Raw genomic sequence first — 57,671 nt, forward strand, 5'->3', positions numbered from 1 at the left:
ATGGCGTACATATAAGCCAGCGGAAAATCCTGCGAGACCCCTGCCCCGCCATGAATCTGAATCGCCCGGTCGATCACCTTCAACGCAACGTTGGGGGCAACTACCTTGATTTGCGCGATCTCGCTTTTCGCGACCTTGTTACCCACGGTGTCCATCATGTACGCCGCTTTCAAGGTGAGCAGGCGCGCCATGTCGATTTCCATTCGCGAGTCAGCGATTTTGTCGACGTTACCGCCCAGACGCGCCAGCGGTTTACCAAACGCCGTGCGTTGCAGCGAGCGCTGACACATCAGTTCCAGCGCACGCTCGGCCATGCCGATTGAGCGCATGCAGTGGTGGATGCGGCCCGGACCAAGGCGGCCCTGAGCAATTTCAAAACCCCGGCCTTCGCCCAGCAGGACGTTTTCGTACGGTACACGCACATTCTCGAACAGCACCTCGGCGTGACCGTGGGGCGCATCGTCGTAACCGAATACCGGCAACGGGCGAACAATTTTCACGCCGGGGGTATCGACCGGGACCAGGATCATCGAGTGCTGTTGATGGCGGGCATTCTCAGGGTTGCTGAGGCCCATGAAGATCATGATTTTGCAGCGCGGATCGCAGGCCCCGGACGTCCACCATTTACGGCCATTGATCACCCATTCATCGCCGTCACGCACGGCACGGGCATCCATGTTGGTGGCATCGGACGAGGCCACATCAGGCTCGGTCATGGCGAACGCAGAGCGAATCTCGCCACGCAATAGCGGCTCCAGCCACTGCTGTTTTTGCTGTGCATTGGCGTAACGTACCAGCACCTCCATGTTGCCGGTGTCCGGTGCAGAGCAGTTGAACGGCTCCGAGCCGAGCATCGACCGGCCCATGATCTCGGCCAAGGGCGCGTATTCCAGATTGGTCAGCCCGGCGCCGAGTTCCGACTCCGGCAAAAACAGGTTCCACAGACCTTCTGCCTGGGCCTTGCGCTTGAGCTCTTCCATGATTGCCGTCGGCTGCCAGCGATCACCTTGCGCCACCTGCTGATCGAAAATCGCCTCGGCCGGATAGACATAAGCCTCCATAAACGCCGTGACGCGTTCGCGCAGCGCCTGAACTTTCGGTGAGTATGCGAAATCCATGGGTGGCTACCTTTTACCGTGAATGTGTATAGACGTTGCCGTGATGCTAGATCAGCCCTCCTCCATTTGCGCTGTCTATTAACGACGTGTATTACCATTCATAAGCAATATATGATTCACCCCATCGCCTCATCACCAACAACAAGAGCCCAGTGCCATGAACCTGAGCAAGGTCGACCTCAATCTGTTCATCGTCTTCGACGCCATTTACACCGAAGCCAACCTGACCCGTGCCGGACAAATCATTGGCATCACCCAGCCAGCGGTGTCCAACGCGCTGGCCCGGCTGCGTGAAACCTTTAACGACCCGCTGTTTGTGCGCACGGCGCAAGGCATGGTGCCCACGCCCATGGCGCAGAACATCATCAGCCCGGTGCGCAGCGCATTGGCCCTGCTGCGGGTGTCGGTTCAAGAAAGCCGAACGTTTAACCCTCTGCAGGCCAACAAGACGTTCCGTATCAGCATGACCGACCTGACAGAAGCGGTGATTTTGCCGCCGCTGTTTCAGCGCTTACGCCGACATGCCCCGGCCGTCGTGATCGAAAGCTTTTTAGCCCACCGCCGCGAGACCACCAGCGACCTGGCAGCAGGACGACTGGATTTCGCCGTCGATGCGCCGCTCAATACCGACGCTCAGGTGCGCCATATCAAGTTGATGGAAGATCGCTACGTGTGCGCCATGCGCCAAGGCCACCCGTTGGCGGGCAAGGCCAGTATCAGCCTCGACGAGTACCTGGCGCTCACCCATATCCATATCTCGACGCGCCGCAACGGCCTCGGCCAGGTGGACCTGGCACTGGGCAAAATCGGCCTGCAACGCAAAATCACCTTACGCTCCCAGCACTACTTGATGGCCTCCAATGTCTTGCAGCAAACCGACATGGTCATGACCGTGCCCGAGCGTTTTGCCCGTCGCCATGGCCTGCATTTTGTGCCGCTGCCCATCAGCGAATTGCCGAGCGTGGAAACACATTTATACTGGCACGAAAGCACCGAGCAAGACCCCGCCAACCGCTGGATGCGTGAGCAGTTGATCGAGGTGTGCCAGCAGCAATTGGCACTGGAAAAGAAAGCCGAGGCGCAGCGCTTGCTTGACGTAAACGTCAACCAACCTTTAGCTTAACGGCATGATCCTTCCAGAGCCCGCCCATGAGCAGCCAGACGTACAGTATTTCCGACCTTGCCCGCGAACTTGATATCACCACCCGCGCCATTCGTTTTTACGAAGAACAAGGCATGCTCGCCCCTGAACGTCGCGGTCAGGAGCGGATCTATTCGGCGCGGGACAAAGTCAGCCTGAAGCTGATTTTGCGCGGCAAGCGCATCGGTTTTTCGCTGGCCGAATGTCGCGAGCTGATAGAGCTTTACGACCCTACCAGCGGCAACCAGAAACAGTTGAACAGCATGCTGGCCAAAATAGCCGAGCGCCGCGAACAGCTGGAGCAACAGTTGCTGGATATTCAGCAGATGCAACTTGAACTGGATACGGCCGAAGAACGCTGTATCCAGGCGCTTGAACACACGATAAAAAGTCAGACGGCCTCCTAAAACATAACAACCCTGGTGATCCCCCCATGACATTTCCCACCCATGTGCGCCTGATTGAAGTCGGCCCGCGCGACGGTTTGCAAAATGAAGCCCAGCCCATCAGCGTGGCCGACAAGGTGCAGTTGGTGAACGCCCTGACCGACGCCGGGCTGGGCTATATCGAAGTCGGCAGCTTTGTGTCGCCTAAATGGGTGCCGCAAATGGCCGGTTCCGCCGAGGTCTTCGCGCAAATCCGGCACAAGCCGGGTGTGGTTTATGGGGCGTTGACGCCGAATATGCGCGGCTTCGAAGACGCTGTCGCCGCCGGAGTTAAAGAAGTGGCGGTGTTCGCCGCCGCTTCCGAAGCGTTTTCGCAGCGCAACATCAACTGCTCGATCAGTGAAAGCCTGGAACGCTTTGTGCCCATCATGGAATCCGCCAGGCAACACGGCATCAGCGTGCGCGGCTATGTGTCCTGCGTGCTGGGCTGCCCGTACGAAGGCCAGGTGTCGGCGCAACAAGTTGCCGACGTGGCCAAAGAGCTGTACGCCATGGGCTGTTACGAAGTGTCGCTGGGCGACACCATTGGCACCGGCACACCTTCGGCAACCCGTGCCATGTTCGAAGCGGTCGGGGCTTATGTTCCCCGCGAAAAACTCGCCGGGCATTTCCATGACACCTATGGCCAGGCCATGGTCAACATCTACGCCAGCTTGCTCGAAGGGATCAATGTGTTCGACAGCTCGGTAGCAGGCCTTGGCGGCTGCCCGTACGCCAAGGGTGCCAGCGGTAACGTGGCCACCGAAGACGTGCTGTACATGCTCAACGGCATGGGGATCGAAACCGGGGTCGACATGGACAAGCTGTTACTGGCAGGCCAGCACATCTGCAACGTGCTGGGGCGTGTTACCGGGTCACGGGTCGCCAAGGCGCGACAGTGCTAAAAAGTGTGGCTGAGTGTTACCGCTCCCCCACACAAACGAGTAACACGGAAACAAACCGGCCTTGATCCAGGCCGGTTTTTTATTGCCTTAAAATTTAAATCATTGATTTATAAGGCTTTTTAAAAGTTGGCACGGCTCCTGCTATCTCTATGGCATAACAAGAATAAAAACCGCAGCAACATAATAAGAACAATACGAAACGACTCTGACATAACAAAAACAACACGGCAGAGACGCAGCTAACAGATTTTTTTGGAGAAGGTTTACTTTTCCGGGGAGCCAAGAGCCACCTCGCAACCGGGCAGAGAACAATAAAACTACCTTCAGGTAGCACCCGTTCAGGTTGGATCACCGGTTTGATAGCCAGTGATAAAAGTGGATCAGCGCTCAAAAAAATACGTTTGCTCTTGATCCCGGATGGGGATCGCAAAAAAACGCAGCAAAGGGTGAGTTCCAAAAACAACAATAGACCACCCTTCAATAATAAAAAGAGCACGCAACGACACGTTAAAGGGGAGCCTAGGCTCCCCTTTGTGCTGTCCGGGGTTTGTGTTTCTGTGGGAGCGGGCTTGCTCGCGATTCAGCCAACGCGGTGTGCTTGTTGCACACCGCCGACCCATTCGCGAGCAAGCCCGCTCCCACGACAAACAGAGTTCCACATAAAACCAGCGGCCTAGACCTTCCTGATCTCCAAAATACTGATTTCGCGCATTTTGAATTTTTGGATCTTGCCGGTCACGGTCATCGGGAAGACGTCGACAAACTTGAAGTGTCGTGGCGTCTTGAAGTGGGCGATGCGCGACTTGCACCACGTTTGCAGCTCAAGTTCATTGGCACTGTGGCCGGGGTGAAATTTGATCCAGGCGACAATTTCTTCGCCGTATTTTTCATCCGGGATCCCGATAACCTGCACATCCGCCACCGCAGGGTGGGTGAAAAAGAACTCTTCCAGCTCACGCGGGTAAATGTTCTCGCCGCCCCGAATGATCATGTCCTTGTTACGCCCGACAATGCGCACATAGCCCTGCTCATTCATCTCTGCCAGGTCACCGGTGTGCATCCAGCCTTCGCTGTCCAAGGCTTCGCGGGTCGCTTGCGGGTTGTTCCAGTAACCCAGCATCACGCTGTAACCACGGGTGCACAGTTCACCCACCTCACCGCGAGCGACGATATTACCTTGCGCGTCGATCAGCTTGTTCTCCAGATGCGGCTGGGTACGCCCTACGGTGGTCACGCGTAATTCCAGATCATCATCCGGCCCGGTCTGCATGGACACCGGGCTGGTTTCAGTCATGCCATAAGCAATTTGTACCTCGCCCATGTGCATTTCGCTGATCACGCGGCGCATCACTTCTATCGGACAGGTGGCGCCGGCCATGATCCCGGTACGCAGGCTCGACACGTCAAAGCCGGCGCGCTCGGGGTGATCGAGCAAGGCAATAAACATGGTGGGCACCCCGTATAGCGCTGTAGCCCGCTCTTCGGCGATGGCTTGCAGGGTCAGCGTGGGGTCAAAGGCGTCGCCCGGGTAAATCATGGTGGTGCCGTGGGTTACGCACCCCAGGTTGCCCATCACCATGCCAAAGCAGTGATACAGCGGCACCGGAATCACCAGCCGGTCAGCGGCCGTCAACCCCAGGCTTTCGCCAACCATGTAACCGTTGTTGAGAATATTGCGGTGGCTGAGCGTCGCACCTTTGGGGAAGCCCGTGGTGCCAGAGGTGTATTGAATGTTCACCGGCTGATCGGGCTGAAGGCTGGCCTGTCGTGCGTAGAGTTGCTGCACTGCAACGCCGCTGCCCAATGTGGCCAGTTGCGGCCAGGGAAAGAACCCTGCAGGCGGTTGTGCATCGAGGCTGATCACCCCGCGCAAGTCTTCAAAACGCTCGCTGTTGAGTTGCCCGGCCGCCTGCCCTTCCAGCTCAGGCAGCAACTCCTGGAGCATCGCGTGGTAGTTCGAGGTCTTGAACGTGCTCGCACTCACCAGCCACTGGCACTTTGATTGTTTGAGCACATATTCAAGCTCAGACAAACGATAGGCCGGGTTGATGTTGACCAGAATCACGCCAATTTTGGCGCTGGCAAACTGGCAGATAAACCACTCGGCACAGTTAGGCGCCCACACGCCCAACCGGTCGCCCGCCTGCATGCCCAACGCCAGAAAGGCCCTGGCGTGAAGGTCAACGGCCTGAGCCAACTGCGCCCAGTTGTAACGCTGCTGCTGATGGCGCACCACCAACGCTTCACCGTCGGGGTAGCGGGCAGCGGTTTGATCGAACGCCTGACCGATGGTCATCGCCAGCAACGGCTTGTCCAGCGCGCCCTGGCTGTAACTGGGGACAGATTGCGGCTTCATGACAACTCCTCTTGTGATTGTTTTGGGAGCATGGGGAAGACGCGCACTCACGCATTCCCTCTGTGCAGAATAGCAATTACTCTGAACCAAGTTGACGTTAACGTAAAGGTCATTGACAGCATTCATTGCCAAGTTTACGTTAACGTAAAGCTTACCCATGGCGATGCTGTTAACGCCGTTTATAAGAACAATGACCAAGGTGCCCCATGAGCTACCCGACTTTGAACTTCGCCCTGGGCGAAACCATCGACATGCTGCGCGATCAGGTACAAGCCTTTGTGGCTGACGAACTCAGCCCCCGCGCGGCGCAAATCGACAAAGACAACCTGTTCCCCGCCGACATGTGGCGCAAGTTCGGTGACATGGGCCTGCTGGGCATCACCGTGCCGGAAGAATACGGCGGCACTGGCCTGAGCTACCTGGCACACGTGGTCGCCATGGAAGAAATCAGCCGCGGCTCGGCGTCTGTGGCCCTTTCGTACGGGGCGCACTCCAACCTGTGCGTCAACCAGATCAACCGTAACGGCAGCCACGCGCAAAAACTCAAATACCTGCCCAAGTTGATCAGCGGCGAACACATTGGCGCCCTGGCCATGAGCGAGCCCAATGCAGGGTCTGACGTGGTGTCGATGAAGCTGCGGGCCGACAAGCGCGGTGATCATTTCGTCCTTAACGGCAGCAAAACCTGGATCACCAACGGCCCGGACGCCAACACGTATGTGATCTACGCCAAAACCGACCTGGAAAAAGGCCCACACGGCATCAGCGCTTTTATTGTTGAGCGTGACTGGAAAGGCTTCAGCCGCAGCACCCATTTCGACAAGCTCGGCATGCGCGGCTCGAACACCTGCGAGCTGTTTTTTGACAACGTTGAAGTGCCGGAAGAAAACCTTCTGGGCACCCTCAACGCAGGCGTCAAAGTGTTGATGAGCGGCCTCGATTACGAACGCGTCGTGCTCTCGGGCGGCCCGACCGGGATCATGCAGGCGTGCATGGACCTGGTGGTGCCGTACATCCACGACCGCAAACAGTTTGGCCAGAGCATCGGTGAGTTCCAGCTGATCCAGGGCAAGGTGGCCGATATGTACACCCAGCTCAATGCCAGCCGCGCTTACCTGTACGCGGTGGCGGCTGCCTGCGAACGTGGCGAAACCACGCGCAAGGACGCCGCCGGGGTGATCTTGTACAGCGCCGAGCGCGCCACGCAAATGGCCCTCGACGCGATCCAGATTCTGGGCGGTAACGGCTACATCAATGAATTCCCTGCTGGGCGCCTGCTGCGTGACGCCAAGCTCTATGAGATCGGCGCGGGTACCAGTGAAATCCGCCGTATGTTGATTGGTCGCGAACTGTTTAACGAAACCCGCTGAGGAGCGCACGTATGTCCATCTTGCATACGACCATCAACCCGCGCTCTGCGGAGTTCGCGACCAACCGCGAGGCCATGCTCAAACAGGTCGACGCACTGCACGCGTTGCTTGAGCAGGTGCAGCAAGGCGGCGGCGCCAAGGCACAAGAACGCCACACCTCACGTGGCAAGTTGCTGCCCCGCGAGCGGATTGACCGGTTGCTGGACACGGGCGCGGCTTTCCTTGAACTCAGTCAGTTGGCTGCCTATGGCGTGTACGGCGAAGACGTTCCTGCAGCAGGAATCATCGCCGGTATCGGTAGGGTCGAAGGGGTTGAATGCATGATTGTGGCGAACGATGCCACGGTCAAAGGCGGTTCTTACTACCCGCTGACGGTAAAGAAGCACCTGCGCGCGCAGACGATTGCCGAGCAAAACCGCTTGCCGTGCATTTATCTGGTGGACTCGGGCGGCGCCAACCTGCCGCGTCAGGATGAAGTGTTTCCGGATCGCGAGCACTTTGGCCGGATCTTCTTTAATCAGGCCAACATGAGCGCAGCCGGCATTCCGCAAATTGCCGTGGTCATGGGCTCGTGCACCGCAGGCGGCGCCTATGTGCCGGCCATGGCTGACGAAGCGATTATGGTGCGCCAGCAAGCGACGATTTTCCTGGCTGGGCCACCCCTGGTAAAAGCGGCCACCGGCGAAGTGGTCAGCGCTGAAGACCTGGGTGGTGCCGATGTGCACTGCAAGGTGTCCGGCGTTGCCGACCATTACGCTGACAGTGACGAGCATGCCCTGGCGCTGGCCCGCCGTAGTGTGGCCAACCTCAACTGGCGCAAGCTGGGCCAGTTGATCCACCGCAGCCCTTTGGCGCCGCTGTATCCCAAGGACGAGCTGTACGGCATCGTCCCGGCCGATGCCAAACAGCCTTTTGATGTGCGCGAAGTCATTGCGCGGCTGGTGGACGGCTCGGTGTTCGATGAGTTCAAAGCGCTATTCGGCACCACGCTGGTCTGTGGTTTTGCCCATTTGCACGGCTACCCGGTAGCGATCCTGGCCAATAACGGCATCTTGTTTGCTGAAGCGGCACAAAAAGGCGCGCACTTTATTGAGTTGGCCTGCCAGCGCGGCATCCCGCTGGTGTTTTTGCAAAACATCACCGGTTTTATGGTCGGGCAAAAATACGAAGCGGGCGGTATCGCCAAGCACGGCGCCAAATTGGTAACGGCGGTGGCTTGCGCCAAAGTACCCAAGTTCACCGTGATCATCGGCGGCAGCTTTGGCGCCGGTAACTACGGCATGTGCGGGCGCGCCTACGACCCGCGCTTTTTGTGGATGTGGCCAAACGCCCGCATTGGCGTAATGGGCGCCGAGCAAGCCGCCGGGGTACTGGTGCAAGTCAAACGCGAGCAGGCGGAACGCAACGGGCTGGTGTTCAGCCGCGAAGAAGAAGCCGAGATCAAGCAGCCGATCCTCGATCAATACGAGCATCAGGGCCACCCCTACTACTCCAGTGCCCGGTTGTGGGATGACGGCGTGATTGACCCGGCGCAAACCCGCGAAGTGTTGGCGCTGGGATTGTCGGCAGCGTTGAACGCGCCCATCGAAGCCACGCGTTTCGGCGTGTTCCGCATGTAATGCGATGAAAGGACTGACGCACATGAACAACTTCAACACCCTTGAACTGCACACCGACCCTCGGGGTTTCGCCACCCTGTGGTTGAGTCGCGAGCAGAAGAACAACGCCTTTAACGCCGAAATGATCCAGGAGTTGATCGTCGCCCTCGACAAGGTTCAGAGCGATGGCACGCTGCGCTTTCTGCTGCTGCGCGGACGCGGCAAGCATTTCAGCGCCGGGGCCGATCTGGCCTGGATGCAACAATCGGCCGAACTCGACTACAACACCAACCTGGATGACGCGCGCCACCTGGCCGAGTTGATGTACAACCTGGCCAAACTGAAAATCCCGACCCTGGCGGTGGTGCAAGGTGCCGCGTATGGCGGTGCTTTGGGCTTGATCAGCGCCTGCGACATGGCGATTGGTGCCGAGGATGCGCAGTTCTGCTTGTCTGAAGTGCGCATCGGCCTGGCCCCGGCCGTCATCAGCCCGTTTGTCGTGCAAGCGATTGGCGAACGCGCCGCCCGCCGGTTTGCCCTGACCGCCGAGCGCTTCAGCGGGCTGCGCGCCCGTGAACTGGGGCTGCTTGCAGAATGCTACCCGCAGGCCGAGCTGGAGCAGCAGATCGCCCATTGGATCGACAACCTGTTACTCAACAGCCCGCAGGCCATGCGCGCCTGCAAGGACTTGCTGCGCGAAGTCAGCCACGGCGCGCCAACGCCTGCCATTCGCCGCTACTGCGAAAACGCAATTGCCCGGATCCGGGTCAGCCCCGAAGGCCAGGAAGGCTTGCGTGCCTTTCTGCAAAAACGCACTCCCCGCTGGCAAACAGACACCTCGACCCAGGAGCCGCGTTCATGAGCGCCCCTCTGATTACTTCGTTACTGGTCGCCAACCGCGGTGAAATCGCCTGCCGGGTCATGCGCACCGCCAAGGCGCTGGGCCTCACCACAGTCGCCGTGCACAGCAGCACTGACCGCGATGCGCGGCATTGTCGCGAAGCTGATATCTGCGTGGATCTGGGTGGCAGCAAGGCCGCCGACAGCTACCTGAAAATCGACAAGATCATTGCCGCCGCCCAGACCAGCGGCGCGCAAGCGATCCATCCGGGGTATGGCTTTTTGTCCGAGAACGCGGGCTTTGCCCGTGCGATTGAAGCCGCCGGGCTGATTTTTCTCGGGCCGCCCGCCTCGGCCATTGATGCCATGGGCAGCAAGTCCGCCGCCAAAGCCTTGATGGAAACGGCCGGTGTGCCGTTGGTGCCGGGCTATCACGGCGAAGCGCAAGACCTGGAAACCTTCCGCATTGCCGCCGAACGTATCGGCTACCCGGTGCTGCTAAAAGCCACGGCGGGTGGCGGTGGCAAGGGCATGAAAGTGGTCGAGGACGTCAGCCAACTGGCCGACGCACTGGCTTCTGCTCAGCGTGAAGCACTGTCTTCGTTTGGCGATGCGCGGATGCTGGTCGAGAAATATGTACTCAAACCCCGACATGTCGAGATCCAGGTGTTTGCCGACCAGCACGGCAACTGCCTGTACCTCAACGAACGCGATTGCTCGATTCAGCGCCGCCACCAGAAAGTCGTTGAAGAAGCCCCCGCGCCCGGCCTCAGCGCAGAGCAACGCCGCGCCATGGGCGAGTCTGCGGTTCGCGCCGCACAGGCCATCGGCTACGTCGGTGCAGGTACCGTGGAGTTCTTGCTCGATGCCCGCGGCGAATTCTTCTTTATGGAGATGAACACTCGCCTGCAAGTCGAACACCCGGTGACTGAGGCCATCACCGGCCTGGACCTGGTGGACTGGCAAATCCGTGTGGCACGCGGCGAAGCCTTGCCGATCACCCAGGCGCAAGTGCCGTTACGCGGGCACGCGATTGAAGTGCGTTTGTATGCTGAAGACCCGAGCAATGACTTCCTCCCGCAAACCGGACGCCTCCAGGTGTACCGCGAGTCAGCAGCCGGGGCGGGCCGCCGGGTAGACAGCGGTGTCAGCAAAGGCGATGAAGTGTCACCGTTTTATGACCCGATGCTCGGCAAGCTGATTGCCTGGGGCGAAGACCGTGAACAAGCCCGCTTGCGGTTACTGGCAATGCTCGATGAGTTCGCCATTGGAGGTTTGAAAACCAACCTGAGCTTCCTGCGCCGCATCATCGGCCATCCCGCCTTTGCCGCAGCCGAACTGGACACCGGGTTTATCCCGCGGTATCAGGCGCAACTGCTGCCGCCTGCCCAACCGTTGCCAGGCGCCTTTTGGCAGGCCGCCGCTCAAGCCTTCCAGCAAAGCCTGGCCCCTGAGCAGCGCAGCGATGACCCGACCTCACCCTGGGCCCTGCACACGGGCTTTCGCAGCGGCCTGCCGGCTAAAACACTGCTGGTCTTGAGCGCCGGTGAAGAACGCCACGTGATCAGCCTCGGAGAACCCAAGGCCACCTTGCACAACGAACAGTTGGTGATCGAACACGACGGGATACGCCGTCAACACCTAGCCATTCGTCACGCCGACACGCTGTACATGCGCTGGCAAGGCGAAGTCCACAGCGTCAGCCTCTACGACCCTATTGCCGCCGTCAGCGCCAGCCACGGCCAGCAAGGTGGCCTGACCGCGCCCATGAACGGCAGCGTGGTTCGCGTGCTGGTAGAAGCGGGCCAATCGGTCGAAGCCGGCGCACAACTCGTTGTGCTCGAAGCGATGAAGATGGAGCACAGCCTGCGCGCCCCCCATGCGGGCATCGTCAAGGCGTTGTTCTGCGAGGAAGGGGAAATGGTCAGCGAGGGAACCGCGCTGATCGAAATGGAATAAAAAAAGCGGATACCGGCAACGGTATCCGCTTTTTCCGGGCCTGTGCCGGGAGTCATTCAAAATTTGGTGCTGGCCTGCACCACCACACCGATTATCGAGCAACGCTCATCAAACAACACTTTCGGGTAAGTCGGGTTCAGCGGCTTGAGGTAAAGCTGGCCGCTTTCTTCGCTGAGCTGCCTGAACGTCGCCTCGGTCGACTCAGGTGTACGGGCAATCACCATTTTGCCGGGTTGTGCCTCGATATCCGGATCCACCAGAATCATCATGCCTTGCGGAACACTGACACCCATTGGGGCTGTCATCGCATCCCCCATCACTTGCAACCAAAATGCCGCCCCTTTGGCGTAATGGTCGCTGACTTCAAAACGGATGCCCGGCTGATAACCCGGCAGCACTTTCTCGTTAATCTGGCCTGCCGTCGCCCAGTCACTGACGGGATAACGGAATGCAGACGTTATGTCGTAGGTGGGTTCGTCCACGCTCGGGTCGTTTGCCGCCTCATTGCGTCCACGAATCACCAAGGCGACTTCCAGGTGCTCCAGCCCCAAGGCGTGCAGCACTTTGTTCATCGTGAGCAGGTCGGGCTGACGGCGTTTATTGAGCCAATGCCCAACGCCCCCTTGGGAAGCGCCAACGCGTTCGGCGAGTTTCTCTTGCGTGAGTTTTTGCTCGCGCAATTTGGTTCTGACTAAAGCGATCCATTTATCCATTGGCCGAACAATACGGATTGAATTCCGAGCAACAATACACATTCCGTATTATTTAAACCAATAGTCAAAATACTTATTGTACTAATCTGACTCCGGCTGATCCGATTAATCTCAGAAACGCAGGTAAATCATGACTTCCATAACAAAAATCACGCCGGAAACTGAGCTCGATATTGAGCTTGAAGCGCTAAAAGACGACGCCGCCACCCAGCGCGCACTCGACTATTATTTGAAACCAGCTGTTTCCCAGCCGCCTCAAGAGAAGAAAGTGTTCGTTGTGAGCGATGACGTGAGCCAGGAAGAAGCCATGGTCACTGCCTGTGAATACTTGCGATGCGGGGTGAGCATGGTGCATAGCGCAGCAGACACCCATCAGGGTGCGCATCGCGATCAGTTTCTGGCACTGGCATTTTTTATCGAGTCAGCCAAGCAGCTCCTGGACAAGGCTCTGGATGTGCAAAAACTGACCAACCGATAGCTAAAACAGCCCAGAACATGCCCGGCCGCTTGATTGAAAAACCAGCGGGCTAGAGCCTTTGCAGGAGAGAGGGAAAATAAATGTCGAAAAAGTGAGGAAAAACGTTTGACTTGCAAATGATAATGATTACTATTGCAAGCAACTGGTCGCGAGATCAGTCGATAATTCAAATGACCTTAGGTCGGTCTTCGAATTATCTCCTCATCAGGCTAATCACGGTTATTTGACCCGGCTTATGGCCGGGTCTTTTTTTGCGGCCAGTTATCTGGCTCAGCGTGCTTCAGGCTAATGAAGTCTTGTGTGCGGCCGGTTTTTTTCGGTGACCGCTACGATGCCGGCGATGATAGCAAAAGAATATTGATCAGCGGAAGCTTATTACCCGAGACCTTAGCCGTAATAGCGATTTTGAACTTGAGAATCACTCTCAAAAACGCTATTCTCGCGCGGCGTCAAGGATGACGCCCCCCCCGTTGTCCTCTCCCCCCCTTTCCAAAATTGCGTATTGGCCCATTGCGGTTGCAAGGTAAAGTAGCGACCACAATTATCTGATTCCAGGATGTGGACGATGACCGTGGCGCCCTCTGCACTTCATATCACCAGTGACTTTGACAGTGGCAACATCCAGGTGCTGGATGCCAGCAATCCGCTGCATGTGCGGCTGGCGATAAAACCCGACACCCGGAGCGCACATTTCCAGTGGTTTCATTTCAAGGTCGATGGCCTGCAAATTGGTCAGATCCATCGTTTTGAATTAGGCAACGCCAGCCAGTCTTCCTACAACAAAGCCTGGGATGGCTATCAAGCGGTGGCGTCCTACGATCACGAGAACTGGTTTCGCGTCCCGACTGAGTTCGACGGCACTGCGCTGACCTTCAGCCTGAAAGCAGAGCAACCACAGGTCTGGTTTGCTTACTTCGAACCCTACAGCCGTGCACGCCACGACGAGTTGATCAAAAACGCGTTGCAGTGGTCCGGCTGTGAGGTACTGGCCATCGGCAAAAGCGTCGAAGGACGCGATATACCGCTATTGCGCAAAGGCACCGGCGCCCGCCACAAGCGCAAGATCTGGATCATTGCCCAGCAACACCCCGGCGAGCACATGGCCGAGTGGTTTATGCAGGGCATTCTTGAACGGCTTGAACAGGGCAGCGACCCACAGCTACGAAAGTTGCTGGACTTTGCCGACTTGTACCTGATCCCGAACATGAACCCGGACGGCGCGTTTCACGGTCATTTGCGCACCAATGCCAATGGCCAGGATTTAAACCGCGCCTGGCAACATACCGAGCGCGATGTCAGCCCTGAAGTATTCTTCGCCCTGGAGCAGATGCAGCACTACGGTGTCGACCTGTTTCTGGACATTCACGGCGACGAAGAAATCCCCTACGTATTCACCGCAGGGTGTGAAGGCAACCCTGACTACACCAAACGCCTGGCAGACCTTGAAGAGCGCTTTCGCAGCCACCTGAGCAAGCTGACGCCAGACTTCCAGACCGAGCATGGCTACACCCGTGACGAGCCCGGCCAAGCCAATATGACCCTGGCCTGCAACAGCGTGGGTCAACGTTTTGACTGTCTGTCGCTGACCCTTGAGATGCCTTTCAAGGACAACAACAATGCACCGGACCCGATCACCGGCTGGTCTGGCAAGCGCTCCATGCAATTGGGCAAGAGCGTGCTGAGCACCTTGTCAGATATGGTTCGCGAGCTGCGTTGAGCCACTTTTTCTTTTACGTGCACGAGTACACACCGCCTGCTTATGGATACCCTCGCTAAACTGCGCGCCGGCCAATTGGTCGGCCTTAAACGTCTGGATCTGTCGTGCGGGCTGACTGAATTCCCACCCGAAATTTTCCAGCTGGCTGACACCCTGGAGATCCTCAACCTGAGCGGAAACGCCCTCAGCCGCTTGCCCGAGGACCTGCACCGCCTGAGCCATCTGCGCATTCTGTTTTGCTCGGACAACCAGTTCACCGAACTGCCCGCCTGCCTTGGGCAATGCGCGAAACTGAGCATGATCGGTTTCAAGGCCAACCAAATCGAGCACGTCCCTGGCGCTGCGCTGCCGCCGTTGCTGCGTTGGCTGATCCTCACGGATAACCGCATCCAGCAGTTGCCCGACGAACTGGGCCGGCGACCCTTGCTGCAAAAGTTGATGTTGGCCGGCAACCGCCTGCAAACGTTACCGGCCAGCCTGGCCCGGTGCGAGCGTCTGGAGCTGATCCGTCTGGCAGCCAACCAGTTCACCGAACTGCCTGAGACCGTGCTGGCCTTGCCGGGCTTGAGCTGGCTGGCCTATGCCGGGAATCCGTTGCGTGAAGACGCCAGCGCCCTGCGAGAAGCCGACAACACTCCTGACATCGAGTGGTCGCACCTTGAGCTGGGGCAAAAACTGGGCGAAGGCGCGTCGGGGATTATTCACCAGGCGCAATGGAATGTTCCTGGCCAACCGGCACACGCGGTTGCGGTCAAGCTGTACAAAGGCAGCATGACCAGCGATGGTTCGCCGCTCAATGAAATAAATGCCTGCATTGCCGCCGGCCAGCATCCCAACCTGATCAAGGTTCTGGGCCGCGTGACGGGGCACCCCGAGCAAACCGCTGGCCTGGTCATGGAACTGATCGCCCCGTCGTTCATGAACCTGGCCGCCCTGCCCAGTTTCGACACCTGCAGTCGCGACGTCTATGCCCCTGGCACCCGCTTCACCTACGACAGCGCCTTGCGTATTGCCCGCGGCATCGCCTCGGCTGCAGATCACTTGCATGCGCAAGGCATCTGTCATGGCGATTTATACGCGCACAATATTCTGTACAGCCACGAAGGTGACTGCCTGCTCGGCGACTTTGGTGCGGCGTGCTTCCACGCCCTCGACAACAGCCCGCAAAGCCGTGCCCTGCAACGCATTGAAGTTCGTGCATTCGGGATTTTGCTGGGGGAATTGCTGGAGCGGATCGACTCAGACATGAGTGATCAACAACACGCCAAGTGGAAGGATTTGCAGCAGCGGTGCACTCAACCCGACGTATTGGCCCGCCCGGATTTCGCCGCCATTAGCCAGGCATTGGCTTGAACACGGAGGTCCTGCGGCCCGCATCGCAGCCTCGTGCCTCGTCAGCGGCTACAACAGACCTGATGTAGGAGCGAGCTTGCCTCGCGATCTTTTGATTTAAAAGATCGCGAGCCAAGCGCAACCTGCGATTTACGCCAGGGCTACGAACAGGTCCTGGACGTCGTCCTGTTCTTCAAGCTTGGCCAGGAATTCCTGGACTTCAGCCATTTGCTCCTCAGTCAGGCTGGTCACCGGGTTTTTCGCCTGGTAACCCAACTTGGCCGACAACACCGTAAAGCCCTGCTCAGGCAGTGCCTTCTGGACTGCATCCAGGTCAGTGGTTTCAGTGATGAACAAGGTGGTGCCTTCTTCTTCGCCTTCTTCAAAATCCTGGGCGTCAGCTTCGATAGCCGCCATCTCAGGATCAGCATCGGCTGTGTCCGGCTTGGCTTCGATCAGGCCCACATGGTTAAAGTCCCATGCCACCGAACCCGATGCGCCCAACTGGCCCTTACGGAATGCCACACGAATTTCAGCAACAGTACGGTTAACGTTGTCAGTCAGGCACTCAACAATCAACGGCACTTGATGCGGGGCGAAACCTTCGTAGGTCACGCGGGAGTATTGCACCGCTTCAGTACCGATACCGGCACCTTTGTTGATTGCGCGCTTGATGGTGTCGGCAGGCATCGAGGCTTTTTTGGCCTGCTCATAGACCAGGCGCAAATGCGAATTCATGTCCGGGTCAGCACCGTTACGGGCTGCTACTGTCAGCTCCTTGGCCAACTTGCCGAAAATCTTGCCGCGGCTGTTTGCGGCTTCCGCTTTGTGTTTAACCTTCCACTGTGCGCCCATTACTCATCTCTCAATCGGGTGTGTCGCGGCGGCTTGGCCGTCGAATGGAGGCAAGTTTATACGGCTGAAAGTCGTCAATCGACCAAAAAATCCAATTTACGCTGCAAGCTCCATAAACGCTTTGATCAGCCGCAGCTCGGCGCGGCGCTCCATGCAGCCCAACATATGGCGGTTGATCAGCCCTGCACCGTTGATCAGAACAGCCCCTACCCGCGGGTCATGGCTGACTTCTGCCGACGACACAATGCCTATTCCCAATTGCGCCGCCACCGCCTCGGTCACGGCTTCACGACTGTCCAGTTCCAGCAACACCCGCGGATTGACGCCCGCCCTGTCGCAGGCCTGATCAAAGGTGCGCCGGGTAATCGAACTCGGCTCTCGCAACACCATGATGACCTGATCCAGTTGCGCAATATCCACACCCTGGGTCAGCCCCAGCCACGGGTGACTGGCCGGCACCAAGGCGCAAATCCGCGATTCTTGCAGGGCCCGCAAAGTCAGCCCTTTGCGCGGTTCGACCTCGGTGAGCACTGCCACATCAACGTGCTCTGACAACAGCGCGTTCAAGGTTTCCTGGGCATTGCCCAGGCGCAAGTTGACGGTAATCCCCGGATACCGCGCACGCAGGCTCGCCAGCATCGGCATCACCATGTGCGGCCCGTCGGCGGCCACCTCCAGTCGCCCGGTCAGAAGCTGGCGATTAGCCTCCAGCAGCACCTGCGCCTCATCGACCAAGCCGAACATGGCGCGGGTAATGGCCGCCAGCCGGGTGCCCTCCTCCGTTAGCTCCACTCGCCGTGCCGTGCGTCGCAGCAAGGTGATTTGGTAGTGCTCCTCCAGCGCCTTGATATGCCCGGTGACCGCTGGCTGGCTGATAAACAGACGCGCAGCAGCCCTTGTAAAGCTGCCTTCACGGGCCACTGCATCAAACGCACGAAGCTGGAATAAATTCATAGGTATAAGTCTGGCCGATAGCTGAGATAACAATAAACAATTTGATTGATAGAAACGCAAACTGCAACGTATGCCCTGTAATCAATTGCCATCCCAAGTGTGTGAGGAAACCAGAATGACCCCTGCTGCGCCGATCCTGCTGACCCCGGGCCCATTGACGACCTCGCTGCGCACTCGTCAGGCCATGCTGGTCGACTGGGGTTCATGGGATGACCGCTTCAACCAGTTGACGGCCAGCTTGTGCGAGCAATTGCTGGCGATCATCAACGGCAGCGACACCCACCACTGCGTACCGTTGCAGGGTAGCGGCACCTTCGCGGTCGAAGCGGCGATTGGGACTCTGGTGCCCCGCGACGGTAATGTTCTGGTACTGATCAATGGCGCATACGGCAAGCGCTTGGCAAAAATTTGCGAAGTCCTCGGCCGCCGCTTCAGCACCTTTGAAGCCGCCGAAGACCAACCGACAACAGCCGCCGATGTTGAGCGCCTGCTCAAGGCCGATCCGAGTATCAGCCACGTCGCCTTGATTCACTGTGAAACCAGCACCGGGATCCTCAACCCGCTGTCAGACATTGCGGCGGTCATCGCCCGCCACGGCAAACGTCTGATCATCGACGCCATGAGTTCCTTCGGGGCCCTGCCTATCGACGCACAGGAGATCGCCTTCGATGCGTTGATCGCAGCCTCCGGCAAATGCCTGGAAGGCGTACCGGGCATGGGCTTTGTCTTCGCCCGCAAAGAAGCACTGGCCAACGCTGCCGGCAACGCTCATTCGTTGGCAATGGACCTGAAAGACCAGCACGCCTACATGGCCAAGACCGGACAATGGCGCTTCACCCCGCCCACCCACGTCGTCGCCGCGTTACACGAAGCCTTGTTGCAATACAACGAAGAAGGCGGCTTGCCAGCACGGCACAAACGCTACGCCAACAACTGCCAGACACTGCTCGACGGCATGGCCAGGCTTGGGCTGCGCAGCTTTCTGCCCGCAGCGATTCAGGCACCGATAATCGTGACGTTCCATGCCCCCAAAGACCCGCGCTATGACTTCAAAACGTTCTACGAACGGGTCAAGGCCAAGGGTTTCATCCTGTACCCCGGCAAATTGACCCAAGTCGAAACGTTCCGCGTCGGCTGTATCGGGCACGTCAGTTCCATCGACATGCACGCAGCGGTCACCGCCATCGCCCAGGCGCTGGGCGAAATGGAAGTGCTGGATATTTAAGACCACTCCGACCTCACACCACCCCATTTAATTCGTGCAGCCAAGGCTGCTCATACAGGATTTACAGACATGAACTACACCAATCCAAGCAAACTTCAGGCAGCGATTCTCGACTGGGCCGGCACCGTGGTCGACTTTGGCTCCTTCGCCCCGACTCAGATTTTTGTCGAAGCCTTTGCCGAGTTCGACGTGCAGGTGTCGATCGAGGAAGCACGCGGCCCGATGGGCATGGGCAAGTGGGACCACATTCGCACCCTGTGCGATCAACCTCAGATCAGTGAGCGCTACAAAAAGGTTTTTGGCCGCACACCGAGCAATGACGATGTCACGGCTATTTACCAACGCTTTATGCCGCTGCAAATCGAAAAAATAGCCGAGCACTCGGCGCTGATCCCCGGCGCACTGGAAACCATCGCCCAGTTGCGCAGGCAAGGGATCAAAATCGGTTCATGTTCAGGGTATCCGGCGCAAGTGATGGCCAAGGTCGTTGAACTGGCGGCCACACGTGGTTACATCGCCGATCACGTCGTGGCCACTGACGACGTGCCTAATGGCCGCCCGTGGCCTGCTCAGGCTCTGGCCAACGTGATCGCGCTGGGTATCGATAATGTGGGCGCTTGCGTAAAAGTCGACGACACCGTGCCGGGTATTCTTGAAGGCCGCCGTGCGGGCATGTGGACGGTGGCGCTGGTGTGTTCCGGCAACGCGCTGGGCCTGACGTACGAGCAATACCGTGCGCTGGACACAACCACACTGGCCTCGGAACGCACACGTATTCACAGCCTGTTTGAAGGCTCGCGTCCGCACTACTTGATCGACACCCTCAACGATTTGCCCGAGGTGATTGCCGATATCAACAAACGCCTGGCGAACGGCGAAATGCCGCAAAGCAGTTAAGTGATGGTCGACAGACGACTGCACCCGGCGCAGTCGTCTGCCGTGCAGGCCTTGATCCGCGATCAGGCTTTTTTCAATTGCTCAACCCACTGGCTGTAGGCATCGATAAAGGCTTGCAGAAATGGTCGGGTTTTTTCTGACAGCTTGCCGGACTCATCAAAGACGCTACCGGCACCGCCCAGGTAGGCTTCTGGCTGTTGCAAGCAAGGAACATTCAGAAAGACCAGCGACTGGCGTAAATGATGGTTGGCGCCAAAACCACCGATGGCACCCGGCGACACGCTGATAATTGCGCCCGGCTTTGCACCCCAGACACTTTGACCGTAAGGGCGGGAACCCACGTCAAGGGCGTTTTTCAGGACAGCCGGAACCGAGCGGTTGTATTCCGGGGTGACAAACAGCACAGCATCGGCGGCGCGTACTTGATCACGAAAAGCGCTGTAGGCCGCGGGTGGCGTGGCGGTATCAATGTCCTCGTTGTACAGCGCCAGATCGCCGATCTCGATAATGTTCAGCTTCAAAGTGGCCGGCGCCAGCTCTGCCAGTGCATGAGCCACTTTTCGATTGAGCGAATCCTTCCTCAAACTACCGACTAGCACTGCTACGTTGTAGACCTTGCTCATAGAAAACTCCGAGTCTGTGGCTGTAGGAAGATTAGTTATAGATGATCGGGCGGCTTTCTTGCAGTTCGATTTACCTTATCGGCGGGCAAGTCTGTAAAGTAGCCGGACTATTTTTTCCAAATCGTTAAACTTCCCCTACTGATCAACGGTCTACAGAGCCGCAAATTGGGTGTTTATCTCCAGAGGTTCTCTACAAATGGCTGCAGTTTTAGTTGGGCAATTTCATGCAAGAGACGCGGAAGGCCGTGTCTATTCAGTGCATGAGTTTGAAACAGTGGTAGAGGGTCATCCTGTGATCACCTACAAGCTGGCTATTGGAGATCGCGTTACCAAGATCAGTGACAACGAGTTCGAACTGATCCAGTCGAAAGTGCTGTTAACGCGTGATTCAGACACCGCCGTGGCGACAAAGCCTGAGGCCGTTGTATCGCCTGAGTAACCTTCAGCCACCGGGATAACGATGAAGTCACAGGATGAGACTGGGGTCAGACCAGGCTAACGCGTCACCTGACCCGCTGAATATGGACTTCACGCATGCGTTTACGCCACATCGAAGTGATCCAGGCGATCTTGCAGACCGGCAACCTCGACCATGCGGCTGAATGGTTGCAACTGCCTGTATCCACGCTGAGCGCGACACTGCATGAAGCCGAGCAACAGCTCGGCTTCATGCTGTTTGCCAGCGTACGCGGACGCCTGCAAGCCACTCGCGAAACCCTCCTGCTGCAACCGCTGGTCAATCAGTTGTACGTGGATCCGCTTCGCCGGCTTGGCGACGCCTTGCGCCAGCATCAGGAACCGACCTTGCGCGTGGCCTGTAGCGAGACCTTGGCGCAGCCCTTGCTGCCCCACAGCATTGCGACGTTGAGACGACGCTTCCCCGACACGCCCACGACCCTGAGCAGCCTGTGCTTTTCTGAAATAGTACGCCGTGTGCTAATGGATGAATGCGACGTCGGCCTGGCTCTGCAACCGGCCGAGCAGCCGGGGGTTGATAGCCAGAAGTTGGCCCAGGGGAAAGTACAATTGCTCGCACCTCACGGCTGGCTTGGCCCGAAGCAAAAGTACATCGCCCTGCACGATCTGGCCGGCCAAGCCATGATTGGCCTGCGTCAGCACGACCCGCTGAGCCGAATGCTCGACAGCAAGCTGCACACACTGCGACCAGCGCCGGTGGTGCACATTGACGTGCAAAGCTATCAGATGATGCGCAGCATGGTTGAAGCGGGCGAAGGGCTGGCGTTGGTGGATCCGTTTACCGCTATTGGCGCCAAAAACAGCGGGCTGGACGTGTGCCCGTTATCACCCGCAGTACCCGTGAACCTGTATGCCCTCACGCGCAAAAGCTCAGAGGCCGGCGCTGCACTTAAAGCCCTGCTCGAGATTGTGCGTGAACGGGCCGAGGCCTTGCTGGCAGACCAGGGCGCCGTAACCCTTTAACACGAACTTTGGTTTCTCACACCCAAAGATCGCAGCCTGCGGTAGCCGCTACACCCGGCTTTCAAACAGCAGATACCAAAAAATCGCCACTTCGCAGGTTTGCGGATCGATGCCGCGATAGCGCAAGTAATCAATACCGCCCACCTGATACCCGCAACGCTCGTACAAGCGGCAGGCACCGATGTTGTTGTTTTGGGTTTCGAGCATGATGCCCTGCAGTTTTTTCTTGTGGCTCCAGAACTTGACCACATCGAGCAATGACTTAGCCACGCCATGACGGCGCGCGCAGGCAGCAACGGCCAGTTCATCGACATGGGCAAAGCCATTCCAGTTTGTACTGACGACCACATGCCCCACCGGTTGATCATCCAGATAAGCCATGAAAATCGCGCTGTCCGGCGCCCCGATGAAACTGGCAAATTCATCCGGGTCTATGCCGTAACACTTGCGATAGGGCGTGATCATATCCAGAGGCCAGTGCTCGACCTTTTTATGACGGTCAGCACGGGCATACGCGTTTACTTCAAAACTAAAATCATTGCCCCATACATAAGGCGCAAACCCTTCATCCGCCAATCGAACCGAAACCACGGGGTCATTGGGGTTTAAAACCAGGTGCATGAAAAATCCCTCTTTCTTGCGGTGAAATACCCCTGCAACTCGCCATCGCAATCCGCGACGGCGTGACAACCATGATAGATCTAGTGCCGGGTTTGAGCTTCGATGAGTTGTGCCCACAGCGACGGACCACCCGCCGACTTGGCAATCGCCTCAAGGCGCGCCGCATGTTCGGCCAAGTCACTTTCACTTGCACGAATAATCCGGCCAGATGGACGGCTCGCTGACAAACGGCGAATTTCCGTGGCCTGGCTGCCAGAACTCTCACCCGACTCATGGCCATCGGACGCATTACCCGCCAGCGACAGGCTGGTTTGACCACCGGTCATGGCCAGGTAAACATCGGCCAGAATCTCGGAGTCGAGCAAGGCGCCGTGCAACTCACGGCCCGAGTTGTCTACACCATAGCGTTTGCACAAAGCATCCAGGCTATTGCGCTGCCCAGGGTGACGGCCACGTGCCATCATCAAGGTATCAAGAATGGTGCAGTGTCGGGTGATGTCAGCGCGGTCGGTCTGCCCGATCAAGGCAAACTCGTTATTCAGAAAGCCGACGTCAAACGCGGCGTTATGAATGATCAGCTGAGCACCCGAGATGAAGTCGAAAAACTCGTCGGCGACTTCGCCAAAACGCGGTTTGCCGACCAGAAACTCATTGGTAATACCGTGAACGCCGATAGCACCCTCGTCACTTTCACGGTCAGGTTGCAGGTACACGTGAAAATGACGGCCGGTCAGACGACGGCCCATTAACTCCACGCAACCGATCTCGATCACCCGGTGGCCATCGGTGACAGGCATACCGGTGGTTTCAGTATCGAGTACCACACTACGCATGTTTGTTGCCTCTCATTTCCTCGACCCCGCGATTGGCCAACTGGTCAGCACGTTCATTGCCATGATGGCCAATGTGCCCGCGTACCCATTGCCACTTCACGGTGTGGCGATTGACTTGTTCGTCCAGTTGTTTCCACAGGTCGGCATTTTTCACCGGCTCTTTGGCAGCGGTTTTCCACCCGCGCTTCTTCCAGTTGACCATCCACTCGGTAATGCCTTTCATCACGTACTGCGAGTCGGTGACCAGCAAGACTTCGCAGGGGCGCTTGAGCTCTTCAAGCCCACGAATGGCCGCCATTAACTCCATGCGATTGTTGGTGGTGTCGGGCTCGCCGCCCCAGAGTTCTTTTTCAACGCCTTGATAGACCAGCAAAGCCCCCCAGCCACCCGGGCCAGGGTTACCCTTGCAGGCACCATCGGTGAACATTTCTACGCAATCGCTCATTGCCAACTATCCAGAAAGAACTGCCTCGGCCTGCCCATCCAGTCGTGATGGCAGCACCTGGGGCCGGGTTAACCCGACCCGGCATTTTAAATTAGGGTTCAATATCAGGTCGATTGACCTTGGCCATCTGCAGAGGGATCAGTTTGCCTTTTGGCTCTCGACGCAGTGGCTTGACGGGTCGCAAACCCACCACCATTTTGCGGGCGACCAATACATAGAAGCCACCACCGGCCAATTGCCAGCTACCAGCCTTGCGCTCCCAACCTGACAAACGGCCTTGCCACGCCTTGGAAGCAAGCGGCGGACGATAGCATCCGAAGCGGCGTTTCTCCAGCGCAAAGCCCAGCAGATTCAGCCAGTCGGCAACCCGCGACGGGGAAATGCACCGCGCCTTGCGCAGGGCATCCTTGGCAAAAACATGCCGCAGCCCCCAACTGCTCCAGGGGTTAATCCCCACAATCAACAAGTGCCCGCCGGGACGGACACTGCTGGCGGCTTCACGCAGCAGACCGTGGGGCGACAAACAAAAATCCAGACCGTGCTGCAACACCACCACATCGGCCGCGTGCTCGCATAAAGGCCAGGATTGCTCTTCACAGATGATTTCGACACCTGGCAAAGGCGCGCCCAGCCGCACATTGCGCTGCACTTGCGGGGCCTTGGGCGGCGTGTCGGCACCCGGACCGTAATGCACCAGGTAGCCGCCGAAATAGCGTCCGAGTTCGTCCTCAAGCACGCGTTGCTCATCTTCCAGCAGCAACTGGCCAAGGGGACCAGACAGCCATTCGCGGGCCGAACTGATCAGTGCCAGCCACTCAGGGTCCGCCTGAGCCAATGGTTTATCGGTCATTGTTCCTCCACCTCGCCATCCACCGGTTACGCCTCTTCGTTCGGCTGGCGCTGCAACGCGGCTCGCATTGCAACACCAACAGCCCCTAAGATGCGCCATTGTCTCGCACTTGGGAATTGCACCATGTTACAGATCGACGCCCTGCCCGCCTTCAGCGACAACTACATATGGTTGTTACAGGATACGACCCAAAAACGCTGCGCCGTGGTCGATCCAGGTGACGCCGCCCCGGTGCTGAACTGGCTCAAGCACCATCCCGAGTGGGCTCTCAGCGATATTCTGGTCACCCACCATCACCATGACCATGTGGGTGGCGTTGAGCAACTACACACCACCACAGGCGCTAAAGTCTGGGGCCCGGCGCTGGAAAACATTCCCGCGCGACAAGTGCCACTTAACGATAACGATGTGATCAACGTACTGGGAATTGAATTCAAAGTATTTCTGGTACCTGGGCATACCTTGGGTCATATCGCTTATTACCACGCTGATATTTCAAAGCCACTATTGTTCAGCGGCGATACGTTGTTCGCGGCCGGTTGTGGCCGGTTATTTGAAGGCACACCAGAACAAATGCATCACTCTTTAAGTCGGTTGGCAGCCTTGCCAGCGCACACTGAGGTGTATTGCACTCACGAATACACACAAAGCAACTTGCGCTTTGCCCAAGCGGTGGAGCCGAATAACCCGGATATTGCCGACCGAGTTGCACAAGTTGCGGCCTGGCGTGATGCAGGCAAGATCAGTTTGCCATCAAGTATTGCGCTTGAATTGCGCACTAATCCGTTTCTGCGGGTTAACGAAATATCTGTTAAAGAAAAAGCTGACGAATGGAACAAGCGTGACAATGACTCGCCCAGCGCGGTCTTTGCCAGCTTGCGTAGCTGGAAAGACAAGTTTTAATCAGCGTCGCGGTTGCCATTAAAATTCTGAATGGTTGACCGCGCCCCACCTGCTTTCTAGAATCGCCCGACATTTTTGCCCGAAACTATCTTTAACCAATGTCGTCATTTAAATCTAACTCCATCAGTTCAGACGCATTGACGCGCTTGGCTAAAGCGATCGCGGTGGTTGTGTCCGCCACTTTGGCGGGATGCCAGAGCTTCGATCATTCGACCCAAACGGTCGATCGGCCCACTCTCAAACTGACCAAACGCATTCCCCAAGAGCCGCTCTGGCTCAAGGAAAAGCCGGGGCCTGTTGCCCCCAAAGACGTCTGGGAACGCATGCGCCAAGGCTTCCAGCTACAAGAAGGCCTGGGCGTCAACCCGCGTATCGAACAACAGCGGTTATGGTTTGCCAGCAACCCGTCTTTTCTTGAAGGCGCCGGCGAACGCGGCAGTTTGTACATCCATTACATCGTCGAGCGCCTTGAAGAACGCAACATGCCACTCGAACTGGCTTTATTGCCGGTAATCGAAAGCTCCTACAACCCGATGGCGTATTCCCACGCCAATGCGGTGGGGCTTTGGCAGTTCATCCCGTCCACGGGCCGTTATTTCAATCTGCGCCAAACCCGCGCCTACGATGGCCGTCGCGACATTACCGCCTCGACCCTCGCAGCCATGAACTACCTGACGCGCCTGCATGACATGTTCAACGGTGACTGGCTGCTGGCACTGGCCGCTTATAACGCAGGTGAAGGCACGGTCAGCCGGGCAATTGAACGCAACGAAAAACTCGGCTTGCCGACCGACTACTGGAACCTGCCTTTGCCGCAGGAAACCAAAGACTATGTGCCCAAGCTGCTGGCCCTGTCGCAGGTGGTGCTGACCCCCGAAGCCTATGGCATCAACCTCAACCCGATTGCCAACGAACCGTACTTCGAGATGGTCGAGATCAAGCAGTCCATGGACCTGTCCCGCGTGGCAGCCCTGGCCGAGATCGACGAAGACGAAATGTTTCAGTTGAACCCCGCCTACAAGCAGCGCGCCACCACTGATGGCCCGCAACACCTGCTGGTGCCAACGTCCAAAGCCCAGTTGTTGACCGCCAGCCTGTCGAACCTCAAGCCTGAAGAGCTGGTGAGCCTGCGCCCCAAAAAGGCCGTTTTCGACACCGTTGCCAGCAACCCACCGGCCCGACCAACCCGCCAATACCGGGTTAAACGCGGTGACAACCTGACACTGATCGCCAAAGCCAATAAAGTTGATGTCAAAGACTTGCAGCGCTGGAACAAACTCAGCGGGCATAACCTGAAAGCGGGCCAGACGCTGGTCATGCAGGACACCCGCAGGCCTGCTGCTAAAAAAGCCACAACTTACACCGTTAAAAAAGGCGACTCGCTATACATTGTTGCCAAGCGTTTCAATGTTGAAATGCAGCATCTTAAGCGCTGGAATCCAAATTCAGCCAAGGCCCTCAAGCCCGGTCAAGTCCTGACGGTCTACAAGCCGCACTGATTCGGTTCGCACGTTCATGCGGGCAAGCATACTCCTACTAAATTGCAGGAAGTTGCTTGCCCGCAGTGCTTTCTGGCGTGGCCTTTTTCCTACAGATACAAGCTGTTACTGTACGGAAACCTTCAGCCCAATGCCCGGATCGAATACCTGACTTAATGCGTCCCCTTCTGTTAGTTCTTATCAATCTGGCCTTGAGCTTTCCGGCGAGTGCGACCCTGAGTGAAAGCCACGGTTATGCACAGTTCGGTACTCTCAAATACCCGGCAACGTTTACTCATTTCGACTGGGTAAATCCCGACGCGCCTAAAGGCGGGACGTTACGGGTCATGGCATTTGGCACGTTTGACACGCTCAACCCTTATTCCTTCAAGGGCACCAGCCCGGTTTCGACTGCAAACTTCTTGCAATACGGGGTCAACGAACTCAACGAGACATTAATGGCCGGTACTGGCCAATATGCCCCTTCCGGTGACGAACCTACGTCCAGTTATGGCTTGATTGCACAATCAGTCGAATACAACGAAGACCGCAGTTGGGTGGTGTTTAACCTGCGACCCGAAGCGCGTTTTCATGACGGCAAACCTATCACTGCTTACGACGTAGCGTTTTCTTACAACTTGCTGCTAAAAGAAGGCCATCCTCAATACCGGACCAACCTTCAAGAAGTTCAGCGCGTCGACATCTTGGGGCCCAAGCGCATCCGTTTTGTGTTTAAACGTGCGGGCAATCCGTTATTGATTCTGCGGCTGGGTGAATTGCCGGTTTTGCCACAGCATTACTGGGCGAAACGGGACTTTAAAGCGACAACGTTCGAGCCACCGCTGGGCAGCGGGCCTTATCGCATCACCAAGGTGACGCCAGGCCGGCAGTTGGTGTTTGAACATGTCAAAAACTGGTGGGGCGCCAAACTGCCGGTCAATCGCGGTAAATACAATTTCGACCGGGTCGAAGTGGAGTTTTACCGTGACAGCAACGTTGCCTTCGAAGCGTTCAAGGCGGGCGAATTCGACATTTATATCGAACACCAGGCCAAGAACTGGGCCAATGCCTACCGGTTTCCGGCTGTACGCCGTGGCGATGTGATCAAGGCTGAAATCACCCATCAGATCCCGACCCAGACACAAGGCCTGTTTATGAACAGCCGCCGCAGCACTTTCGCGCAAGCTAATGTTCGCGAAGCGCTGGGGCAAATGTTCGACTTCGAATGGACCAACCGCGCCTTATTCAATGGCTCATATCAACGGGCCGAAAGCTACTACCCCAACAGCGAGTTCTCGGCCAGCGGCATCCCCCAAGGCCATGAATGGCTGATGCTCTCTCCTTGGCGCAGCCAACTGCCCCCCGAGCTGTTCAGCCAGGCCTTCAGCCTGCCGAAAACCGATGGCCGCGGCATCCCCCGCGAAACCATGCGCCGCGCCCTGGACTTGTTGGCTCAAGGCGGCTGGAAACTGTCCGGGCAACGCTTGCTCAATAGTGAAGGCAAACCGCTGACGTTCGAGATATTGCTGGTCAATCCGAACCTCGAACGCATTTTGCAACCTTATGTCGAGAACCTCGCCAGCATCGGTATCGAAGCGCGGTTGCGCACTGTCGACCGCGCGCAATACAAACAGCGGCTGGACCAATTCGATTTCGACATGATCCTGATGACCCTCGATCAGACCTTGAGCCCCGGGCTTGAACAGTGGCAGTACTTCCACTCCAGCCAGGCCAACGTCAAGGGCAGCAAGAACTATGCAGGGGTTGCCAGCCCGGTCGTCGATCAATTGCTGGAAAAACTCCTGGCCGCACAGAACCGCGAAGAACAACTGGCTGCTGGCCGGGCGCTGGATCGCGTTTTACTCTGGCAGCACTACATGATTCCCAACTGGTATCTGAATTATCACCGCCTGGCGTACCGCAACCGGTTCGCCTTTGTGACGACGCCGCCTTACACACTGGGCCTTAGCGCATGGTGGCTCAAGCCTACGGAGAAAACCCGATGATGCCTTTGCGTACCTGGCTAAAACCGCTGGCCGGCCTGCTGCTGGCCAGTGCGACCTGTGCGGCATTGGCCGCTCCGCAACATGCGTTGACGCTTTACGATGAGCCGCCGAAATACCCGGCTAACTTCAAGCATGTCGATTACGTGAACCCGGATGCCCCCAAGGGCGGCACCTTTCGCAAATCAACCACCGGCAGCTTTGACAGCCTCAACCCGTTTATCAACAAAGGCGTGCCGGCCGAAGGGATTGAAATGACCTTCGACACCCTCACCCGACAGACGCTGGACGAACCGTTTACCTCCTATGGCTTGATCGCGCAAAAGATGGAAAAGGCGCCTGATAACAGCTGGGTACGGTTTTATTTGCGTCCCGAAGCCAAGTTCAACGACGGCCACCCGATCCGCGCCGAAGACGTGGTGTTTACCTTCGACACACTGATGAAAAACGGCTCGCCGCTGTACAAGGGCTATTACAGCGATGTCGACCAGGCCATTGCCGAGAACCCGCTGCAGGTGAAGTTCACCTTCAAACACAACAAGAACCGCGAGCTGCCATTGATTCTGGGGCAACTGCCCGTCCTGCCCAAGCATTGGTGGGAAACCCGAGACTTCGGTAAAGGCAACCTTGAAGTCCCTGTCGGCAGCGGCCCCTACACCATTACCGATATCAAACCCGGGCGCTCCATCCGCTACGAGCGCAACAAGGATTACTGGGGCAAAGACCTGCCGATCAACAAGGGCCTGTACAACTTCGATGCGATTACCGTGGACTACTTCCGCGACAACAGCGTGGCATTCGAAGCCCTCAAGGCCGGACAGTTTGATTACTGGTTCGAGATCAGCGCCAAGAACTGGGCGAGTGCCTACAACGCGCCAGCCTTCACCCAGGGCCGCTTGAAAAAAGAAGAAATTCGCAACCATAACCCGACCGGCATGCAGGGCTTTATCTTCAACCTGCGCAAACCCATGTTTCAGGATGTACGGGTGCGCGAGGCACTGAGCCTGCTGTTTGACTTCGAATGGGCCAACAAGCAACTGTTCAGCGGTGCCTATTCGCGCACTGGCAGTTATTTTGAGAACTCGGAAATGGCCGCCAAGGAACTTCCGAGCGCAGAAGAGCTGGCTATTTTAGAACCCTTGCGCGGCCAGATACCGGACAAGGTCTTCACCGAGGTCTTCAAACCCAACGTCACCGACGCCAGCGGCATGATTCGCGACCAACAGCGCCGCGCCTATCAACTGCTGCAAGACGCTGGCTGGCGTATCGTCGATGACAAGATGGTCGATGCCCAGGGCAAGCCGGTCACCATTGAGTTCCTGCTGGCCCAATCGGAGTTCGAGCGCATTCTGCTGCCCTACAAGCGCAACCTCAGCGACTTGGGTATCGACCTGCAAATTCGTCGGGTCGACACCTCGCAATACCTTAACCGCCTGCGTTCACGGGACTTCGACATGATTGTCGGCAGCTTCCCGCAGTCCAACTCGCCGGGCAGTGAGCAGCGTGAATACTGGGAATCGTCGAGCTACGACAAACCCGGCAGCCGTAATTTTATTGGCCTTAAAGACCCGGCCATCGATCAACTGACCGAAGACCTGATCCATGCCGACTCCCGGCAAAGCCTGATCAACCACGCCCGGGCGCTGGACCGCGTGTTGCAATGGGGCTACTACGTCATCCCCAACTGGCACATCAAAACCTGGCGCGTGGCGTACTCGCACAACATTGGCCACCCGGCGGTGACCCCGCTGTACGACATCGGCACCGAGACGTGGTGGGCAAAACCTGATGCAGCGCCCGTAACCCCGACCAAACCCACAAGCGAAAGCCTGGAGCCGTAAATGCTGGCGTATATATTCAGGCGACTGCTGCTAATTATTCCGACGCTGTTCGGCATTCTGCTGATTAACTTCGTCATTATTCAGGCCGCCCCTGGCGGCCCGGTTGACCAGATGATCGCCAAGCTTGAAGGCTTCGACGGAGCAACCAGCCGTATCGCCGGGGGCGGTTCGGAAGTCTCGGTGGCAGGCTCCAGCTACCGGGGCGCGCAAGGCCTGGACCCGGCGCTGATTGAAGAAATCGAGAAGATGTACGGTTTCGACAAGTCAGCGCCTGAACGCCTGTGGATCATGATCAAGAACTACGCCCAACTGGATTTCGGTGAGAGTTTTTTCCGGGATGCCAAGGTCATCGACTTGATCAAAGAAAAAATGCCGGTGTCCATTTCGCTGGGGTTGTGGAGCACGCTGATCATGTACCTGGTCTCGATCCCGCTGGGCATCGCCAAGGCCACGCGACATGGCAGCCACTTTGACGTCTGGACCAGCTCGGCAATCATTGTCGGTTACGCGATTCCGGCCTTTTTGTTTGCCATCCTGCTGATCGTGGTGTTCGCCGGGGGCAGTTATCTGGACTGGTTCCCGCTGCGCGGGCTGACCTCCAACAACTTCGACGAGCTCAGTTTGGGCGGCAAGATCCTCGACTATTTCTGGCACTTGGCGCTGCCCATCACCGCGCTGGTCATCGGTAACTTTGCCACCATGACCTTGCTGACCAAAAACAGCTTTCTGGATGAGATCAACAAACAATACGTGGTCACGGCCAAGGCCAAGGGCTTGACCAATCACCGCGTGCTCTACGGGCACGTGTTTCGCAACGCGATGCTGCTGGTGATTGCCGGCTTTCCGTCGGCCTTCATCGGTATCTTCTTTACCGGTTCATTGCTGGTTGAAGTGATCTTCTCGCTGGACGGCCTCGGGCTGATGAGCTTCGAAGCTGCGATCAATCGCGATTACCCGGTGGTGTTTGGCACCCTGTTTATCTTCACGCTGGTCGGGCTGGTGGTGAAACTGATCGGCGACCTCTCATACACCCTGGTTGATCCGCGCATCGACTTTGAAAGCCGGGAGCATTGAGATGAAACTGTCCCCTCTCAATCGACGACGTTTCGAACGTTTCAAAGCCAACAAGCGTGGCTGGTGGTCTCTGTGGCTGTTTATCGTGCTGTTTGGGCTGAGTCTGGGCGCTGAACTGATCGCCAACGACAAACCGCTGGTGGTCCACTACGACGGCGAATGGTATTTCCCTGCGCTCAAGCGCTACCCGGAAACCGACTTCGGGGGTGAGTTCCCGCTCGAGGCCAACTACAAAAGCCCGTACATTCGCGAACTTTTAGCCAAGAAAGACGCGCTGGTGGTGTGGCCACCGATCCCTTACAGCTATCAGAGCATTAACTACGACCTGAAAGTGCCCGCTCCCGCTCCGCCGTCACTGGAGAACTGGCTGGGCACCGACGACCAGGGGCGCGATGTACTGGCACGGGTGATCTATGGCTTTAGGATTTCAGTGCTGTTCGCCCTGACGTTGACCATTTTGAGCTCGATCATCGGCGTTATTGCAGGTGCGCTTCAGGGCTTCTATGGCGGCTGGGTCGATCTGGCAGGCCAGCGCTTCCTGGAGATCTGGTCCGGGCTACCGGTGCTGTACTTGCTGATTATTCTGGCGAGTTTTGTTCAGCCCAACTTCTGGTGGCTGCTGGGGATCATGCTGCTGTTCTCATGGATGAGCCTGGTGGATGTGGTGCGCGCCGAATTTTTGCGCGGTCGAAACCTGGAATATGTTCGAGCGGCTCGCGCACTCGGCATGCAAGACATGGCCATCATGTACCGGCACATCCTGCCCAACGCCATGGTTTCGACCATGACCTTTATGCCGTTTATTTTGACCGGCGCCATTGGCACGCTCACCGCACTGGACTTCCTGGGCTTTGGCCTACCGCCGGGCGCGCCGTCGCTGGGCGAACTGGTCGCGCAGGGCAAATCCAATCTGCAAGCGCCGTGGCTGGGCATCAGCGCCTTTGCGGTGCTGGCCATCATGCTGAGCCTGCTGGTGTTTATCGGCGAGTCCGCTCGCGACGCCTTCGATCCGAGGAAATAAGATGACGCAGGACATTCTGATCGAAGTGCGTGATCTCGCCGTTGAGTTTGTCACCGGCGAACAATCACACCGTGTTGTGCAAGGCATCAATTTCGATATCAAACGCGGCGAAACCCTGGCACTGGTTGGCGAAAGCGGCTCCGGTAAATCGGTGACCGCACACTCCATTCTGCGGCTGCTGCCCTACCCCATGGCGCGCCATCCACACGGCAGCATTGAGTATGCCGGGCAAGACCTGCTGCACCTGGATGAGAAAAAGCTGCGGCATATTCGCGGCAACCGCATTGCCATGATTTTTCAGGAGCCCATGACCTCGCTGAACCCGCTGCACAGCATTGAAAAACAAATCAATGAAGTGCTGGGCATTCACAAAGGCCTGACCGGCAAAGAGGCCACCTTGCGCACGCTGGAGCTGCTTGAGCTGGTGGGCATCCCTGAGCCGCACAAACGCCTTAAAGCGCTGCCACACGAGCTGTCAGGTGGTCAGCGCCAGCGTGTGATGATCGCCATGGCCCTGGCCAATGAACCCGAACTGTTAATTGCCGACGAACCCACCACCGCACTGGACGTCACCGTTCAACTGAAAATCCTCGAATTGCTCAAGGAATTACAGGCGCGTCTGGGCATGTCGCTGCTACTGATCAGTCACGATTTGAACCTGGTTCGACGAATTGCGCACAGAGTATGTGTCATGCAGCGCGGTTGCATCGTCGAACAAGCATCGTGTGAGCAATTGTTTCGTTCACCACAGCATCCGTACACCCGGGAACTGCTCAGCGCAGAGCCCAGCGGAGGCCCGGCTGGCACGCTTGCCGGGGCGCCGTTGCTGGAAGTCGAGGACCTCAAAGTGTGGTTCCCGATCAAAAAAGGCTTGTTACGCAAAACCGTGGATTACGTCAAAGCGGTCGACGGGATTAACTTCAGCCTGCCTCAAGGGCAGACCCTGGGGATTGTGGGAGAAAGCGGATCAGGAAAATCGACGCTGGGCCTGGCGATTTTGCGCCTGATTGGCAGCGAAGGATTGATCCGTTTTGAAGGCAAACGGTTAGACTGCATGTCACGCCAGGAAGTAAGACCCCTGCGCAGAGAAATGCAGGTGGTATTTCAGGACCCGTTTGGCAGTCTCAGCCCACGCATGAGCGTCAGCGAGATCGTCGGTGAAGGTTTGCGCATTCACCGTATGGGTACACCTGAAGAGCAGGAAAAGGCAATTATTGAAGCCTTGCGAGAAGTAGGTCTGGATCCGGAAACCCGACACCGCTACCCTCACGAGTTTTCTGGCGGGCAACGGCAACGAATCGCCATCGCCCGGGCACTGGTATTAAAACCGGCGTTGATTCTGCTGGACGAGCCAACCTCAGCGTTGGACCGCACAGTACAACGCCAGGTAGTCGAGTTGTTACGCTCGCTGCAAACCAAGTACAACCTGACATATTTGTTTATCAGCCATGACCTGGCGGTAGTCAAAGCGCTGAGCCACCAACTGATGGTGGTCAAGCATGGCCAAGTGGTCGAACAGGGTGATGCGCAAAGTATCTTTGCCTCACCGCAACATCCATATACACAACAGCTGCTGGAAGCCGCCTTTTTGGCACCAGTGGCTGTCGATTAACCTGATAGAGGAACAACACATGGGTTTTCTCGCCGGTAAGCGCGTCCTGATCGTCGGTGTCGCCAGCAAATTGTCCATCGCTTCTGGCATTGCTGCCGCCATGCACCGTGAAGGCGCTGAACTTGCCTTCACTTATCAGAACGAAAAGCTTAAAGGCCGCGTTGAAGAGTTCGCCGCAGGCTGGGGCTCTGGCCCGGAACTGTGCTTCCCTTGCGACGTTGCCAGCGATGAAGAAATCGCCAAGGTTTTCGAAGACCTGAGCAAGAAGTGGGACGGCCTGGACTGCATCGTCCACTCCGTAGGTTTCGCCCCTGGCGACCAACTGGACGGCGACTTCACCGACGCCACCACCCGTGAAGGCTTCCGCATCGCTCACGACATCAGCGCCTACAGCTTCGTGGCCTTGGCCAAAGCCGGTCGCCCACTGATGAAAGGCCGCAATGGCAGCCTGCTGACCCTGTCCTACCTGGGTGCCGAGCGCACCATGCCTAACTACAACGTGATGGGCATGGCCAAAGCCAGCCTGGAAGCCGGTGTACGTTACCTGGCAGGCAGCCTGGGCCCGGAAGGCACTCGCGTTAACTGCGTGTCAGCCGGTCCGATCCGCACCCTGGCCGCTTCGGGCATCAAGAACTTCCGCAAAATGCTGGCAGCCAACGAAGCTCAAACCCCGCTGCGCCGTAACGTAACCATCGAAGAAGTCGGCAACGCCGGCGCCTTCCTGTGTTCCGACCTGGCCTCGGGCATCAGCGGCGAAATCATGTACGTAGACGGCGGCTTCAACACCACCGCTATGGGCAGCCTCGAAGAGTAATTGCTTCGGCGCAATCGCCAATAAAAACGCCCGGTACAGAGTCTGCACCGGGCGTTTTTTGTTTGGGCTCACAGCCCGCGTCAGCTATCTGGCTCACCAGGCGCATGCTGCGCGGTAAATAGCCGCACGACGCTCGTCATGTTCTCTGCACCCTGCCCTTGCGCCATTGCCTGTTGAAACACCCCATGTGCCGCAGCGATGGTCGGTGCATCCCTGGAAAGACCAGCCTCATTCAACACGTACCCGAAGTCTTTCTCGATGAGCTCTACGGGAAACTGCGGGGCGAAGTTCTCTGCCAGCATCGTACTGGCAAGGTAAGTGGCAACCGGCGCCCAGACAGAAGTGCCTGCCATCGCGGCCAACACGTACGAGGCATCGGCGCCACTGCGCTTAAGCATGCCGATGATCTCAGCCAAACCGGTTACTTGTATGCCTAACAAGGCATTGGTTGCGAGCTTGGTGAGCGCCCCATGCCCCAATGCACCGGTATGGTGGATACCAGAACCCAATGCACCCAGCACAGGACGACAACGATCAAGCACCTGTGCGTCCCCGCCGATCAGGTAGGTCAACTGCCCTGTATCAGCCTGCAACCGGGACCCGGAGACCGGTGCCTCCAGCAGTGATACCTGTTGATGCTGCATCTGCGCACCCAGCATCTGTATCCAGCCCGACGTCAGGGTGGAACTCTCGATTGCGACAGTGTCGGGTGACATACCCGCGAGCGCCCCACACTCCGGATCCAGCCATACGAAACGCGACACTTCATCGTCACGCAGCATGGCGATTACAAACTCAGCGCCTTGGCTGGCGTCCCTTGGCGACGCTGCCAGGGTGGCGCCCAAGTCAACCAACGGTTGCGCAGCCCGGCCCGTGCGGTTCCAGACCGTGACCTTATGCCCGGCGGCGATCAGTCGAGCGGCCATCCGCGACCCCATCGCCCCCAGGCCCAGTACTGTAATGTTGCTCATGCTTTAACAACCTGCTTGATAAGTGTGTAGAGAAAACAAATAGCATCAAGACCTGCGGGCTTTGCGCTCGCGACTGACAAACAGCACCGCAAGCCCGGCCAACGCGAAAGCTGCCGATACAAACGGTATGGGCAACGGGCCGACCAGATTGATCAACAGCCCCCCAACCAGAGAGCCCAACCCGATAGCGGCATTGAATACAGAGACGTTGATAGAGGTGGCCGCGTCTGCACCGCCTTCGATTTTGGATGCCTCTTTAAACACCAAGGTCTGCAGCAAGACGGGAAGTGCACCGTAGGCCGCGCCCCAGGTCGCAAGCGTGACAATGACCGCGGTGTGGCTAAGCGCAGCGGTATTCAGGCTTGCCAGGCTCACGCCAAGCAGAACCGTCACTACTCCCAGACTGGCCCGTGGCGCTCGTGCAGCAAAAGGCCCGATGGCAAAGTTGGTGACCACGCCAGCAGCGCCGTAAACCAGCAGGAGCAAGCTGATCTGCGCGGCACTCTGCCTGGCAACCTGCTCGAGGTACGGTGCAATGTAGGTGTAAGCCAGAAAGTTACCGGTCACGACGAAGGCGGTGATCCCAAAAATCGCCAGCAAAGAGCGACTCTTGAGCACAGACGACATGGCCCCGCGTTTGGCCGTTCGAGAAATACGCACAGCCGGGACAGACCAGACAATCAGCATGAACACGATCAGGCTCAGCACAGAGAGTGCCGCGAATACCGCGCGCCACCCATAGAGATCGCCCAACATGGACCCCGCAGGAACGCCGAGTACGGCGGCCAGCGAAACGCCGCCGAACACGATAGACGTCGCGCGCACCGCATTGCGGGCAGCAACCAGGTGCACGGCGGTGACAACCGCGGTCGACCAGAACACACCAATGGCAGCGGCAACCAGAATTCGGCCGATGAACACAACGAAATAACCCGAGGCCAGAAAGGTAATCAGATTACCGATGCAACATACGGCCAGAAGGCCAGACATCAGGGTTTTACGGTTGATGTGCCCCAACAGGCTGGTGAGAGGTGCGGCAGTGAGGGCCACCATGAAAGCAAAGATCGTGACCAGGTAGCCTGCAACGCCCAGCGAGACGTGCAGCCCTTGGGCCAGTGCCGGCAGAACACCGACCGGCATGAGTTCTGTGCTGACAAAAGAAAAGCACCCCAGGCTTAAAGCGAGCACAGCGCTTGCACTTCGCCCTTTAGAGACCTTCATCCCGTGGTGTTGCGACACTGAAGGATCAGGGCTTGAATCTGTAACTATCGATTGCATCATTTCATCCCGAATGAATGGCGATGGGAAAGGCCAACACACCCGATGGATGTGGTGTGCTGAGCGAGAGCCAGTGTGGGATTTACTTCGCAGAAGTGCGATAGCATGAGAGTCACAATATCCATGCCCCGGAGTCATTAATGCGAGCGTTCAGCCCCCAACTGCTTGAAGGCGTGGATGTCATGGCCGCAGTGGTCGACACACGCAGTTTTGGCGGCGCAGCCCAAGTGCTGGACATGTCCCAGTCCGGTGTCAGCAGAGCCGTCGCCCGACTGGAAACCCGGTTGGGGATCCGGATTTTCGAGCGCACCACACGATCAGTCAGGCTGACCGAAGAAGGTCGTCATTTTTACGAGCAGGTGATGCCTTTGATCGGCGCTCTGACCGAGGTCACCAGCAGCGCCGCCGGTGACGCACAAATGGTCCAGGGCCGCCTGCGCATCAATGTCGACCCGCTATTCGCACGCTTCATCCTCGGGCCGCGACTGGGGCCTTTTCTGGATACCTACCCGGACTTGGAACTGGACATGCGCAGCAAGGAAGATCTGGGAGATCTGGTGGCAGATGGCTTTGATCTGGCGCTGCGCTTTGGGCACCCTCTCCCATCGTCGCTTGTCGCCCGAAAACTGTTCGATACTCGGGTTTTGGCCATGGCATCGCCGGCCTACTTAGAACGTTTTGGACATCCGACACATCCACGTGAACTGGAAAATACGCCTCACCGCTGCATTCTTTTCCGGGAACCTGTGACGGGAAAACCGTTTGCCTGGGAGTTTCACCAGCAGCGTAAACAATTGATCGTGAAGCCTCAGGGGCAACTCACGGTCAATGACCCAGGAACGGTCTACAGCGCCTGCCTGGCAGGCCTGGGCATTGCCCAGCTATTCGAACTGGGGATTGAGCAATACACCTCATCAAATCAGTTGGTGCAACTGTTCCCTGAATGGTCGGACCAGCAATTCCCGCTCTACGCCTACTACCCGTCACGCCATCACGTCCCGGCCAAAACTCGCGCCCTGCTCAGCTTTGTGATGGACTTGATCAAATAAGGGTGTTGTGTCAGCGTTTGGACCGCAAAAAAAATGGCCGCTCAATGAGCGGCCATTTTTAGCGAAGCGATGCTGAGGGCTTAGTAACGCTCAACCTTAGCTTCGTTTTCCAACTGCTTGCGGTAGGCGGCAAAGTCTTGCTGACCCGCACGTGACGCCAGGAAGCGACGGTAAGAGGCTTTCTCTTCGTCGGTTGGCTTCGCATCATCGTTTACGCCATTGAGGCGCAGTACGACAACGGTGCCATCAGCCAGGCTAACGGTGCTAAAGGTCGGCTTGTCCTTGGCTGCCGGCTTAGGCATGCGGAAGACCGCTTGCAGCACGACAGGATCAATACCGTCCTGACCACGGGTGACGGCTTCATCAACTTTCCACGACTGGCCAGCAACCGGCTGGTTCAACGCCAGCTTGCCATCGCGCAAATCTTTGATGATGCCTTCAGCCTTGGCTTTAGCCGCGGCAGCGGCCTGCTCTTTGACCAGATGTGCATGAACGCTCGAGGCAACGGCTTCCAGAGGCAGTTGCTCTGGCTTGCGGTGCTCTTTAACACGCAGAACCACAACGGTCTCAGGGTCAAGCTCAAGTGCGGTGCTGTTCGCGCCTTCATCCATCACTTCGGTGCTGAATGCGGCTTGAACCACAGCGCGGTTGGCAGCGATGCCTTCGCCACCCTCACGACCAAACGGTGCCGAGGTGTGAACGGTCAGGTTCAGCTCTTGCGCCGGCTGGGCCAGATCGGATGCTTCGAAAGCCGAGTCTTCCAGTTGCTTGGTTGCATCGACGAAGCGACGCTCAACCTGCTGGGTTTTAAGATCACGGGTCAGTTTGTCTTTCAAGCTGGCAAAGCTCGGCACTTCGGGTGCCTCAACGCCCAACAGCTTGATCAAGTGGTAACCAAAGCTGGTACGCACCGGCTCCGATACCTGATCTTTTTTCAACGCATAGACAGCCGTCTCAAACGTTGGGTCGTAGACACCTGGGCCAGCAAAGCCAAGGTCACCGCCGTTGGCAGCCGAACCCGGGTCTTGGGAGAACTCTTTGGCCAGTGCCTCGAAGCTTTCGCCTTTGGCCAAGCGCTGTTGAATGTCTTCAATTTTGGCTTTGGCTTGCGCGTCGCTGACCTTGTCGTTGACTTCAATCAGGATGTGCGCAGCGCGGCGCTGTTCGGCGAGGTTTGCGATTTCTTTCTGATAAAGCGCTTGCAGCTCATCATCTTTGACTGCCACCTGGTCGAAGAAGGCGGACTTCTTCAATTCGATGTAATCAATCACCACCTGATCAGGGGTCATGAACTCTTTGGCGTGCTCGTCGTAGTAAGCCTTGACCTCGTCATCGCTGACCTTCACCGCAGCTGGATCAGCCTTGATGTTCAGGGTGGCGAAATCACGGGTTTGCTTCTCAAGACGGGCAAACGCGTTCACTTCTTCGTCGGTCACGAAACCGCTGCCTGCCAAACCGGCACGCAACTGACCAATCAGCATTTCCTGACCCAGCATCTCGCGAAATTGCAGTCGGCCGTAACCCAGCTGACGAATCACCTGGTCGAAACGTTCAGGGCTGAACTGGCCATTGTCCTGGAACTCTGGTGTTTGCAGGATAACCTGGTCCAAAGCCGCTTCCGAGAAGGAGAACTTGGCCTGGTTGGCGCCTTGCAGCAACAGCTTGCGGTCGATCAACCCTTTAAGGGCTGCATCGTGCAGCATTTTTTCGTCCAGCAATGCAGGGTCGAAATCCTTGCCCAGTTGTTGCATCAACTGACGACGTTGCATGTCGACAGCCTGGCTGAGCTCAACCTGGGTGATTTCTTCACCGTTTACTTTGGCCGCATCCTTGCTGTGAGAGGTGGCTTGAAAAATCGCATCGAAACCGGTCAACGCCATCAACGCGACGATGACACCGATGATGGTCTTGGCAATCCAGCCTTGTGAATTGTCCCTGATATTTTGCAGCATGCTTCCCCCAGAAACGGTCTTGCACAATGAGCAACCGTGGAGCGTGGGTAGAGTCCGGATAGAAGAAAGGCGCATCCGAGGATGCGCCTTCTCGTAACTGGCGGAGCGGACCGGGCTCGAACCCGCGACCCTCGGCGTAACACGTCAACATAACCATCGACGGTACAACCGCTCCGCTGCCAAGCCTGGCGTGCGCCTGACCCGGTTGGGTAAAAAGTGTTACAGAAACTTAGTTAACCGCTTCTTTCAGCGCTTTACCGGCTTTGAAGCCTGGTTTTTTAGCGGCAGGAATTTCCAGCGTTTTACCAGTCTGTGGGTTACGACCTGTGCGAGCAGGGCGATCGGTCACAGAGAAAGTACCGAAACCAACCAGTACCACAGAGTCGCCGGCCTTAAGAGCGCCAGTGACGGATTCGATTACTGCGTCCAGCGCACGGCCAGCGGCAGCTTTCGGGATATCAGCAGATGCAGCGATAGCATCAATCAGTTCCGACTTGTTCACTCTAAGTCCCCTTATATCTGTCTGAGTATGTTTCTAAAGTTTTTTGGTAAAGCTAAACGTTTGCCTGAGTATTACGGACACTTATAGAGCCGCTTTATAACAAGGGCTCTATACAGCGTCAAGAAAGCCCCTCAGGCAAATTCGTATTAATGCGTGCTAATTCTTTCCTTAGAGTCAGACTCGCGCTTCTCTTCCTTGGCAACAATCTCAGGAGCCACATCTGGCAAGGGCTCCGGGGCGTATTGCAGCGCAATTTGCAGGACCTCGTCAATCCATTTAACCGGTTTAATCTGAAGATCCTGCTTGATGTTGTCAGGAATTTCCTTCAGATCGCGGACATTCTCTTCAGGAATAATGACCGTTTTGATTCCACCGCGATGGGCTGCCAGGAGTTTTTCCTTAAGACCGCCGATGGCCAGTACCTGACCACGAAGGGTAATTTCACCGGTCATTGCAACATCAGCTCGCACAGGAATCAGCGTAAGTGCCGACACCAATGCAGTGCACATTCCTACACCCGCGCTAGGGCCATCTTTAGGCGTGGCGCCTTCAGGCATGTGAATGTGGATGTCACGTTTCTCGTGGAAATCCAATGGGATACCGAGACTCTTGGCGCGGCTGCGGACCACCGTCAACGCTGCAGTAATGGACTCAACCATCACATCACCCAGCGAACCGGTCTTGATCAACTGGCCTTTGCCAGGCACGACAGCCGACTCAATGGTGAGCAATTCGCCACCCACTTGCGTCCAGGCCAGGCCCGTCACTTGACCGATTTGATCTTCCTGTTCTGCCAAGCCATAGCTGAATTTTCTTACGCCAAGGAAGTGCTCCAACAGCTCCGGCGTCACGGTGACGGCAAAGCGTTTTTCCAGTGCATGTTCCTTCACGGCCTTGCGGCAGATCTTCGCAATTTGACGCTCAAGGCCCCGCACACCGGCTTCACGGGTGTAATAACGGATGATGTCGCGGATGGCCGCGTTATCGAAAGCCAGCTCGCCTTTCTTCAAACCATTCGCTTCAATTTGTTTCGGAGCGAGGTATTTGACCGCGATGTTGATCTTTTCGTCTTCGGTGTAGCCCGGCAGACGAATCACTTCCATCCGGTCCAGCAAGGCTGGCGGGATGTTCATGGAGTTCGAGGTGCACAGGAACATGACGTCCGACAGGTCGTAATCGACCTCAAGGTAATGGTCGTTGAAGTTGTGGTTTTGCTCCGGGTCCAGCACCTCAAGCAGGGCCGACGCCGGGTCGCCACGCATGTCGCTGCCCATTTTGTCGATTTCATCGAGCAGGAACAGCGGGTTGCGCACCCCAACCTTGGTCATCTTTTGAATCAATCGGCCCGGCATAGAACCGATGTAAGTCCGGCGGTGACCGCGGATTTCAGCTTCATCACGCACGCCACCCAAGGCCATGCGTACAAACTTGCGGTTTGTCGCGTGGGCAATGGATTCTGCCAGCGAGGTTTTACCCACGCCAGGCGGCCCTACCAGGCACAGCACAGGACCGCGAATTTTCTTAACGCGCTTTTGCACGGCTAGATATTCGAGGATCCGCTCTTTGACTTCTTCCAGGCCGTAGTGGTCGGCATCCAGAATATCTTCAGCGCGCTTGAGATCCAGACGCACTTTGCTTTGAGCCTTCCAAGGCACCTGCACCAGCCAGTCGATGTAGGAGCGCACGACGGTCGCTTCTGCCGACATTGGCGACATTTGTTTGAGCTTGTTCAGCTCAGCCTGGGCCTTGGTCATCGCATCTTTGGGCAAGCCCGCTTCATCAATGCGTTTTTTCAGCTCTTCGATTTCATTGTGACCTTCGTCACCGTCACCCAGCTCTTTCTGAATGGCTTTCATTTGCTCATTCAGGTAGTACTCGCGCTGGCTGCGCTCCATCTGCTTTTTGACACGGCCACGAATGCGCTTTTCAACTTGCAGCAAGTCGATCTCGGCATCCAGCAACGCCAGCACATGCTCAACCCGGTCTTGCAGGTTGATGATTTCGAGGATTTCCTGCTTTTGCTCGATTTTGAGGGCCATGTGGGCAGACATGGTGTCTACCAGACGGCTCGGCTCATCAATGCTGTTGAGCGAAGACAACACCTCAGCCGGGACCTTTTTGCCCAACTGTACGTACTGTTCGAACTGCGAGAGCAAGCTGCGTACGAAGACTTCGGACTCACGCTCTGCTACGGCCACTTCGTCAATCAGCGAGACTTCGGCGCTCAGGTAGCCATCTGCCTGGCCGAAGTGCTCCACAGCGCCACGCTGCTCGCCCTCAACCAGTACTTTAACGGTACCGTCCGGCAGCTTGAGCAGTTGCAGGACCGTTGCAATCGTACCTACACGATATAGCGCGTCTTCGCCCGGGTCATCGTCTGCAGGATTTTTCTGAGCCAACAGCAGAATCTGCTTGTCGCCCGTCATCGCAGCCTCAAGGGCCTCGATTGATTTCTCACGTCCCACGAACAGTGGGATAACCATGTGCGGATAAACAACGACATCACGCAATGGCAGGAGAGGCAATTCGATGGTTGTCTTCATGATTTCGCCTCTACGGCGGCCATAAGGCCGTAATCAGGTGGAAGTAAGCTTGAAGCCAAGATGGGGGCTGTCTCGAAAAAAAACAAGCACTGAGCGACAGGAAAAACAAAGGGGCCCGAAGGCCCCTTCTTTAACACGCAATATGTCATACGCAGCAATACATTTACGCGTCAGGTGCAGCCTTGGCAGCCACTTCGTTGCTTTCGTAAATAAACAACGGTTGGGACTTACCTTCTATAACGCTTTCGTCGATAACCACTTTACTCACCTCGGACTGCGAGGGGATTTCATACATGGTATCGAGCAGTACGCTTTCGAGAATCGAACGCAGACCACGAGCACCGGTCTTGCGCTCAAGGGCGCGCTTGGCCACTGCTTTCAGTGCGTCTGCACGGAACTCAAGGTCAACGCCTTCCATCTCGAACAGCTTGCCGTATTGCTTGGTCAGCGCGTTCTTGGGCTCAGTCAGAATCTGGATCAGTGCAGCTTCATCCAGTTCGTCCAGGGTAGCCAGAACCGGCAGACGGCCGACAAATTCCGGGATCAGACCGAACTTGACCAGATCGTCAGGTTCGACTTCACGCAGCGATTCGCCAACTTTCTTGCCCTCTTCCTTGCTGCGAACTTCGGCACTGAAGCCGATGCCGCCGCGAGTCGAGCGCGCCTGCACAACCTTTTCAAGGCCCGAGAATGCGCCGCCGCAGATGAACAGAATGTTGCGGGTATCAACCTGCAAGAACTCTTGCTGCGGGTGCTTGCGACCACCTTGAGGCGGTACGGAAGCCACGGTGCCTTCGATCAGTTTCAGCAACGCTTGCTGCACGCCTTCGCCGGAAACATCACGGGTAATCGAAGGGTTGTCAGATTTGCGCGAAATCTTGTCGATTTCATCGATGTAGACGATACCCATTTGGGCTTTTTCTACGTCGTAATCGCATTTTTGCAGCAACTTCTGAATGATGTTTTCAACATCTTCACCCACATAACCGGCTTCGGTCAGTGTAGTGGCATCAGCGATGGTGAAAGGTACGTTCAGCAGACGAGCCAAGGTTTCGGCCAGCAGGGTTTTACCCGAGCCGGTAGGTCCGATCAGCAGGATGTTGCTCTTGCCGAGCTCGACGTCGTCGTTCTTTTTGTCACGCTGGTTCAGGCGCTTGTAGTGGTTGTAGACCGCTACAGCCAAAACCTTTTTGGCACGTTCCTGACCAATCACGTATTGATCAAGGATGCCGCTGATTTCTTTTGGCGAAGGTAATTTATGCGCGCTGCTTTCGGCTTGGGCTTCCTGCACCTCCTCACGGATGATGTCGTTGCACAAGTCGACGCATTCGTCGCAGATAAACACCGAGGGGCCGGCAATCAATTTGCGCACTTCATGCTGGCTTTTGCCACAGAAGGAGCAATAGAGCAATTTGCCGTTGTCCTCGCCGTTGCGGGTGTCAGTCATTCGATCGATCCAAATCCGATAGGCTTGCAACACAAGATGAAGGCAACTGCGGGCTTTTTCAAGCCCGCAGGTGGTCGGTTAATCCAACCACCTACATTTGGGCTGCTTAAGCGGGCATTTGACGCTTGCTGAACACAGAGTCGATCAAACCGTATTCGGCTGCACGCTCAGCGCTCATGAAGTTGTCACGCTCTGTGTCACGCTCGATGGTTTCCAGCGACTGACCGGTGTGATGGGCCAGCAACGAGTTCAAGCGATGACGGATGTTGAGGATTTCTTTGGCATGGATGTCGATATCCGACGCCTGGCCCTGGAAACCGCCCAGTGGCTGGTGAATCATCATGCGCGAGTTAGGCAGGCAATGACGCTTGCCCGGTGCGCCACCGGCCAGCAGGAAAGCGCCCATGCTGCAGGCCTGACCAATGCAGATAGTCGACACGTCTGGCTTGATGAACTGCATGGTGTCGTAGATCGACATGCCTGCAGTCACCGAGCCACCTGGGGAGTTGATGTACAGATGGATGTCCTTGTCCGGGTTTTCGGCTTCAAGGAAAAGCAACTGCGCAGCTACCAGGTTGGCCATGTAGTCTTCGACAGGGCCTACCAGGAAGATGATCCGCTCCTTCAAAAGGCGCGAATAGATGTCGTAGGCGCGTTCGCCACGAGCAGATTGCTCAACAACCATCGGGACCAGGCCGCCTGCGGCCTGAATGTCAGAGTTCTGCTGAATATAAGAATTGCGGGACATGTCCGGCAGTCACTCCCAAAAAGTCTTGTCTGGAATACGCATAAGCCAGCTCGAGGCTGGCTTATGGTTGTGTTTTCTAACGAATCACAAATCAGTCGGCTTGTGGAGCTTCCACCGGCTTGACAGCTTCTTCGTAAGAGACCGCTTTATCGGTCACCTTAGCCTTCTGCAGAACAGTATCCACAACTTGTTCTTCCAGCACAACAGAACGAACCTCGTTCAATTGCTGATCATTTTTGTAGTACCACGCTACAACCTGCTCTGGCTCCTGGTAAGCGGAAGCCATTTCCTGAATCATGTCGCGAACGCGATCTTCGTCAGGCTTCAGATCGAACTGCTTAACCACTTCAGCAACGATCAGACCCAGTACAACGCGGCGCTTGGCTTGTTCTTCGAACAGCTCGGCAGGCAGTTGGTCAGGCTTGATGTTGCCACCGAATTGCTGAACAGCCTGCACGCGCAGACGATCAACTTCGTTGGACAGCAGTGCTTTTGGCACTTCAATCGGGTTGGCAGCCAGCAAGCCGTCCATTACCTGATTTTTAACTTTGGATTTGATCGCCTGACGCAGCTCACGCTCCATGTTCTTGCGAACTTCGGTGCGGAAACCTTCGATACCGGTTTCTTTGATACCGAATTGAGCGAAGAATTCTTCGTTCAGTTCTGGCAGCTTAGGCTCAGAAACAGTGTTCACGGTCACGGTGAACTCAGCAGTTTTGCCTGCCAGGTCCAGGTTCTGGTAGTCCTCCGGGAAAGTCAGGGTCAGAACGCGTTCTTCGCCTGCTTTAGCGCCAACCAGACCTTCTTCAAAGCCGGGGATCATACGGCCCGAGCCCAGAACCAGCTGAGTACCCTTGGCGGAACCGCCAGCGAATACTTCGCCATCAACCTTGCCAACGAAATCGATGTTCAGTTGGTCTTCGTTCTGAGCAGCACGCTCAGTTACTTCAAAGCGGGTGTTCTGCTTGCGCAGCACGTCCAGCATTTTGTCCAGGTCAGCTTCAGCCACTTCGGCGCTCAGGCGCTCGACGGCGATGGTATCCAGACCCGTCACTTCGAATTCAGGGAACACTTCGAATGTCGCGATGTATTCCAGATCTTTGCCTTTCTCGAAGACTTTAGGCTCAACCGACGGTGCGCCAGCCGGGTTCAGCTTCTGCTCAACCACTGCTTCGTAGAAGGAAGCCTGGATCACGTTGCCCAGCGCTTCTTGACGCGCATCAGCTTCGTAGCGCTGACGGATCACGCTCATTGGCACTTTGCCTGGACGGAAGCCCGGGATTTTGGCCTTTTGGGCAGTCTGTTGCAGACGCTTGTTGACTTCAGCCTCAATACGCTCAGCTGGCACGCCAATGGTCATGCGACGCTCAAGAGCGGAAGTATTTTCAACAGAAACTTGCATGGATATTCCTCGTTGCACAGACATTAGCCGGCCGTTTCCGACCCCATAATCAAGGGCATGCATTCTAGTGGGTCAAACTCAAGAAGTCACCCTACCCAAATCGCACATAGAAACGACCGGTACATTATTAAGCACAAGCAATGATTTGCTTAACCCGCTCAAAATACACAAACCTTTACACACGACCCCGTTCAGAGCCTTCTATATAGAAGCAGAGAACACACATGCGCCTGACAAATGCCACCCAACACCACGTGCACCCACCCCTGAACCGCTTAAACTTTTTAAACCAAAAAAAAGCGCATGCCTTTTCAGGTCCTGCGCTTTTTAGGGTTTGACGAGCAAAATGCCTGCCTGGATGCAGCGAATAGACTTAAGCATCAAGGCCTTATGACGACACAGTCTTAACACGTGAGGTCGAACTGCAGTCGCTTTTTTAAACGTAAAAAACAAAAACGCCAGATTGTTAATCTGGCGTTTTTTTTAAATATGGGGTGGACGAAGGGGATCGAACCCTCGACAACGGGAGTCACAATCCCGTGCTCTACCAACTGAGCTACGCCCACCATATTGCATGTTGCACCTGACTCAACAAGCCTTGCTTGATCAGTCAAGCCAGCAATGTATCAATAGGCCACCCGCTGAACCGGTGAACTGAAGACTCATTACCTGTGCGCCAAGTTGCTGATACAGCCCCTGTTGCACAATAAAAAAGCCGCCACAGGCGGCTTTCTCAATGGTTTCGCACAGCGATACATTGCGAAACCAAATTTGGTGCGGACGGAGAGACTCGAACTCTCACACCTTGCGGCGCTGGAACCTAAATCCAGTGTGTCTACCAATTCCACCACATCCGCATTTCAAACTTTTGAAGCAAAGACGCCAGATTATTAATCTGGCGTCCTTCTAAATATGGGGTGGACGAAGGGGATCGAACCCTCGACAACGGGAGTCACAATCCCGTGCTCTACCAACTGAGCTACGCCCACCATATTGCCTTTGCTGCCTTACTTGTGCCAAAGCTGCCTAATGGCGCACCCGGCAGGACTCGAACCTGCGACCATCCGCTTAGAAGGCGGATGCTCTATCCAGCTGAGCTACGGGCGCCTTATTAATCTGTACTCTGTGACGATTACAAACTAAGTGCTTTCAGTATCACCAAGCTGGACAACAACTTCGCTCTACCTTCTTAACCAGTGCTAGGCTGTGCCCGACAAGTGCGACGAATGTTATAGACGACCCTGAAAGTCGTCAACTGTTTTTTCAAAAAAGTTCAGAAATATAAAGGAGTTAGGGGAATTAGCAGACCAAGCGCCTTTGCCCGTACGCCACGGCATGCGAGAATGCACGTCCTTTCTCCACCCTTTACGATGGTTAATCACGCGTAATGACTGCACAACTAATCGACGGCAAAGCGATCGCCGCCAACCTGCGCAAGCAGATTGCCAAACGCGTCGCCGAGCGTCACGAGCAAGGCCTGCGCACTCCTGGTCTGGCAGTGATTCTGGTCGGCAGCGATCCTGCCTCCCAGGTTTATGTTTCGCACAAGCGTAAAGACTGCGAAGAGGTAGGCTTTCTCTCACAGGCCTATGACCTGCCGTCCGACACCACTCAGCAAGCGCTGACAGATTTGATCGACCGTCTTAATGACGACCCAAACATCGACGGCATCCTGCTGCAACTGCCGTTGCCAGAACACCTGGACGCTTCCAGCCTGCTGGAGCGTATCCGCCCCGACAAAGACGTCGACGGTTTCCATCCGTACAACGTAGGCCGTCTGGCCCAGCGCATTCCATTGCTGCGCCCGTGCACCCCTAAAGGCATCATGACCCTGCTGGAAAGCACCGGTCAGGACCTGTATGGAATGGACGCCGTTATTGTCGGCGCTTCCAACATTGTGGGTCGCCCCATGGCCATGGAACTGCTGCTCGCGGGCTGCACCGTCACCGTGACCCACCGCTTCACCAAGGATCTGGCTGGCCACGTAGGTCGTGCCGACCTGGTAGTCGTGGCTGCCGGCAAACCTGGCCTGGTCAAGGGTGAGTGGATCAAGGAAGGCGCCATCGTGATCGACGTTGGCATCAACCGTCAGGCTGATGGCAAGCTGGTCGGCGACGTGGTTTACGAGACCGCCCTGCCCCGCGCCGGCTGGATCACTCCGGTACCAGGCGGTGTTGGCCCGATGACTCGCGCCTGCCTGCTGGAAAATACGCTGTACGCGGCTGAGACATTGCACGGCTAAGCCTTAGTGTCTCGCAACAAAAAACGGCACCCGAGGGTGCCGTTTTTTATTGCCCGCTTTCTTTGTACCCAATCAAGATCAAAAGATCGCGATCAAGCTCGCTCCTACAGGGAATGTCGCCAACTCTGTAGGAGCGCTTTAGTCAGCCAGACGCCAGGTGGTACCGCCCTTGCCGTCTTCCAGCACAACGCCCATTGCTGTGAGCTGGTCGCGGATACGGTCCGACTCAGCCCAGTCCTTGCCCGCGCGCGCGGCCAAACGAGCTGCAATCAATGCATCAACTTGCGCCGCATCAACTCGCCCTTCAGCGCCCGCCTGCAAAAAGTCATCGGCTTCGAGCTGCAAGACACCCAGCACATCGGCCAACTCTTTAAGACGTGCCGCCAAACTGGCCGCCGCCAACTCATCCGATTCACGCAAACGGTTGATCTCGCGAACCATCTCGAACAGCACCGCACACGCTTCTGGCGTACCGAAGTCATCGTTCATCACGTGCGTAAAGCGCTCAACAAACGCCTCACCACCGGCCGGCGCCACTTTCGGCAACCCTTTGAGTGCGTGATAGAACCGCTCAAGCGCCGCTTTCGCATCCTTGAGGTTGTCTTCGGAGTAGTTGATCGAGCTACGGTAGTGGCTGGAAACCAACAGATAACGCACCACTTCCGGATGATATTTCTCCAGAACGTCGCGAATGGTGAAGAAGTTGTTCAAGGATTTGGACATCTTCTCGCCATTGATGCGAATCATCCCGCAGTGCATCCAGGCATTGGCGTAGGTTTTACCCGTGGCCGCCTCGCTCTGGGCGATTTCGTTTTCATGGTGCGGGAATTCCAGATCGCTGCCGCCGCCATGAATATCGAAGGTCTCGCCCAAGCAGCAGGTCGACATCACCGAGCACTCAATGTGCCAGCCCGGACGCCCTGGACCCCACGGCGACTCCCAGCTTGGCTCGCCCGGCTTGACGCCTTTCCACAGCACGAAGTCCAGCGGATCGTCTTTGGCCTCGTCAACTTCGATGCGAGCACCGATGCGCAAGTCTTCGATCTTCTTGCGCGACAGCTTGCCATACCCCATGAACTTGGCAACGCGGTAGTACACGTCGCCATTGCCGGGAGCGTAGGCATAGCCCTTGTCGATCAAGGTCTGGATCATCGCGTGCATGCTAGCGATATGGTCGGTGGCACGCGGCTCCATGTCCGGTTTCTTGATGTTCAGCCGGGCTTCGTCTTCGTGCATCGCGGCGATCATGCGCTCAGTCAGCGCTTCAAACGTTTCACCGTTTTCATTCGCACGATTGATGATCTTGTCATCGATATCGGTGATGTTGCGCACATACGTCAAATCGTAACCGCTGAAACGCAACCAGCGCGTCACCAGGTCGAAGGCAACCATGCTGCGACCGTGGCCCAGGTGGCAATAGTCGTACACGGTCATGCCGCACACGTACATGCGCACCTTGTTGCCATCCAGAGGCTTGAAAACTTCTTTGCTCTTGGTGAGCGTGTTGTAGATCGTTAGCACGAGCTCTTCCTTAAAACTTGATCACTGGCCCCACGAATCACGCAGAGTCACGGTACGGTTGAATACCGGCTGACCTGGTTTCGAGTCCTTGATATCTGCGCAGAAGTAACCTTCGCGCTCGAACTGGAAACGGTCTTCCGGCTGTGCATTGCCCAGCGAGGGTTCAGCACGACAACCGGTCAGCACTTGCAGCGAGTCAGGGTTGATGTTTTCCAGGAAGCTGGCGCCATCCTCGGCCTTTTCAGGGTTCGGCGAACGGAACAGGCGATCGTACAGACGCACTTCACACTCGACGCTGGCAGCCGCCGGCACCCAGTGCACCACACCTTTGACCTTGCGGCCTTCAGGGTTTTTGCCCAGGGTTTCTGGGTCGTACGAGCAGTGCAGCTCAATGATGTTGCCGTCAGCATCTTTAATTGCTTCATCGGCACGGATCACATAGCTGCCGCGCAGACGCACTTCGCCCGCAGGCTCAAGGCGCTTGTAACCTTTTGGCGGCTCTTCCATGAAATCGTCACGATCGATGTAAATCTCACGCGCGAATGGCAGCACGCGCACACCCATGTCTTCTTTAGGGTGGCAAGGCAGCTCAAGGTTTTCGACCTTGTCTTCAGGGTAGTTGGTGATGATCACTTTCAACGGGCGCAGCACGCACATGGCACGCGGGGCGCTGTGATCGAGGTCATCACGGATGCTGAATTCCAGCATGCCGAAATCCACTACACCGTCCGAGCGGTTGGTGCCGACCATGTCGCAGAAGTTACGGATCGACTTGGGCGTGTAACCACGACGGCGGAAACCCGACAGCGTCGACATGCGCGGGTCGTCCCAGCCATTAACGTGCTTTTCATCCACCAGTTGCTTGAGCTTGCGCTTGCTGGTAATGGTGTAGTTCAGGTTCAGGCGTGAGAACTCGTACTGACGCGGCTTGCTCGGCACCGGCAGGCTGTCGAGGAACCACTCATACAGAGGGCGATGGCCTTCGAACTCAAGGGTGCAGATCGAGTGGGTAATGCCTTCAATCGCATCCGACTGACCATGGGTGAAGTCATAGTTCGGGTAGATGCACCATTTATCACCGGTCTGATGGTGATGAGCGTGACGAATGCGATACATGATCGGGTCACGCAGGTTCATGTTCGGCGAAGACATGTCGATCTTGGCCCGCAGCACGCGCTTGCCGTCTTCGAACTCGCCCGCCTTCATGCGCGCAAACAGGTCCAGGTTTTCTTCAACGCTGCGATCACGGAACGGGCTGTTTTTGCCAGGCTCGGTCAGGTTGCCACGGTATTCCTTGGCTTGCTCCGGCGTCAGGTCGCAAACATAAGCCTTGCCTTCCTTGATCAGGTAAACCGCCCAGTCATGCAACTGATCGAAATACTGCGACGCATAGCGCACTTCGCCAGACCACTGGAAGCCCAGCCACTTCACGTCGCTTTCGATCGCGTCGATGTATTCCTGGTCTTCCTTGGCCGGGTTGGTGTCGTCAAAGCGCAAGTGCGTGACGCCGCCAAATTCCTCGGCCAGGCCAAAGTTCACGCAAATAGATTTGGCGTGGCCAATGTGCAAGTAGCCGTTAGGCTCAGGCGGGAAGCGGGTCACGATCTGTTGGCATTTACCCGATTCAAGGTCCGCCTGCACGATTGGGCGCAGAAAATTGGCCGGTACAGCTGGGCCAGCCTTTGGATTCAGAGTGGGGTCGACAGTGGGCTTGCTCATAGGATCCTTGAACGTAACGGGTGCGCGGCCTGGAGCGGCCGACGGAAATCAAAGCGCCTATCATAGCCGATGCTGTCAAGTCCCTGACAGAGCAGGCGACCAATCAAAGCAATTGAAATGGGGCTTTTAGCCCCCATATCGCAAAAACACCATCGAAATGCTCTGCGGGCAGGCTAAACTTCGCCCGCGGCTGTATCTACCCAGCCCAACCGGGGCTGACGGTGTCATACGATTTCCTCGCCCAACGAATTCTCTGATAGAGCGATAACGACATGTCAAAAGTAAAACTGACCACCAACCACGGCGACATCGTGATTGAGCTGAACGCTGAAAAGGCGCCAATTACTGTCGCCAACTTCCTCGAATACGTAAAAGCCGGCCACTACGAAAACACTGTTTTCCACCGTGTAATCGGTAACTTCATGATTCAGGGCGGCGGTTTTGAACCTGGCATGAAAGAAAAGAAAGACAAGCGCCCAAGCATCCAGAACGAGGCGGATAACGGCCTGTCGAACGACAAGTACACCATCGCCATGGCTCGCACCATGGAGCCGCATTCGGCTTCCGCGCAGTTCTTCATCAACGTGGCTGACAACAGCTTCCTGAACCACAGCGGCAAAAACGTTCAGGGCTGGGGCTACGCAGTGTTCGGCAAAGTGACCGAAGGTCAAGACGTTGTTGACAAGATCAAAGGCGTTTCGACCGTTTCCAAAGCGGGCCACCAGGACGTACCGGCAGAAGACGTGATCATCGAGAAAGCCGAGATCATTGAGTGATACTGCTGATTTCAGATTTGCATCTGGAAGAGGAGCGCCCGGACATTACCCGGGCGTTTCTGAATTTCCTGTCCGGGCGCGCGCGCTCGGCACAGGCGCTGTACATTTTGGGAGATTTTTTTGAAGCCTGGATTGGCGACGATGCAATGACGCCCTACCAGCGCTCCATCTGCGAAGCGCTGCGCGAATTGAGTGACAGCGGTACGAACGTATTCCTGATGCACGGCAATCGTGATTTTCTGCTCGGCCAGGCCTTTTGCAAGGCGGCTGGCTGCACCCTGCTTAAAGACCCGAGCGTGGTCGATTTCTACGGCGAGCCGGTTTTATTGATGCACGGCGACAGCCTGTGCACCCGCGACGAAGCCTACATGCGTATGCGACGCTACCTGCGCAACCCGGTAACGGTGTGGATCTTGCGCCACTTGCCGTTGAGCACTCGCCATAAGCTGGCGCGCAAGCTGCGCAGCGAAAGCCGTGCGCAAACCCGCATGAAAGCCAACGACATTGTCGACGTAACCCCCGAGCAAGTACCGCGGATCATGGAGCACTTCGGCGTCAAGACCCTGATCCATGGCCACACCCACCGCCCCGCGATACACAAATTGCAACTTGGCGATTACGCCGCCAAGCGCATCGTACTCGGCGACTGGGACAAACAAGGCTGGGCCTTGCAAGTCGATGAACAAGGCATGCAACTGGCGCCGTTTGAGTTCGACAGCGCGCAGCTGGCGTTACCTCACGCCACCCAATAAACACTGCCCACTGTAGGAGCGAGCTTGCCTCGCGATCTTTTAAAAAATCAAAAGATCGCGAGACAAGCTCGCTCCTACGGTTTTGCGTACGATCAGGCGTTAATGCCCGCTCGCCGCCGGTCCTGGCTTGGCAGCAAATGGCGGCTTGGCCAGCCATACCAGCAAGATCAAGCCCATAAACATCCAGCCCATCAGCGTGAAGTAGTCCACGGTCGAGAGCATGTACGCCTGGCTGGTCAGCACCTGATCGAGCTGGGCATACGCCTGGTTGCTCGCCCCGCCCAAACTGTCCAGCGCATGCCGGGTGACCGGATCATAGGTACTCAAGCTTTCACTCATGTAGGCATGATGCTGATCGGCACGACGAATCCAGATCCAGGTGGTCAGGGACGCAGCAAAACTACCGCCCAATGTCCGCAAGAACGTGGCCAGGCCCGCGCCGTCAGCGATTTGGTTGGGCGGCAAGTCCGACATCAGAATGCTCAAGGTCGGCATGAAGAACAGCGCCACCCCGATCCCCATAAACAGTTGCACCAGTGCAACGTGCTGGAAGTCGACCTCATTGGTGAAATCGGCACGCATGAAGCAGCTCAGGCCGATCGCCAAAAAGGCCAGCCCGGCCAGCAGGCGCAGGTCGAACTTGTTCGCGTACTTGCCCACAAAAGGCGACATCAACACCGGCAATATCCCAATCGGCGCCACCGCCAAGCCCGCCCATGTCGCGGTATAACCCATTTGGGTTTGCAACCATTGCGGCAAGATCAGGTTGATACCGAAGAACCCGGCATAGCCCAGCACCAACACGATGGTGCCGATCCGGAAGTTGCGGTAGGCAAACAGGCGCAGGTTCACAATCGGGTGTTTGTCGGTCATTTCCCAAATGACAAAGGCCGCCAACGCCACCACGGACAACGCCGTGCCCAGCAGAATGAAGTTGGATTCGAACCAGTCCAGGTCATTACCCTTGTCGAGCACAATCTGTAGCGCGCCGACGCCAATGATCAGCGTAATAAGCCCTACGTAGTCCATCGGCTGGCGAGTAATCACCACCGGGCGCGCCTTGAGCTGCTGACGCACTACCAACACCGCAAAGATGCCAATCGGGATGTTAATAAAGAAGATCCACGGCCAACTGTAACTGTCCGTAATCCAGCCACCCAAAATCGGCCCGGCAATCGGCGCCACCACCGTGACCATCGCCAGCAATGCCAATGCCATCCCCCGTTTCGCCGGGGGGTACACCGCAATCAGCAAGGTTTGCGTCATCGGATACAGCGGCCCGGCCACCAGACCTTGCAGCACACGAAAACCCACCAGTTCAGGCATGGACGTCGAAATACCGCACAAGAATGAAGCCAGCACAAACAGCACCGTGGCCCACAAAAACAGTTTCACTTCACCAAAGCGCCGGCTCAACCAGCCCGTCAATGGCAAGGCAATCGCGTTACTCACCGCAAAAGAAGTAATGACCCACGTACCCTGCTCCGAACTCACCCCCAGGTTGCCGGAGATGGTCGGCAAAGCAACGTTGGCGATGGTGGTGTCGAGCACCTGCATAAAGGTCGCCAGCGACAGGCCAATGGTGGCGAACAGCAGGCTGGGCGGGGTAAAAGACGCGTTTGTGCTCATCGCAAATCCTTTAAAACCAGGGGCACAGCCCCGCCAGTGCAGCGGGGCTTATGGATTGGCGAATTAGCGTTGGGCGGCGGTAGGGCCCGCCACAGCGCTGTTGCTTTCGATCAGACGGGAAATCAGGGTGTCTGCTTCAGCCAACTGTTGCTCGTACACGTTGGTGGTGAACATCGCCTTCTGCGGCGGTTGTTGCGCCAGCACCGGGCCGCTCTGGTCATGCAGGTTCACGTCAACCGTGGTCGACAGCCCGATGCGTAGCGGGTGCTGGGCCAGCTCATCGGCATTGATGTGGATACGCACCGGAACACGCTGAACGATTTTGATCCAGTTGCCGGTAGCGTTTTGCGCTGGCAGCAGGGCAAACGCGCTGCCAGTGCCCGCACCAATGCTGTCGACGGTACCGCTGTACTTGACGTTGCTCCCATACAGGTCCGATTCAATTTCAACCGGCTGGCCAATACGCATCTTGTCCAGTTGGGTTTCCTTGAAGTTGGCGTCGATCCACAGTTGATTAAGCGGGATAACCGCCATCAACGCGGTGCCCGGCTGAACGCGCTGGCCCAATTGCACGGTACGCTTGGCGACATAGCCGGTCACCGGCGCAATCAACGTGGTGCGTGCGTGCTCCAGATACGCCTGACGCAACTGCGCAGCGGCGGCCAGCACATCCGGATGGTTAGCAATGGCCGTGTTGTCAACCAGCGCGCTGGTGGTGTCGAGTTGCTGCTCGTTATTGCGCAAGGCACTTTGTGCAGACGCCAGGTCATCCCGCGCATGGGACAGCTCTTCTTGGGAAATAGCCCCGCTTGCTGCCAGGTTTTTCCGGCGATTGAAGTTGTCCTGGGCCTTTTGCACAGCGACTTTTTGCGCCGCCACCTGCGCTTTGGTACCGCTTACGTTACTGAACAGGCCGCGAACCTGACGCACAGTGCGAGCCAGGTTGGCTTCGGCGCTCTGCAAGCCGACCAGCGAATCACTCGGATCAAAGTTAAGCAGCACCTGCCCTTCATGAACCAGATCGCCATCATCGGCGCCGATGCTCACTACCGTCCCCGCCACCAATGGCGTGATTTCGACCACGTTACCGTTGACATAGGCGTCGTCGGTGCTTTCGCTCCAGCGACCATACAACTCATGCCAGCCCCAGACACCCAGGCCGACCAAGATGACCAATATGGCCAGACCACTCAGCCAGAGTTTACGTTTGCGCTGATTACCAGCGTCCTGATTGTGTTGCGCTTCATTCGGTGTTTGCACAGTAGCCATGACGATTACCTAAATTATTCTGCCAGGGAGACTTGAACAGGAACGGCCGCAGCCGCATTGCCGGGCTCAAAGCCACCGCCCAGGGCTTGCATCAGTTGAATCGAAAGCGTGATCTGCTCGGCATTCAGGTCAGCCAGCTGGCGCTGTGCCTGGAGCAATTGCTGCTCGATGCTGAGGACATCCAGGTAACTGCCGATGCCGGATTCGTAGCGCTGCAATCCCGAGTCATACGACTGCTGGGCAATATCAGCCGCACGTTTCTGGGTGCTGACCTGCTCGCTCATGGCATTCAATTGCTCGAGGGTATCGCTGACATCACCGAGTGCGGCCACCAGGGTCTTGTTGTATTGCGCAACGGCCAAGTCGTAATTGGCGTCTTCGGCATCCAGCCCGGCACGCAGACGGCCGCCGTCAAAAATCGGCAGCGAAA

At 56.8% G+C, this 57,671-nt stretch carries 49 protein-coding genes and 4 tRNA genes (2 of these 53 cut by a window edge); 26 read left to right on the forward strand and 27 right to left on the reverse strand.

Features of this window, described 5'->3' with window-relative positions:
• A protein-coding gene (locus GHO32_RS12295) for an acyl-CoA dehydrogenase (protein WP_153333615.1) crosses the window boundary here: on the reverse strand, positions 1–1,118 show its 5' portion. It extends 97 nt beyond the left edge of the window; the window shows 1,118 of its 1,215 coding nt (coding positions 1–1,118); the start codon lies at positions 1,116–1,118; its stop codon lies beyond the left edge, outside the window.
• Positions 1,119–1,275: 157 nt separating this feature from the next.
• Between GHO32_RS12295 and GHO32_RS12300 the strand changes: the two genes are divergently transcribed.
• The 3 genes from GHO32_RS12300 to GHO32_RS12310 are packed head-to-tail and all read left to right on the forward strand — an operon-like array spanning position 1,276 to position 3,589.
• The gene (locus GHO32_RS12300) at positions 1,276–2,241 is read left to right on the forward strand and encodes a LysR family transcriptional regulator (RefSeq protein WP_048387343.1); all 966 of its coding nucleotides are present in this window, start codon (positions 1,276–1,278) and stop codon (positions 2,239–2,241) included.
• Positions 2,242–2,267: 26 nt separating this feature from the next.
• Entirely contained in the window at positions 2,268–2,666 is a 399-nt protein-coding gene (locus GHO32_RS12305) for a MerR family DNA-binding transcriptional regulator (protein WP_048373101.1), read from the forward strand.
• 26 nt (positions 2,667–2,692) lie between these two features.
• Positions 2,693–3,589 carry a hydroxymethylglutaryl-CoA lyase gene (locus GHO32_RS12310; RefSeq protein ID WP_153333613.1) on the forward strand — a complete coding sequence of 299 codons (897 nt, stop codon included), beginning with the start codon at positions 2,693–2,695 and terminating at the stop codon, positions 3,587–3,589.
• A 673-nt stretch (positions 3,590–4,262) separates the two neighbouring features.
• Here the strand turns inward: GHO32_RS12310 and GHO32_RS12315 are convergent.
• Positions 4,263–5,945: an AMP-binding protein gene (locus GHO32_RS12315; RefSeq protein WP_153442843.1), complete on the reverse strand. Its 1,683-nt coding sequence runs from the start codon at positions 5,943–5,945 to the stop codon at positions 4,263–4,265.
• 206 nt (positions 5,946–6,151) lie between these two features.
• Here GHO32_RS12315 and GHO32_RS12320 point away from each other — a divergent pair, with 206 nt between their 5' ends.
• The 4 genes from GHO32_RS12320 to GHO32_RS12335 are packed head-to-tail and all read left to right on the forward strand — an operon-like array spanning position 6,152 to position 11,712.
• Positions 6,152–7,315 carry an isovaleryl-CoA dehydrogenase gene (locus GHO32_RS12320; RefSeq protein WP_153333609.1) on the forward strand — a complete coding sequence of 388 codons (1,164 nt, stop codon included), beginning with the start codon at positions 6,152–6,154 and terminating at the stop codon, positions 7,313–7,315.
• An 11-nt stretch (positions 7,316–7,326) separates the two neighbouring features.
• Positions 7,327–8,934 carry a carboxyl transferase domain-containing protein gene (locus GHO32_RS12325; RefSeq protein WP_153333607.1) on the forward strand — a complete coding sequence of 536 codons (1,608 nt, stop codon included), beginning with the start codon at positions 7,327–7,329 and terminating at the stop codon, positions 8,932–8,934.
• Positions 8,935–8,956: 22 nt separating this feature from the next.
• Positions 8,957–9,775: a gamma-carboxygeranoyl-CoA hydratase gene (locus GHO32_RS12330; protein WP_153333605.1), complete on the forward strand. Its 819-nt coding sequence runs from the start codon at positions 8,957–8,959 to the stop codon at positions 9,773–9,775.
• Positions 9,772–11,712 carry an acetyl/propionyl/methylcrotonyl-CoA carboxylase subunit alpha gene (locus tag GHO32_RS12335; RefSeq protein WP_153333603.1) on the forward strand — a complete coding sequence of 647 codons (1,941 nt, stop codon included), beginning with the start codon at positions 9,772–9,774 and terminating at the stop codon, positions 11,710–11,712. Before GHO32_RS12330 ends, GHO32_RS12335 begins: the two co-directional genes overlap by 4 nt.
• 56 nt (positions 11,713–11,768) lie before the next feature.
• Here GHO32_RS12335 and GHO32_RS12340 read toward each other — a convergent pair whose 3' ends face one another.
• Positions 11,769–12,425, reverse strand: coding sequence for a LexA family transcriptional regulator (locus tag GHO32_RS12340; RefSeq protein WP_123750097.1), 657 nt, complete (start codon positions 12,423–12,425; stop codon positions 11,769–11,771).
• A 130-nt stretch (positions 12,426–12,555) separates the two neighbouring features.
• Here GHO32_RS12340 and GHO32_RS12345 point away from each other — a divergent pair, with 130 nt between their 5' ends.
• The 3 genes from GHO32_RS12345 (at position 12,556) to GHO32_RS12355 (ending at position 15,973) form a co-directional block, all read left to right on the forward strand.
• Positions 12,556–12,903 carry a DUF6124 family protein gene (locus GHO32_RS12345; RefSeq protein ID WP_048373084.1) on the forward strand — a complete coding sequence of 116 codons (348 nt, stop codon included), beginning with the start codon at positions 12,556–12,558 and terminating at the stop codon, positions 12,901–12,903.
• 565 nt (positions 12,904–13,468) lie between these two features.
• Complete coding sequence (locus tag GHO32_RS12350) at positions 13,469–14,620, forward strand: M14-type cytosolic carboxypeptidase (RefSeq protein ID WP_153333601.1); 1,152 nt, start codon at positions 13,469–13,471, stop codon at positions 14,618–14,620.
• Positions 14,621–14,662: 42 nt separating this feature from the next.
• Positions 14,663–15,973 carry a protein kinase gene (locus GHO32_RS12355; protein ID WP_153333599.1) on the forward strand — a complete coding sequence of 437 codons (1,311 nt, stop codon included), beginning with the start codon at positions 14,663–14,665 and terminating at the stop codon, positions 15,971–15,973.
• A gap of 129 nt (positions 15,974–16,102) precedes the next feature.
• On the opposite strand, the gene GHO32_RS12360 is transcribed toward GHO32_RS12355, so the two are convergent.
• Both GHO32_RS12360 and GHO32_RS12365 read right to left on the reverse strand, forming a co-directional pair.
• Positions 16,103–16,807, reverse strand: coding sequence for a YebC/PmpR family DNA-binding transcriptional regulator (locus tag GHO32_RS12360; protein ID WP_153333596.1), 705 nt, complete (start codon positions 16,805–16,807; stop codon positions 16,103–16,105).
• Positions 16,808–16,903: 96 nt separating this feature from the next.
• Entirely contained in the window at positions 16,904–17,761 is an 858-nt protein-coding gene (locus tag GHO32_RS12365; protein ID WP_153442844.1) for a LysR substrate-binding domain-containing protein, read from the reverse strand.
• A 115-nt stretch (positions 17,762–17,876) separates the two neighbouring features.
• On the opposite strand from GHO32_RS12365, the gene GHO32_RS12370 reads away from it, so the two are divergent.
• Together GHO32_RS12370 and phnX are read left to right on the forward strand one after the other, a co-directional pair.
• A complete protein-coding gene (locus GHO32_RS12370; protein WP_153333592.1) occupies positions 17,877–18,986 on the forward strand; it encodes a 2-aminoethylphosphonate--pyruvate transaminase in 1,110 nt (369 codons plus the stop codon).
• 69 nt (positions 18,987–19,055) lie between these two features.
• Positions 19,056–19,883, forward strand: coding sequence for a phosphonoacetaldehyde hydrolase (phnX, locus tag GHO32_RS12375; RefSeq protein WP_153333591.1), 828 nt, complete (start codon positions 19,056–19,058; stop codon positions 19,881–19,883).
• Positions 19,884–19,945: 62 nt separating this feature from the next.
• Here phnX and GHO32_RS12380 read toward each other — a convergent pair whose 3' ends face one another.
• Positions 19,946–20,506 (reverse strand): NADPH-dependent FMN reductase, encoded by a 561-nt coding sequence (locus tag GHO32_RS12380; RefSeq protein WP_153333588.1) that lies wholly within the window; start codon positions 20,504–20,506, stop codon positions 19,946–19,948.
• 196 nt (positions 20,507–20,702) lie between these two features.
• On the opposite strand from GHO32_RS12380, the gene GHO32_RS12385 reads away from it, so the two are divergent.
• Both GHO32_RS12385 and GHO32_RS12390 read left to right on the forward strand, forming a co-directional pair.
• Positions 20,703–20,945, forward strand: a complete 243-nt coding sequence (locus GHO32_RS12385) for a hypothetical protein (RefSeq protein ID WP_123750090.1) — start codon at positions 20,703–20,705, stop codon at positions 20,943–20,945.
• Between the two features lie 95 nt (positions 20,946–21,040).
• Entirely contained in the window at positions 21,041–21,946 is a 906-nt protein-coding gene (locus tag GHO32_RS12390; RefSeq protein WP_153442846.1) for a LysR family transcriptional regulator, read from the forward strand.
• A gap of 48 nt (positions 21,947–21,994) precedes the next feature.
• On the opposite strand, the gene GHO32_RS12395 is transcribed toward GHO32_RS12390, so the two are convergent.
• The 4 genes from GHO32_RS12395 to GHO32_RS12410 all read right to left on the reverse strand — a co-directional run bounded on the left by GHO32_RS12395 (position 21,995) and on the right by GHO32_RS12410 (position 24,695).
• Positions 21,995–22,567 carry a GNAT family N-acetyltransferase gene (locus GHO32_RS12395; RefSeq protein WP_153333583.1) on the reverse strand — a complete coding sequence of 191 codons (573 nt, stop codon included), beginning with the start codon at positions 22,565–22,567 and terminating at the stop codon, positions 21,995–21,997.
• A gap of 80 nt (positions 22,568–22,647) precedes the next feature.
• Positions 22,648–23,400: a DNA polymerase III subunit epsilon gene (dnaQ, locus tag GHO32_RS12400; RefSeq protein ID WP_153333581.1), complete on the reverse strand. Its 753-nt coding sequence runs from the start codon at positions 23,398–23,400 to the stop codon at positions 22,648–22,650.
• The gene (gene rnhA, locus GHO32_RS12405) at positions 23,393–23,845 is read right to left on the reverse strand and encodes a ribonuclease HI (RefSeq protein WP_123750086.1); all 453 of its coding nucleotides are present in this window, start codon (positions 23,843–23,845) and stop codon (positions 23,393–23,395) included. The genes dnaQ and rnhA overlap by 8 nt, the downstream gene beginning before the upstream one ends.
• A 91-nt stretch (positions 23,846–23,936) precedes the next feature.
• On the reverse strand, positions 23,937–24,695 hold the full coding sequence (locus GHO32_RS12410) for a class I SAM-dependent methyltransferase (RefSeq protein ID WP_123750085.1): 759 nt from the start codon (positions 24,693–24,695) through the stop codon (positions 23,937–23,939).
• A gap of 123 nt (positions 24,696–24,818) precedes the next feature.
• Between GHO32_RS12410 and gloB the strand changes: the two genes are divergently transcribed.
• The 8 genes from gloB to fabI all read left to right on the forward strand — a co-directional run bounded on the left by gloB (position 24,819) and on the right by fabI (position 35,441).
• A complete protein-coding gene (gloB, locus tag GHO32_RS12415) occupies positions 24,819–25,598 on the forward strand; it encodes a hydroxyacylglutathione hydrolase (protein ID WP_153333579.1) in 780 nt (259 codons plus the stop codon).
• A gap of 98 nt (positions 25,599–25,696) precedes the next feature.
• Positions 25,697–27,097 (forward strand): LysM peptidoglycan-binding domain-containing protein, encoded by a 1,401-nt coding sequence (locus tag GHO32_RS12420; protein ID WP_048373055.1) that lies wholly within the window; start codon positions 25,697–25,699, stop codon positions 27,095–27,097.
• A 155-nt stretch (positions 27,098–27,252) separates the two neighbouring features.
• Positions 27,253–29,082, forward strand: coding sequence for an extracellular solute-binding protein (locus tag GHO32_RS12425; protein ID WP_153333577.1), 1,830 nt, complete (start codon positions 27,253–27,255; stop codon positions 29,080–29,082).
• Positions 29,079–30,920: an extracellular solute-binding protein gene (locus tag GHO32_RS12430; protein WP_153333575.1), complete on the forward strand. Its 1,842-nt coding sequence runs from the start codon at positions 29,079–29,081 to the stop codon at positions 30,918–30,920. Before GHO32_RS12425 ends, GHO32_RS12430 begins: the two co-directional genes overlap by 4 nt.
• The gene (locus GHO32_RS12435; protein WP_153333573.1) at positions 30,921–31,994 is read left to right on the forward strand and encodes a microcin C ABC transporter permease YejB; all 1,074 of its coding nucleotides are present in this window, start codon (positions 30,921–30,923) and stop codon (positions 31,992–31,994) included.
• Between the two features lies 1 nt (position 31,995).
• Entirely contained in the window at positions 31,996–33,015 is a 1,020-nt protein-coding gene (locus GHO32_RS12440) for an ABC transporter permease (protein ID WP_048373045.1), read from the forward strand.
• A gap of 1 nt (position 33,016) precedes the next feature.
• Positions 33,017–34,627, forward strand: coding sequence for an ABC transporter ATP-binding protein (locus GHO32_RS12445; protein ID WP_048373042.1), 1,611 nt, complete (start codon positions 33,017–33,019; stop codon positions 34,625–34,627).
• Positions 34,628–34,646: 19 nt separating this feature from the next.
• Positions 34,647–35,441 carry an enoyl-ACP reductase FabI gene (fabI, locus tag GHO32_RS12450; RefSeq protein WP_153333571.1) on the forward strand — a complete coding sequence of 265 codons (795 nt, stop codon included), beginning with the start codon at positions 34,647–34,649 and terminating at the stop codon, positions 35,439–35,441.
• 80 nt (positions 35,442–35,521) lie between these two features.
• On the opposite strand, the gene GHO32_RS12455 is transcribed toward fabI, so the two are convergent.
• Positions 35,522–36,412, reverse strand: a complete 891-nt coding sequence (locus tag GHO32_RS12455; RefSeq protein ID WP_153333569.1) for an NAD(P)-dependent oxidoreductase — start codon at positions 36,410–36,412, stop codon at positions 35,522–35,524.
• Positions 36,413–36,457: 45 nt separating this feature from the next.
• The gene (locus GHO32_RS12460) at positions 36,458–37,828 is read right to left on the reverse strand and encodes an MFS transporter (RefSeq protein ID WP_306106467.1); all 1,371 of its coding nucleotides are present in this window, start codon (positions 37,826–37,828) and stop codon (positions 36,458–36,460) included.
• A gap of 2 nt (positions 37,829–37,830) precedes the next feature.
• Here GHO32_RS12460 and GHO32_RS12465 point away from each other — a divergent pair, with 2 nt between their 5' ends.
• Positions 37,831–38,739, forward strand: coding sequence for a LysR family transcriptional regulator (locus GHO32_RS12465; protein WP_153333566.1), 909 nt, complete (start codon positions 37,831–37,833; stop codon positions 38,737–38,739).
• Between the two features lie 80 nt (positions 38,740–38,819).
• Here GHO32_RS12465 and GHO32_RS12470 read toward each other — a convergent pair whose 3' ends face one another.
• The 10 genes from GHO32_RS12470 to GHO32_RS12515 all read right to left on the reverse strand — a co-directional run bounded on the left by GHO32_RS12470 (position 38,820) and on the right by GHO32_RS12515 (position 48,440).
• Positions 38,820–40,691, reverse strand: a complete 1,872-nt coding sequence (locus GHO32_RS12470) for a SurA N-terminal domain-containing protein (RefSeq protein WP_153333564.1) — start codon at positions 40,689–40,691, stop codon at positions 38,820–38,822.
• 229 nt (positions 40,692–40,920) lie between these two features.
• Positions 40,921–41,193 (reverse strand): HU family DNA-binding protein, encoded by a 273-nt coding sequence (locus tag GHO32_RS12475; protein WP_003183171.1) that lies wholly within the window; start codon positions 41,191–41,193, stop codon positions 40,921–40,923.
• Between the two features lie 146 nt (positions 41,194–41,339).
• Positions 41,340–43,736, reverse strand: a complete 2,397-nt coding sequence (lon, locus tag GHO32_RS12480) for an endopeptidase La (RefSeq protein WP_153333562.1) — start codon at positions 43,734–43,736, stop codon at positions 41,340–41,342.
• A gap of 163 nt (positions 43,737–43,899) precedes the next feature.
• Positions 43,900–45,183: an ATP-dependent Clp protease ATP-binding subunit ClpX gene (gene clpX, locus GHO32_RS12485; RefSeq protein ID WP_048373032.1), complete on the reverse strand. Its 1,284-nt coding sequence runs from the start codon at positions 45,181–45,183 to the stop codon at positions 43,900–43,902.
• Between the two features lie 106 nt (positions 45,184–45,289).
• Positions 45,290–45,931, reverse strand: a complete 642-nt coding sequence (gene clpP / locus GHO32_RS12490; RefSeq protein WP_048373031.1) for an ATP-dependent Clp endopeptidase proteolytic subunit ClpP — start codon at positions 45,929–45,931, stop codon at positions 45,290–45,292.
• Between the two features lie 91 nt (positions 45,932–46,022).
• Positions 46,023–47,333, reverse strand: a complete 1,311-nt coding sequence (gene tig / locus GHO32_RS12495) for a trigger factor (RefSeq protein ID WP_048373030.1) — start codon at positions 47,331–47,333, stop codon at positions 46,023–46,025.
• A 490-nt stretch (positions 47,334–47,823) separates the two neighbouring features.
• Positions 47,824–47,899, reverse strand: a tRNA-His gene (locus GHO32_RS12500).
• A gap of 206 nt (positions 47,900–48,105) precedes the next feature.
• A tRNA-Leu gene (locus tag GHO32_RS12505) sits at positions 48,106–48,190 on the reverse strand.
• A gap of 56 nt (positions 48,191–48,246) precedes the next feature.
• Positions 48,247–48,322: transfer RNA gene (locus GHO32_RS12510), tRNA-His, on the reverse strand.
• A gap of 41 nt (positions 48,323–48,363) precedes the next feature.
• Positions 48,364–48,440, reverse strand: a tRNA-Arg gene (locus GHO32_RS12515).
• Positions 48,441–48,720: 280 nt separating this feature from the next.
• Here GHO32_RS12515 and folD point away from each other — a divergent pair.
• The gene (folD, locus tag GHO32_RS12520; protein WP_123750075.1) at positions 48,721–49,575 is read left to right on the forward strand and encodes a bifunctional methylenetetrahydrofolate dehydrogenase/methenyltetrahydrofolate cyclohydrolase FolD; all 855 of its coding nucleotides are present in this window, start codon (positions 48,721–48,723) and stop codon (positions 49,573–49,575) included.
• 138 nt (positions 49,576–49,713) lie between these two features.
• Here the strand turns inward: folD and cysS are convergent, their stop codons facing one another.
• Together cysS and GHO32_RS12530 are read right to left on the reverse strand one after the other, a co-directional pair.
• On the reverse strand, positions 49,714–51,096 hold the full coding sequence (gene cysS / locus GHO32_RS12525; protein WP_368668453.1) for a cysteine--tRNA ligase: 1,383 nt from the start codon (positions 51,094–51,096) through the stop codon (positions 49,714–49,716).
• Between the two features lie 21 nt (positions 51,097–51,117).
• Entirely contained in the window at positions 51,118–52,815 is a 1,698-nt protein-coding gene (locus tag GHO32_RS12530; protein WP_153333560.1) for a glutamine--tRNA ligase/YqeY domain fusion protein, read from the reverse strand.
• 272 nt (positions 52,816–53,087) lie between these two features.
• On the opposite strand from GHO32_RS12530, the gene GHO32_RS12535 reads away from it, so the two are divergent.
• Entirely contained in the window at positions 53,088–53,591 is a 504-nt protein-coding gene (locus GHO32_RS12535) for a peptidylprolyl isomerase (RefSeq protein WP_153333558.1), read from the forward strand.
• On the forward strand, positions 53,588–54,343 hold the full coding sequence (gene lpxH, locus GHO32_RS12540) for a UDP-2,3-diacylglucosamine diphosphatase (RefSeq protein WP_371924455.1): 756 nt from the start codon (positions 53,588–53,590) through the stop codon (positions 54,341–54,343). The genes GHO32_RS12535 and lpxH overlap by 4 nt, the downstream gene beginning before the upstream one ends.
• Before the next feature lie 99 nt (positions 54,344–54,442).
• Here lpxH and GHO32_RS12545 read toward each other — a convergent pair whose 3' ends face one another.
• The 3 genes from GHO32_RS12545 to GHO32_RS12555 form a co-directional block, all read right to left on the reverse strand.
• Positions 54,443–55,972, reverse strand: coding sequence for a DHA2 family efflux MFS transporter permease subunit (locus tag GHO32_RS12545; protein ID WP_153333556.1), 1,530 nt, complete (start codon positions 55,970–55,972; stop codon positions 54,443–54,445).
• A 63-nt stretch (positions 55,973–56,035) separates the two neighbouring features.
• On the reverse strand, positions 56,036–57,241 hold the full coding sequence (locus tag GHO32_RS12550) for an efflux RND transporter periplasmic adaptor subunit (RefSeq protein ID WP_153333554.1): 1,206 nt from the start codon (positions 57,239–57,241) through the stop codon (positions 56,036–56,038).
• A gap of 14 nt (positions 57,242–57,255) precedes the next feature.
• Positions 57,256–57,671: the end of an efflux transporter outer membrane subunit gene (locus tag GHO32_RS12555; protein ID WP_153333552.1), read on the reverse strand. It continues 1,054 nt past the right edge of the window; only the last 416 of its 1,470 coding nucleotides appear in the window; its start codon lies beyond the right edge, outside the window — the gene reads right to left on this strand; its stop codon occupies positions 57,256–57,258.

Origin of the sequence: Pseudomonas sp. FSL R10-2189 (genome assembly GCF_009600325.1) — a bacterium.
GTDB classification, from domain to species: domain Bacteria; phylum Pseudomonadota; class Gammaproteobacteria; order Pseudomonadales; family Pseudomonadaceae; genus Aquipseudomonas; species Aquipseudomonas helleri.

Coding starts and splice junctions, on each gene's coding strand:
- lon (WP_153333562.1), bottom strand. CDS start 43,736: ATGAAGACAACCATCGAATTGCCTCTCCTGCCATTGCGTGATGTCGTT.
- GHO32_RS12410 (WP_123750085.1), bottom strand. CDS start 24,695: ATGACCGATAAACCATTGGCTCAGGCGGACCCTGAGTGGCTGGCACTG.
- GHO32_RS12365 (WP_153442844.1), bottom strand. CDS start 17,761: ATGAATTTATTCCAGCTTCGTGCGTTTGATGCAGTGGCCCGTGAAGGC.
- GHO32_RS12340 (WP_123750097.1), bottom strand. CDS start 12,425: ATGGATAAATGGATCGCTTTAGTCAGAACCAAATTGCGCGAGCAAAAA.
- folD (WP_123750075.1), top strand. CDS start 48,721: ATGACTGCACAACTAATCGACGGCAAAGCGATCGCCGCCAACCTGCGC.
- GHO32_RS12425 (WP_153333577.1), top strand. CDS start 27,253: ATGCGTCCCCTTCTGTTAGTTCTTATCAATCTGGCCTTGAGCTTTCCG.
- GHO32_RS12355 (WP_153333599.1), top strand. CDS start 14,663: ATGGATACCCTCGCTAAACTGCGCGCCGGCCAATTGGTCGGCCTTAAA.
- GHO32_RS12310 (WP_153333613.1), top strand. CDS start 2,693: ATGACATTTCCCACCCATGTGCGCCTGATTGAAGTCGGCCCGCGCGAC.
- GHO32_RS12345 (WP_048373084.1), top strand. CDS start 12,556: ATGACTTCCATAACAAAAATCACGCCGGAAACTGAGCTCGATATTGAG.
- GHO32_RS12360 (WP_153333596.1), bottom strand. CDS start 16,807: ATGGGCGCACAGTGGAAGGTTAAACACAAAGCGGAAGCCGCAAACAGC.
- GHO32_RS12330 (WP_153333605.1), top strand. CDS start 8,957: ATGAACAACTTCAACACCCTTGAACTGCACACCGACCCTCGGGGTTTC.
- GHO32_RS12315 (WP_153442843.1), bottom strand. CDS start 5,945: ATGAAGCCGCAATCTGTCCCCAGTTACAGCCAGGGCGCGCTGGACAAG.
- clpX (WP_048373032.1), bottom strand. CDS start 45,183: ATGACTGACACCCGCAACGGCGAGGACAACGGCAAATTGCTCTATTGC.
- GHO32_RS12420 (WP_048373055.1), top strand. CDS start 25,697: ATGTCGTCATTTAAATCTAACTCCATCAGTTCAGACGCATTGACGCGC.
- GHO32_RS12530 (WP_153333560.1), bottom strand. CDS start 52,815: ATGAGCAAGCCCACTGTCGACCCCACTCTGAATCCAAAGGCTGGCCCA.
- GHO32_RS12535 (WP_153333558.1), top strand. CDS start 53,088: ATGTCAAAAGTAAAACTGACCACCAACCACGGCGACATCGTGATTGAG.
- GHO32_RS12395 (WP_153333583.1), bottom strand. CDS start 22,567: ATGCACCTGGTTTTAAACCCCAATGACCCCGTGGTTTCGGTTCGATTG.
- tig (WP_048373030.1), bottom strand. CDS start 47,333: ATGCAAGTTTCTGTTGAAAATACTTCCGCTCTTGAGCGTCGCATGACC.
- GHO32_RS12370 (WP_153333592.1), top strand. CDS start 17,877: ATGACCCCTGCTGCGCCGATCCTGCTGACCCCGGGCCCATTGACGACC.
- GHO32_RS12320 (WP_153333609.1), top strand. CDS start 6,152: ATGAGCTACCCGACTTTGAACTTCGCCCTGGGCGAAACCATCGACATG.
- GHO32_RS12445 (WP_048373042.1), top strand. CDS start 33,017: ATGACGCAGGACATTCTGATCGAAGTGCGTGATCTCGCCGTTGAGTTT.
- GHO32_RS12390 (WP_153442846.1), top strand. CDS start 21,041: ATGCGTTTACGCCACATCGAAGTGATCCAGGCGATCTTGCAGACCGGC.
- GHO32_RS12550 (WP_153333554.1), bottom strand. CDS start 57,241: ATGGCTACTGTGCAAACACCGAATGAAGCGCAACACAATCAGGACGCT.
- GHO32_RS12335 (WP_153333603.1), top strand. CDS start 9,772: ATGAGCGCCCCTCTGATTACTTCGTTACTGGTCGCCAACCGCGGTGAA.
- GHO32_RS12435 (WP_153333573.1), top strand. CDS start 30,921: ATGCTGGCGTATATATTCAGGCGACTGCTGCTAATTATTCCGACGCTG.
- fabI (WP_153333571.1), top strand. CDS start 34,647: ATGGGTTTTCTCGCCGGTAAGCGCGTCCTGATCGTCGGTGTCGCCAGC.
- rnhA (WP_123750086.1), bottom strand. CDS start 23,845: ATGAGCGATTGCGTAGAAATGTTCACCGATGGTGCCTGCAAGGGTAAC.
- GHO32_RS12460 (WP_306106467.1), bottom strand. CDS start 37,828: ATGACTCCGGGGCATGGATATTGTGACTCTCATGCTATCGCACTTCTG.
- GHO32_RS12440 (WP_048373045.1), top strand. CDS start 31,996: ATGAAACTGTCCCCTCTCAATCGACGACGTTTCGAACGTTTCAAAGCC.
- GHO32_RS12325 (WP_153333607.1), top strand. CDS start 7,327: ATGTCCATCTTGCATACGACCATCAACCCGCGCTCTGCGGAGTTCGCG.
- GHO32_RS12545 (WP_153333556.1), bottom strand. CDS start 55,972: ATGAGCACAAACGCGTCTTTTACCCCGCCCAGCCTGCTGTTCGCCACC.
- GHO32_RS12430 (WP_153333575.1), top strand. CDS start 29,079: ATGATGCCTTTGCGTACCTGGCTAAAACCGCTGGCCGGCCTGCTGCTG.
- GHO32_RS12350 (WP_153333601.1), top strand. CDS start 13,469: ATGACCGTGGCGCCCTCTGCACTTCATATCACCAGTGACTTTGACAGT.
- dnaQ (WP_153333581.1), bottom strand. CDS start 23,400: ATGCGTAGTGTGGTACTCGATACTGAAACCACCGGTATGCCTGTCACC.
- gloB (WP_153333579.1), top strand. CDS start 24,819: ATGTTACAGATCGACGCCCTGCCCGCCTTCAGCGACAACTACATATGG.
- phnX (WP_153333591.1), top strand. CDS start 19,056: ATGAACTACACCAATCCAAGCAAACTTCAGGCAGCGATTCTCGACTGG.
- GHO32_RS12385 (WP_123750090.1), top strand. CDS start 20,703: ATGGCTGCAGTTTTAGTTGGGCAATTTCATGCAAGAGACGCGGAAGGC.
- GHO32_RS12455 (WP_153333569.1), bottom strand. CDS start 36,412: ATGAGCAACATTACAGTACTGGGCCTGGGGGCGATGGGGTCGCGGATG.
- GHO32_RS12300 (WP_048387343.1), top strand. CDS start 1,276: ATGAACCTGAGCAAGGTCGACCTCAATCTGTTCATCGTCTTCGACGCC.
- GHO32_RS12470 (WP_153333564.1), bottom strand. CDS start 40,691: ATGCTGCAAAATATCAGGGACAATTCACAAGGCTGGATTGCCAAGACC.
- clpP (WP_048373031.1), bottom strand. CDS start 45,931: ATGTCCCGCAATTCTTATATTCAGCAGAACTCTGACATTCAGGCCGCA.
- GHO32_RS12465 (WP_153333566.1), top strand. CDS start 37,831: ATGCGAGCGTTCAGCCCCCAACTGCTTGAAGGCGTGGATGTCATGGCC.
- GHO32_RS12305 (WP_048373101.1), top strand. CDS start 2,268: ATGAGCAGCCAGACGTACAGTATTTCCGACCTTGCCCGCGAACTTGAT.
- GHO32_RS12380 (WP_153333588.1), bottom strand. CDS start 20,506: ATGAGCAAGGTCTACAACGTAGCAGTGCTAGTCGGTAGTTTGAGGAAG.